This window comes from Streptomyces sp. NPDC127106 (assembly GCF_042677605.1).
Classification (GTDB): domain Bacteria; phylum Actinomycetota; class Actinomycetes; order Streptomycetales; family Streptomycetaceae; genus Streptomyces.
The window spans coordinates 191206-238349 of sequence record NZ_JBHXTC010000006.1 but is presented as its reverse complement, the minus strand read 5'-3'; the positions used below and the strand labels follow the sequence as shown (position 1 = coordinate 238349).

Here is a 47144-nt window from a genome sequence, read left to right as displayed (position 1 = left end):
GAGTTGATCAGGAGGCTGGTCCGTCCGGAACGGCTTATGGGTACCTGACTGGTTTCTGGCGCGGCGTGTATGGAAGGGCCGGCCGCTGCGGGGCGAGGACCGGGGCGGGCTCCGGCTCGGGCGCGTTGACCACGGCGGTCAGCATGGCCCGGGCGCGCTCCTCGTCGAGGCGGAGGGCGGGGTCCTTGACCAGCAGGCCGTAGATGATCTCGGTCAGCGGGCCGGCGTTGCGGGGCGGGTCCACCGGCTCGGTCATCACGGCCGTGAGGGTGGCCAGGGCCGACCCCTTGTCGTACGGGGGCACCCCCTCGACGGCGGCGTACAGCAGGCCGCCGAGCGACCACATGTCGGCGGGCGGACCGGGCTTCTGGCCGCGGGCGCGCTCGGGCGAGATGTACGAGGGGGCGCCGACGAGCATGCCGGTGGAAGTGATCGATGGGTCGCCCTCGACCTGCGCGATGCCGAAGTCGGTGAGGACGACGCGGCCGTTGGAGGCGATGAGCACGTTGGACGGCTTCACGTCGCGGTGCAGGATGCCCTGGCCGTGGGCGGCGCGCAGCACGTCGAGCACGGCGAGGCCGACCTCGGCGGCGCGACGGGGCGTCAGCGGGCCCTGCTCGCGTATGAACTCGGCGAGGGAGGGGCCCTCGATGAGCTCCATGACGATCCACGGGCGGCCGTCCTCGTCCACGACGTCGAAGACGGTGACTGCGCCGCCGCTGCGGATCCGGGCGATGGCCTTGGCCTCGCGGAGGGTACGGGTGATCAGGCGGCGCTTCTCGTCCTCGTCGACGCCGTTGCCGAACCGGAGTTCCTTGACGGCGACGGTGCGGCCGAGGGTCTCGTCCTCGGCCCGCCAGACGGTGCCCATGCCGCCCTTGCCGAGGACCTGGCCGAGGCGGTAGCGGCCCGCGAGGAGGCGGCCCTCCGCGCCGGCGGCCTCGGCGGCCTTGGCCGCAGCGGCCTTGACGGCGGCGGCGACGGCATCGGCCTTGTCGATGACGGGGTTCCCGGACGTCGTCCGGACGGCCTCCGCACCGCTCGTGGCGCCCTCCGGCTTGGCCGCGGGTTCGGCCCCGGTCGCGGCCGGCTTGGGCTTCGGCTTCGGCTTCGCCAGGTCGGGCTTGGCCGCCGCCGCAGGCTTGGCGTCCTCGGGCTCTGCGTCGGCGTCGGCGGCGGCGGCGTCGGCCACGGCAGCCGGGCGCGCGGCTCCGGCGGCAGGCTTCGCGTCCTCGGACCGGGCCGCAGCAGCCGGCTCGCCCTCAGCGGCCACAGCCGGCTTCGGCTTCGGCTTCGCCAGGTCGGGCTTGGCGGCGGCCGAACCGGCCGCCCCGGCCCGCGGCTTCGGCACGCCCGGCTTCGCCACGGGCACCTCGGCGGGCGCCCCGGCAGGGTCCTCGGCCGGAGCTCCGGCGGGAGGGACGACGGCCTCGACAGACGACTCCGGCTCGGCCGACACAGGCTCCGCCCGGTCCTGCTCCGCCGCAGGCGAATCGGTGTGCTCCGGCTTCGACATGCGTCCCCTCTGCGTTCGTGCCGCCTGCTCCGGCTGCCCCGGCATCCGCCCGGATGCCCGGTGGCCCGCCCCGGGAGAACCCGCGCGATAACCCGCCCCGGCAGAACCCTTATTGTTCCTCACTCCGCAACGGACGGGAGCCCCGGGTCCGCGGTTCCCCACGGATGTATCCCGGAGTTACAACGGAACGATGTCGGGCGCACCCAGCCGCGCCGCGTCGGCCGTCTGGTCGTCCGGCTGCCGCTGCGACTCCCGCTCCGCCTGCACCCTCTTGTCGTAGTGCTCCACTTCCTTCTCGATCTGCTGCTCGTCCCACCCCAGCACCGGAGCCACCAGTTCCGCGCACTCCCGCGCCGACCGGGTCCCCCGGTCGAACGTCTCGATCGAGATCCGGGTCCGTCGCGTCAGCACGTCGTCCAGGTGTCGCGCCCCTTCGTGTGACGCCGCGTAGACCACCTCCGCCCGCAGGTAGTCCTCCGCCCCGCCCAGCGGCTCCCCCAGCGAGGGGTCCTCGGCGATCAGGTCCAGCAGTTCGTCCGTCATCGAGCCGTACCGGTTCAACAGGTGTTCCACCCGGGCCACGTGAAGGCCCGTCCGGGCGGCGATCCGGGCACGGCCGTTCCACAACGCCCGGTACCCCTCCGCCCCCACCAGCGGCACGTCCTCCGTCACGCACTCCGCGACCCGCTGGTCCAACCCGTGCACGGCCTCGTCGACCGCGTCCTTCGCCATGACCCGGTACGTCGTGTACTTGCCGCCCGCGACGACCACCAGGCCCGGCACTGGATGGGCCACCGTGTGCTCGCGCGACAGCTTGCTCGTCGCGTCCGACTCCCCGGCCAGCAACGGCCGCAGGCCCGCGTACACCCCCTGGACGTCGTCGCGGGTCAGCGGCACGGCCAGCACCGAGTTCACCCGCTCCAGCAGGTAGTCGATGTCGGCGCTGGACGCCGCCGGGTGCGCCTTGTCCAGGTCCCAGTCGGTGTCCGTGGTGCCCACGATCCAGTGCCGCCCCCACGGGATGACGAACAGCACCGACTTCTCGGTCCGCAGGATCAGCCCGGTGCTCGAATGGATGCGGTCCTTCGGGACGACGAGGTGGATGCCCTTCGACGCCCTCACGTGGAACTGCCCGCGCTCCCCGATCAGCGCCTGTGTGTCGTCCGTCCACACCCCGGTCGCGTTCACCACCTGCCGGGCCCGGACCTCGTACTCCCCTCCGCCCTCCACGTCCCGCACCCGCGCCCCGACCACCCGTTCGCCCTCGCGCAGGAAGCCGATCACCCGCGCCCGGTTGGCGCAGTGCGCCCCGTACACGGCGGCCGTCCGGACGAGCGCGGTGACGTAGCGCGCGTCGTCCATCTGGGCGTCGTAGTACTGCAGGGCGCCCACCAGCGCGTCCTTGCGCAGGGCCGGGGCCACGCGCAGGGCGCGCCGGCGCGACAGGTGGCGGTGCACCGGCAGTCCCCGGCCGTGCCCGCTGGACACCGACATCGCGTCGTACAGGGCGACGCCCGACCCGGCGTAGAACCGCTCCCACCCCTTGTGCTGCAGCGGGTACAGGAACGGCACCGGCCTGACCAGGTGTGGTGCCAGCCGCTCCAGCAGCAGGCCGCGCTCCTTCAACGCCTCCCGTACGAGGGCGAAGTCGAGCATCTCCAGGTAGCGCAGGCCGCCGTGGATGAGCTTGCTGGACCGGCTGGAGGTGCCCGACGCCCAGTCCCGGGCCTCGACGAGCCCGGTGGACAGGCCCCTGGTCACGGCGTCGAGGGCGGTGCCCGCGCCGACCACGCCCGCGCCCACCACCAGTACGTCCAGTTCCCGTTCGGCCATCCGGGCGAGTGCTTCCGCGCGCTGCGCCGGCCCCAGTGTCGCTGTCCTCACGGCTGCCTCCCGTCGGTGCGGGCGTACCCACTCGGTGCGGGCGGTCCCGCTCGCGTCCCCCGCCCTCGATTCTGACCCGCCGTACCCGCATCAGCCACCGCCTGTGGACAACACAACGGTGACCATCACCCCGTAATACGACAGATCGGTCATATATACGCCTAGTCTGACATCGTGCCAGCTCATGCGGCCCTCCGCGGTCCACAGGAGTTGCGCACCCAGCCCCCTCATGCATGCCAGGGAAGGGACGGCAGCACCCCATGCCCGCAGACCTCGCCGTCATCGGACTCGGCCACCTCGGCCTCCCACTGGCCCAAGCGGCCGTCGCCGCCGGAATCGAGACGGTCGGCTACGCCATCGGACCGGCCACGGACTCCACCCTCACCGCCGCCGAGGTCCGGCGCATGTCGGCCGCCGGCTTCCGGGTCACCGCCAACCCCGCCGAGCTCGGCCGCGTCCGCACCGCCGTCATCTGCGCCCCCACCCAGCTCGGCGCCGACCGCGCGCTCGACCTCGGAGCGGTCGGCGAGGCCGGCCGCACCCTCGCCGCCCGGCTGCGCCCGCGCACCACCGTCATCCTGGAGTCCGCCGCCCATCCGGGTGTCACCGAGGACTACCTGCGCCCGATCCTGGAGGACGGATCCGGGCTGCGCGCCGGCCGGGACTTCCACCTGGCCTACTCCCCCAGCCGGCACGACCCGGGCAACCGGACCCACACCATCGCCAACACCCCCAAGGTGATCGGCGGCCTCACCCCCGCCTGCACCGAGTCCGCGCACGCCTTCTACGCCCGCATCGCCGAGAAGGTGGTCCGGGCCCGCGGCCTGCGCGAGGCCGAGACCGTACAGCTGCTGGAGACCAACTACCGGCACGTCAACATCGCCCTCATGAACGAGATGGCGGTGCTCTGCCACGACCTCGGCGTCGACCTGTGGGACGTCATCCGCTGCGCCGAGACCAAGCCGTACGGGTTCCAGGCGTTCCGCCCCGGCCCGGGTGTCGGCGGCCACAGCGTCGCCCTCGACCCCAACTACCTCCCGCACACCACCCGCACCCCGGGTCACCCCCTGCGCATGGTCGGCCTGGCCCAGGAGATCAACAGCCGGATGCCGCAGTACGTCATCCAGCGCTGCGCCACCCTGCTGAACGAGCACGGCAAGTCCGCCCGCGGCGCCCGCGTCCTGCTGCTCGGGGTCACCTACAAGCCCGACCTCGCCGACCAGGAGGGCTCCCCGGCCCGCGAGATCGCCAGCCGCCTCCTCGACCTCGGGGCCCTGATCAGCTACCACGACCCGTACGTGGCCGGCTGGCGGGTGCGGGACCAGCCGGTCCCCCGCGCCGAGTCCCTCTACGAGGCGGCCGCCACCGCCGACCTGACGATCCTGCTCCAGCACCACCGCACGTACGACCTCCAGGGCCTGGCGGTGAAGGCGCAGCTGCTCCTGGACACCCGGGGGGCCAGCCCGGCGGGCGCGGCGCACCGGCTCTGACCGGTGCCGCGGTGCAAGATGCCTGGTGATCCGCGGCGCCGTGCACCGCGTCGACCTCGGGGACGCCATGCGCGGCCGTGTGCAGCGCGGCAAGCGCCACGGTCTGGTGCTGAGCCCCGGGGGGATGCCCCGGAACGTGGCCACGATCATCAGATCCGCACGGTCGACACCCGGTACGTCCACGGCGATGCCGCACACGCCGGAGGGCCGGCACCCGATCTGCCCGGGTGCCGGCCCTCCCGGCGCGTGCGCGAAGCGAGGAAGCGGTCAGCGGCGGTGCTGGGAGTCCGCGACCGTGACCTCGACGCGCTGGAACTCCTTGAGCTCGGTGTAACCGGTGGTGGCCATCGAGCGACGCAGGGCGCCGAAGAGGTTCATCGAACCGTCCGGGGTGTGCGACGGGCCGGTGAGGATCTCCTCGGTGGTGCCGACGGTGCCCAGGTGGACCTTCTTGCCGCGCGGCACGTCCTCGTGGACGGCCTCCATGCCCCAGTGGTGGCCCTTGCCGGGCGCATCGGTGGCACGGGCCAGCGGGGAGCCCATCATCACGGCGTCAGCGCCGCAGGCGATGGCCTTGGGCAGGTCGCCGGACCAGCCAACGCCACCGTCGGCGATGACGTGCACGTAGCGGCCGCCGGACTCGTCCATGTAGTCGCGGCGGGCGGCGGCCACGTCCGCGACGGCGGTCGCCATCGGGACCTGGATGCCCAGCACGTTGCGGGTGGTGTGCGCGGCGCCGCCGCCGAAGCCGACCAGGACGCCGGCCGCGCCGGTGCGCATCAGGTGCAGGGCCGCGGTGTACGTGGCGCAGCCGCCGACGATGACCGGGACGTCGAGCTCGTAGATGAACTGCTTCAGGTTCAGCGGCTCGGCGGCGCCCGAGACGTGCTCGGCGGAGACGGTGGTGCCGCGGATGACGAAGATGTCCACGCCGGCGTCCACGACGGCCTTGGAGAACTGCGCGGTGCGCTGCGGGGAGAGCGCGGCGGCGGTGACCACGCCGGAGTCGCGGACCTCCTTGATGCGCTGCCCGATCAGGTCGGCCTGGATCGGGGCGGAGTAGATCTCCTGCAGGCGGCGGGTGGCGGCCTCTTCCGGCAGCTCCGCGATCTCGTCGAGCAGCGGCTGCGGGTCCTCGTACCGGGTCCACAGGCCTTCGAGGTTCAGCACGCCGAGGCCGCCGAGCTCGCCGATGCGGATGGCCGTCTGCGGGGAGACGACGGAGTCCATGGGCGCGGCCAGGAAGGGCAGCTCGAAGCGGTAGGCGTCGATCTGCCAGGCGATCGAGACCTCCTTCGGGTCCCGCGTGCGGCGGCTCGGGACGATGGCGATGTCGTCGAACGCGTACGCCCGGCGGCCGCGCTTGCCGCGCCCGATCTCGATCTCAGTCACGTGTGGTGGCCTTTCCCTACTCGGCTACTGCCCGTCCAGTATCCCCGAAGGCCGGGGGCCCGCGTTCCGGCTTCCGCTGTACGGACGGCCCCGACGCCCGGAGCGGGCACGGATGAGGGGCGGGTCCGCGGTCCGGACCCGCCCCTCAACCGATCATGCCGTTCAGCCGTTGCGGGAGTAGTTCGGCGCCTCGACCGTCATCTGGATGTCGTGCGGGTGGCTCTCCTTCAGGCCCGCCGAGGTGATGCGGACGAACCGGCCGCGGTCCTGGAGCTCCGGCACCGTGCGGCCGCCGACGTAGAACATCGACTGGCGCAGGCCGCCGACGAGCTGGTGGACGACCGCGGCGAGCGGGCCGCGGTAGGGAACCTGGCCCTCGATGCCCTCGGGGATGAGCTTGTCGTCGCCGCCCACGCCCTCCTGGAAGTAGCGGTCCTTGGAGAACGACTTGCGGTCGCCGCGGGACTGCATCGCACCGAGCGAGCCCATGCCGCGGTACGACTTGAACTGCTTGCCGTTGATGAAGAGCAGCTCGCCCGGGGACTCCTCGCAGCCCGCGAGCAGCGAACCGAGCATCACCGTGTCGGCGCCCGCGACGAGGGCCTTGGCGATGTCGCCGGAGTACTGCAGGCCGCCGTCGCCGATGACCGGGACGCCCGCGGCCTTGGCGGCCAGCGCGGCCTCGTAGATGGCGGTGACCTGCGGGACGCCGATGCCGGCGACGACGCGGGTGGTGCAGATGGAGCCGGGGCCGACGCCCACCTTGATGCCGTCGCAGCCGGCGTCGATCAGCGCCTGGGCGCCGTCGCGGGTGGCGACGTTGCCGCCGATGACGTCGACCGAGGAGTTCGACTTGATCTTGGCGACCATGTCGCCGACCAGCCGGGAGTGGCCGTGCGCGGTGTCGACGACGATGAAGTCGACGCCGGCCTCGATCAGCGCCTGGGCGCGCTCGAACGCGTCGCCGGCGACGCCGACGGCGGCGCCGACCAGGAGGCGGCCGTCCTTGTCCTTGGCGGCGTTCGGGTACTTCTCGGCCTTGACGAAGTCCTTGACCGTGATGAGGCCCTTGAGGACGCCCGCGTCGTCGACCAGCGGAAGCTTCTCGATCTTGTGGCGGCGCAGCAGCTCCATGGCGTCCACGCCGGAGATGCCGACCTTGCCCGTGACCAGCGGCATCGGGGTCATGACCTCGCGCACCTGGCGGCTGCGGTCCGACTCGAAGGCCATGTCGCGGTTGGTGACGATGCCGAGCAGCTTGCCGGCGGCGTCGGTGACCGGGACGCCGGAGATGCGGAACTTGGCGCACAGCTCGTCGGCCTCGCGCAGCGTCGCGTCGGGGTGCACCGTGATCGGGTCGGTGACCATGCCGGACTCGGAGCGCTTGACCAGGTCGACCTGGTTGGCCTGGTCGGCGATCGACAGGTTGCGGTGCAGGACGCCGACGCCGCCCTGGCGGGCCATCGCGATCGCCATGCGCGACTCGGTGACCTTGTCCATGGCGGCGGACAGCAGCGGAATGTTGACGCGGACGTTGCGCGAGATGAGGGAAGAGGTGTCGATCTCGTCCGGCGCCATGTCGGACGCGCCCGGCAGCAGCAGGACGTCGTCGTAGGTCAGCCCGAGCGTGGCGAATTTGTCGGGCGCTCCGGATCGGTCACTGCCGTTGACAGTCATGACACCTTCCCAAATGGTCTTGCTCAGCGCGGATGTCCATGCTAACGGGATCGCGACGCGTCTCATTCCACGAGCCAGGTCACGTCCAAGTTTCGTCGTTTCCTCCTATTGATCGCAGAGCCTTGGCGGGCAATAGCGGAACCGCGGACTCCGCGTTTATTGCTCGGCGAGCGCGCGCAGCCGGCTGAGCGCACGGTGCTGGGCGACCCGTACGGCGCCCGGGGACATCCCGAGCATCTGGCCGGTCTCTTCCGCGGTCAGGCCGACCGCGACCCGCAGGACGAGGAGCTCGCGCTGCGTCTCGGGCAGGTTGGCCAGGAGCTTGCGCGCCCAGGCGGCGTCGCTGCTGAGCAGCGCCCGCTCCTCCGGGCCGAGGGAGTCGTCCGGCCGCTCGGGCATCTCGTCGGAGGGGACGGCGGTGCTGCCCGGGTGGCGCATGGCGGCCCGTTGCAGGTCGGCGACCTTGTGCGCGGCGATGGCGAAGACGAAGGCCTCGAAGGGGCGGCCGGTGTCCCGGTAGCGCGGCAGCGCCATCAGGACCGCGACGCAGACCTCCTGGGCCAGGTCCTCCACGAAGTGGCGGGCGTCCCCGGGAAGCCGGGAGAGCCGGGTGCGGCAGTAGCGGATGGCCAGCGGGTGCACGAAGGCGAGCAGGTCATGGGTGGCCTGCTCGTCGCCTTCCACGGCACGCCGCACGAGCGCGCTGACGGCCTCGGCGCTGTTGCCTTTGGCGGCTCCGGTGGGGCCGGTGGCCGCGGGGGAGCCGTGGGCCTCGTCGTCGCGCATCAATCCATGGTGCCTTGGCGCCGGAGCGTTCGCGGCACCACGGCCCGTGTTGTGCATCGAAGCGTTATGAGCGGGTGCGCCTGAGCTCTTCACTTGCACGCTCCCCTCCCGCTCGCCCGAATGTTCCGAGGCCCCATCCCAGAAATGCGCCACACCCTCAAGCATGCGGCATCGCGCACGAAGCGACACGTCCCCCGGATTGTGCCCCGCCAATCCCCGGCTACGCACGGGTACGGCCGGGAGCGGGAGCCGCCGGAAACCCCGGGAGCACCCCGGAGCACCGGGCGGACGCACCGGACGGGACGAGCGCGCCGCCCCGCCCGCCTGCTGCGGCGGACGGGACTGCTCTCAAGGGCCCGCGGTCAGCGGACCAGGCCCCAGCGGAACCCGAGCGCCACGGCGTGCGCCCGGTCCGAGGCGCCCAGCTTCTTGAACAGCCGGCGGGCGTGCGTCTTGACCGTGTCCTCGGAGAGGAAGAGCTCGCGCCCGATCTCCGCGTTGGACCGGCCGTGGCTCATCCCCTCCAGCACCTGGATCTCGCGCGCGGTGAGGGTGGGCGCGGCGCCCATCTCGGCGGAGCGGAGCCGGCGCGGGGCCAGCCGCCAGGTCGGGTCGGCGAGCGCCTGCGTGACGGTGGCCCGCAGCTCGGCGCGCGAGGCGTCCTTGTGCAGGTAGCCGCGGGCGCCGGCGGCAACCGCGAGGGCCACGCCGTCGAGGTCCTCGGCGACCGTCAGCATGATGATGCGGGCGCCCGGATCGGCGGAGAGCAGCCGGCGCACCGTCTCCACGCCACCGAGCCCGGGCATCCGTACGTCCATGAGAATCAGGTCGGAGCGGTCGGCGCCCCAGCGGCGGAGGACTTCCTCGCCGTTGGCAGCCGTCGTCACGCGCTCGACGCCGGGCACGGTGGCAACCGCGCGACGGAGCGCCTCTCGGGCAAGCGGGGAGTCGTCGCAGACGAGGACGGAAGTCATGACCGCCCTCCGGAGCTGCTGATGCGCGTCACCTTGAGCCTCCAGGCTGGTACGTATCGTCACCTGTGCGGTCGATGCTCTCGGACACCTGTCCGGGAACGCCTTGGTTCAACCGCCTTCGCTCTCTCAACGATGGTCACTCGAAAGAGTTACGGGTCGGACGGACACCTTCGGCACTCTACGTGAGGGCGCGATCACAGCCCCGACGCCACTCGCCAATCGTCCTCCATCTGGAGCTATGCCCTATTTGGCGGCTTTCCTTCCGTTCAGGGCGTGTCTGAGGCTAGATTCCCAATGAGTCATATTTACATCTACTACGACAGTAGGTGTGGTAGGTGTGGAGACTTGGACCGTATTCGCCTCAGTACCGGCACCAAGAGGACTACCCATGGCAGATTTCTCCCGCCTCCCCGGACCGAACGCCGACCTCTGGGACTGGCAGCTGCTGGCCGCCTGCCGCGGAGTCGACAGCTCCCTCTTCTTCCACCCGGAGGGTGAGCGGGGCGCGGCCAGGAGCGCGCGCGAGGCCTCCGCTAAAGAGGTCTGCATGCGATGCCCGGTGCGTTCGGAATGCGCCGCGCACGCACTTGCCGTCCGCGAGCCCTACGGGGTGTGGGGCGGCCTCACCGAGGACGAGCGCGAGGAACTGATGGGCCGGGCCCGCCATCGACTGATCCCCGCGTCGAGCACCATCGGACGGACCCCTCCGGACTGACAGCCGCACGGCCGCCCGCCTCCGGGCACGGTCGCCGAAGGAAACTGCACGCTTGCGGGAACCGTACGCAGAAACGTTTCCTCAGCCCGCGGTCCACCACGGGCGGGGCCGCCGTGCGCCGGTCAGCGCGCGGCGGCCCGCTCCAGCTCGGCCAGTGTCGCCGCCACGGCCGGTACGCGGGCCAGGTCGGGAAGCGTCAGCGCCACGATCTCCCGCTCCACGGCGGGCTCCACGGCCAGGGTGCTCACGCCCTTGGCCCGTACGGACTCCAGCGCGAGCTCCGGCAGCACGGCGACGCCCAGCCCGGCCCCGACCAGGCCCGCCACGGCCGGGTAGTCGTCGGTGGCGAAGTCGATGCGCGGGGTGAAGCCGACGCCCTCGCACACCTCGACCAGGTGGCGGCGGCAGCGCGGGCAGCCCGCGATCCAGGGCTCGTCCGCCAGCTCCGCCATGCCCAGGCGCTCCGCCCCGGCCAGCCGGTGCCCCTCGGGCACCAGCCCGACGAGGCGGTCCGTCAGGAGCGGCCGGACCACGAGGTCGTCCCACTCGGCGGCCGGCGCGGAGCCGCCGGCCCCGGCCGCGCCCCCGGACGGCCCCTCGGCCCCGGCGTAGCGGAAGGCCAGCGCCACGTCGCAGTCGCCGTCGCGCAGCATCTCCACCGAGCGCGGCGGCTCCGCCTCGACCAGCGAGATCCGGGTGCCCGGGTGCGCGGCCCGCATCGCGGCCAGCGCGGTCGGGACCAGGGTGGAGCTGCCACTGGGGAACGACACGAGTCGGACCCGCCCGGCACGCAGCCCGGCGATGGCCGCGACCTCCTCCTCGGCGGCGGTCAGCCCGGCCAGGATCCCAGCGGCGTGCCGGACCAGGGCGGCGCCGGCCTGCGTCAGCCGCATCTCGCGGCCGGCGCGGATCAGCAGCGGGGTGCCGGCGGACTGCTCCAGCGCCTTCATCTGCTGGGAGACGGCGGGCTGGGTGCAGCCGAGTTCGCGGGCGGCGGCGGAGAAGGAGCCGGTGTCGGCCACGGCGCGCAGGACCCGGAGATGGCGTGCCTCGATCATTCTTCGAGCATAAGCCCGGCTTTGACGGCGGCGTCCCGCGTCCGCGGCCCCTTTGAGGACGCTGGGTTAGCGTGTCCCCATGGCGCCCCAGCATGTGATCTCCGTGAACCTCGGCCGGGCGACGGCCGTCGACTACACCACCGCCGCGGGCGGGGTGACCGGTATCGGCAAGCGGCCGGTCCCGGGCCCGGTCCGCGTCTTCGCCCCCGGCCCCAAGGGGGTCGGCGCGAGCGGCGTGGAGGGCGACGCCGTCTGCGACCTGCGCCACCACGGCGGCGACCACCAGGCGGTGTACGCCTACGCCCGCGAGGACCTGGACTGGTGGGAGGGCGAGCTGGAACGCGAGCTGCCCGCCGGGATCTTCGGCGAGAACCTCACCACCTCCGGCATCGACGTCACCGGCGCGCTCCTCGGCGAACGCTGGCGGATCGGCTCCGGCCTCCTCCTGGAGGTGGCCTCGGCGCGCATCCCGTGCGGCACCTTCCAGGGGGCCCTCGGCGAGCAGGGCTGGGTCAAGCGGTACACGCAGGCCGTGCGGCCGGGCGCGTACCTGCGCGTGGTGCAGGAGGGGGAGGTCTCGGCCGGCGACCCGGTCGAGATGGTCAGCCGTCCGGACCACGACGTGACGGTGGGGCTCTGGTTCCGGGCGTTCACCACCGAACGCGCGCTGCTGCCGCGGACCCTGGCGGCCGGTGAGGCGATGGAGCCGAAGGCGCACGACAAGGTCCGCGCGTACGTCGAGAAGTACGGGAAGTAGCCGGCCGACGACGCACCGGCGAGGAGCCGCGCCCACCGCCGGGGGGAAAGCGGACGAAGTGGTACCGCCAGGGCGGGCCCGCTCCGGACTGTCGTCCGGGGCGGCTAGGTTGCGCATATGACGACTGCGCTGATCACTGGATCCACGGCGGGCATCGGCGCCGCCTTCGCCCGCCGGCTCGCCGCCCAGGGCCACAACCTCGTACTGGTCGCCCGCGACACCGCGCGGCTCGCCGAGCAGGCCACCGAGCTGCACGACCGGCACGGCATCGAGGCCGAGGTGCTGACGGCGGACCTGTCGACCGAGGCGGGCATCGCCGCGGTCGAGCGGCGCCTCGGCGACCGTACGCACCCGGTGGACCTGCTGGTCAACAACGCCGGGTTCGGCAACAAGGGCCGGTACCTCGAAGTGTCGATGGCGGACGAGCTGACCATGCTGAAGGTGCACATCGAGGCGGTGCTGCGGCTGACCTCGGCGGCCACCGCGTCGATGCGCTCGCGCGGCCGCGGCGGCGTCATCAACGTGGCCTCGGTGGCGGCCTTCGTACCGCGGGGCACCTACGGGGCGAGCAAGGCGTGGGTCGTGCAGTTCACGCAGGGCGCGGCGCGGGACCTGGCCGGGTCGGGCGTACGGCTGATGGCGCTGTGCCCCGGCTTCGTGCGGACCGAGTTCCACCAGCGGGCCGGGATGGGCACGGACAACATCCCCGGCTGGATGTGGCTGGACGCCGACAAGTTGGTGACGGCGGCCCTCGCCGACCTGGCGCGCGGCAAGACGGTCTCGGTCCCGGACCCGCGGTACAAGGCGCTGATGGGCGTGGTGAAGCTGACGCCGCGCGGGCTGCTGGGCGGGCTGTCCTCGCGCACGGGCCGCAAGTACGGCCCCCGGTAGGAGGCCCCAGAAGTCGGCCAGATGGCTCAAATCTCCCTAAAATGGACATATCACATCCATCCCGGGAGGCGCCATGACATTCGTACAAATAGTCGATTACGAGACGAGCAAGCCCGAGGCGGTCAGCGAGCTCTTCGACCGGTACCTGGCGCAGAGCAGCGGCAAGCGCACCGTGACGCACAGTGTGGTCGGCAGGGACCGCGAAGCCGAGACGCACTATGTCGACGTGGTCGAATTCCCGTCGTACGAAGACGCCATGAAGAACTCTCACCTCCCGGAGACGGACCGGATGTTCCAGGAGATGGTGGCCCTCTGCGACGGGATGCCGCGCTTCACCAACCTCGACGTGGTCCGCGACGAGCACCTCAACACGCTGCTCGCGAACCGGATGTTCGACGACATCGCGATGAAGGGCGACATGGCCGTCATCGAGGAGGTCTTCGCGGCGGACTACATGGACCACGACGTGTCCAACCCCGTCGACAAGACCGGGCGCGAGGCCATCCGCGAGGACGTGGAGATGTGGCGCGGCAGCTTCGACTTCTCCTTCACCCGCGACGCGCAGATGGCGCAGGACGACTACGTCAGCACCCTGTGGACCTGGACCGGCAAGCACAAGGGCGAGTTCATGGGGATCGCCCCGACCGGCAAGACCTGCACGATGACCGGCACGACGGTCTTCCGCTGCGAGAACGGGATGATCAAGGAAGGCTGGTGGCACTACGACACCAACGGCCTGATGCGGCAGCTCGGGGCGATGTCCTGAGCGCCGCCCGGGCGGTGCCCCGGGCGCAGTCCCGGGCAGTGACCCGGGCAGTGACCCGGCCGCAGTCCCGGCCCCACCCGGCCCACGGGAAGACCCCGGCCACCACCGCGGAGCGGCGGCGACCGGGGTCGCAGTCCGAACGGAGCCGGTCAGCGGTCAGCGGACCGGCTCATCGGGGTCAGTGGCTGTGGCCGTGACCGTGGCCGTGCCCGTGACCGTTGGCCTCTTCCTCTTCCTTCTTCTCGACGACCAGGGTCTCGGTCGTGAGCAGCAGGGAGGCGATGGAGGCGGCGTTCTCCAGGGCGGAGCGGGTGACCTTGACCGGGTCGATGACACCGGCCTTGACCAGGTCGCCGTACTCGCCGGTGGCGGCGTTGAAGCCGTTGCCCTTCTCCAGCTCGCCCACCTTGGAGGTGATGACGTAGCCCTCGAGGCCGGCGTTCTCGGCGATCCAGCGCAGCGGCTCGACGGCGGCGCGGCGGACGACCGCGACACCCGTGCCCTCGTCGCCGGTCAGGCCGAGGTTGTCCTCCAGGACCTTGACGGCGTGGACGAGCGCGGAGCCACCACCGGAGACGATGCCCTCCTCGACCGCGGCGCGGGTCGCGGAGATGGCGTCCTCCAGACGGTGCTTCTTCTCCTTCAGCTCCACCTCGGTGGCGGCGCCGACCTTGATGACGCAGACGCCGCCGGCGAGCTTCGCCAGGCGCTCCTGCAGCTTCTCGCGGTCCCAGTCGGAGTCGGTCGCGTCGATCTCGGCCTTGATCTGGTTGACGCGGCCGAGCACGTCCTCGGCGGAGCCGGCACCGTCGACGATGGTGGTGTCGTCCTTGGTGATGGTCACGCGGCGCGCCGTGCCCAGGATGTCCAGGCCGGCCTGGTCGAGCTTGAGGCCGACCTCCTCGGCGATGACGGTGCCGCCGGTGAGGGTGGCCATGTCCTGGAGCATCGCCTTGCGGCGGTCACCGAAGCCGGGCGCCTTGACGGCGACCGCGTTGAAGGTGCCGCGGATCTTGTTGACGACGAGGGTGGAGAGGGCCTCGCCCTCGACGTCCTCGGCGATGATCAGCAGCGGCCGGGAGCCACCCGCCTGGATGACCTTCTCCAGCAGCGGCAGCAGGTCCTGGATGGAGGAGATCTTGCCCTGGTTGATCAGGATGTAGGGGTCCTCCAGGACCGCCTCCATGCGCTCCTGGTCCGTGACGAAGTACGGCGACAGGTAGCCCTTGTCGAAGGCCATGCCCTCGGTGAACTCGAGCTCCAGGCCGAAGGCGTTGGACTCCTCGACGGTGATGACACCGTCCTTGCCGACCTTGTCCATCGCCTCGGCGATGAGCTCGCCGACCTGCTGGTCCTGCGCGGAGAGCGCGGCCACGGCGGCGATGTCGGACTTGTCCTCGATCGGACGGGCGGTCGCGAGGAGCTCGGCGGACACGGCCTTGACCGCGGCGTCGATGCCCTTCTTCAGGGCGGCCGGGGAGGCGCCGGCGGCGACGTTGCGCAGACCCTCGCGGACCAGCGCCTGGGCCAGCACGGTGGCGGTGGTGGTGCCGTCACCCGCGATGTCGTTGGTCTTGGTCGCCACCTCCTTCACCAGCTGCGCGCCGAGGTTCTCGTACGGGTCGTCCAGCTCGACCTCGCGGGCGATGGTGACACCGTCGTTGGTGATGGTGGGGGCGCCGAACTTCTTGTCGATGACGACGTTGCGGCCCTTGGGGCCGATCGTCACCTTGACCGTGTCGGCAAGCTTGTTGACGCCGCGCTCGAGGGCGCGACGGGCGTCCTCGTCGAACTTCAGGATCTTCGCCATGGGAGCGGTTCAGCCCTCTCGGAAAACTAGGGTTCAACGACCCGCGCCCCTCGCCGCCCGGCAATCAGCGGGGTGACCAGGGGCGCAGATCAAAGCAGTTCTGGGAGAAGTGAATTACTTCTCGATGATCGCGAGCACGTCGCGAGCCGAGAGGACGAGGTACTCCTCGCCGCTGTACTTCACCTCGGTGCCGCCGTACTTGCTGTACAGCACGATGTCGCCGACGTTGACGTCCAGCGGGAGACGCTGGCCGTCCTCGAAGCGGCCCGGGCCCACGGCGAGGACGACGCCCTCCTGGGGCTTCTCCTTCGCGGTGTCCGGGATGACCAGGCCAGAGGCCGTGGTCTGCTCGGCGTCGAGCGGCTGGACCACGATGCGGTCCTCAAGCGGCTTGATGGCAACCTTGGAGCTGGTGGTCGTCACGATCCGACCTCCCCCTTCGGAGATCTCACGGGGTTAACTGTCTGAGGTGGCGACCAGGTGGATCCGTCGTCGCGGGTGCCGGACCTGCCCGTCGCTGTGTTGGCACTCACCGGGGGTGAGTGCCAGGTGCGAGACTATTCCGGCGATTAGCACTCGGTCAAGCGGAGTGCCAATACGCTCCCCCGGTTCGCACATCCGGCCACCCCGATCGCCGGTTCGGCCGGATCCGGCCGGTCCTCCGCCGCCGCCCCTCCTCCACCCCGCACCCCGCCCGTACGGACCGGAAGGAACCCCGGAGAGGACCTCGTCGTCTTAGACGATATGAAGATAAAGCGGCTCATTGATGACCAGATCGGACCAATGCCTTCCGCGCCCTGCGCCGGCACCGACGGTCGCGGTGACCCGTGCGGGGGCTGATGCCGCCGACGGCGGCCGGGGCCCGCCGTCGCACCGAGGCGCTGCTGCTCGTCCTCGTCGTCGGCATCACCGTCCTCGGGCACGCGAGCGCCGGCTGGGGGCTGAACGGCGAGCTGCCGGTCGACCTCTCCGGCTTCGCGATCAGCATGAGCCTGCTGGCCCTGGTGGCGCACCTGGGCGTGCGCCGGTTCGCGGCGTACGCGGATCCGCTGGTCCTGCCGCTGGCCGTGCTGCTGACCGGGCTCGGGCTGGTGCTGCTGCACCGGCTCGACCAGTCGTACATCGAGCGGTACGGCGCCGAGGCCAATGCCCCCGGCCAGCTGGTGTGGACGGTGATCGGGGTGGCCGCCTGCCTGCTGGTGGTGGCGCTGCTGCGGGACCACCGGCTGCTCCAGCGGTTCATCTACCTCACGATGGCCGGGGCGCTGGTCCTGCTGATCGCGCCGGCGTTCTCGCCCGCGGACACGTACGGGGCGAAGCGTTGGGTCGTCGTCGGCGGCTTCTCCGCGCAGCCGGGCGAGTTCGTGAAGATCATGATCGCGGTCTTCTTCGCGGGCTACCTGGTGGTCCACCGGGACTCCCTGGCCCTGACCGGCCGGCGGTTCCTGGGCCTGCGGCTGCCCCCGATGCGGCAGCTGGGCCCGATCGTGACGGTGTGGATCCTGTCGATGCTGGTGCTGGTCTTCGAGCGCGACCTGGGCACCTCGCTGATCTTCTTCGGCGTCTTCGTGGTGATGCTGTACGTCGCCACCGAGCGCACGGGCTGGATCGTGTGCGGGATGGTGATGGCCGCGGGCGGGGCCTTCGTCGTCGGCTCGACCGAGCCGCACGTCAAGGCGCGCGTGGCCGCCTGGCTGAACCCCCTGTCGTACTACTGGCAGGACCGGCCGCCGGGGGTCACCTCGGACCAGTCGGCGCAGGCCCTGTTCAGCTTCGGCACCGGCGGCATCTCGGGGACCGGGCTCGGCCAGGGACACCCGGAGCTGATCGCGTTCGCGGGCCGCAGCGACTTCATCCTGACGACGGTGGGCGAGGAGCTCGGCCTGGCCGGGGTCATGGCGGTGCTGCTCCTCTACGCCCTGCTCGTGCAGCGGGGGCTGCGCATGGCGCTGGGCGCCCGCGACCCGTTCGGGAAGCTGCTGGCGGTGGGCCTGGCGGCGGCGCTGGCGCTCCAGGTGTTCGTGGTGGCCGGCGGCGTGACGGGGCTGATCCCGCTGACCGGCAAGGCGCTGCCGTTCCTGGCGAAGGGCGGCTCGTCCCTGCTGGCCAACTGGATCATGATCGCGCTGCTGCTGCGGATCAGCGACAGCGCGGAACGGCAGCGCCTGGCGGACCGCCGCGGCCCGGTGGAGACCGTGATCACGCCGGTGGTGGCGGCCGGCCGGGGCTGAGGGGGCCGGGGGCCGCGGACTTCCGGGGCGGGGACTCAGCCGCCGTCGGCGGACTCGATCACCCGTTTGGCCGCCTCGGCCTCGGCCGCGGCGGGTGACAGCTCGGAGAGGGTGTCGAGGTCGTGGTCCCTCTCCAGCTCCCGCTCCCAGGCGTCGGCGAGCTCCTGCTGCCGGGCGGGGGGCAGCTCTTGGACCTTCTCCCGATGGGCAGGGCTCAGGGCGTTCAGGAAACGCTCGACGGTGTCGATCGGCATCGCTTCGCCTCCCGGTTCGGCGGGGGTGGGGTGTGCGTGCGTCCATTCCTCCCGCGGCGGACCCGCCCCGTACCCGACGGCCCCCGCCCTTCACCTGAACGGGCCGTGGCCTAGAGGTAGTCCTCCAGACGGCCTATGCGGAAGCCCTGCTCCTGGATGCTCCGCAGCATGCGGGTGGTCATCTGGACCTCGGTCGCGCCCTTGAGCTCGGAGGGGCCGCGGAAGTGGGCCAGGATGATGTCGCCGGGTTTGAGGCCGGAGCCCTCGGCGTACTGGAAGTCGTTGATCTGCATCGACGCCCGCCACAGGACCACCTGCGTGATGCCGCACTCGGCGGCCGCCTTGAGCGTGTCGTCGTTGTAGTTGCCGAACGGCGGACGGAAGCGGGCGGGCCTGGTCCCGAAGCGCTTCTCCAGGCGTTCCTGCTGACCGCATATCTCCTTCTTCTGCGCCGCGAAGGGCAGGGTCCGGAGGTTCGGGTGGGTCAGGGTGTGGTTGTTGATGGTGCTGCCGGAGCCGTTGTCCCGGAGCTTCTCGAAGTGGCCGTAGTCCGACGACGCGACGTTGTCGGTCAGGTACATGCTGATCGGCAGCTTCAGGTCGGCCGCCATCTTCAGGAACTCGGGGTCCTTCTCGGCGCCGTCGTCGAAGGTCAGGAAGACGACCTTGTCCGTGGCCGGCACGGGTATTCGGTCCACGACCTGGGCCTTGCCGGGGGCGGCCGGCGGCAGGGCCGGTTTCTGCGCCGGCTTCGGCGCGTACTGCACCGGGGCGGTCAGCCCCCACTTCTTGTACGCCTGGTCCCCGGCGCCGGCCGAGGGCGACGCGCCCGGGCCGCCCTGGGCGGCGGCCCCGGACGAGGCCGACGGGCTCGGCTGCTCGTGGGTGGCCTTGCGGCCGAGCCGCTCGATGGGGTCCACGCTGTCCCCACACCCCGCCAGGGACAGCGCGAGCGCGCCGGCCGTCAGCGTTCCGGCCACCAGCCGGCGCGCGTACCTCACAAGTAGTCCTCCAAGCGGGCCACGGCGTACCCCTTGTCCGTGACGGTCTTCATGACGTGCCGGACCATGTCGGGCATGGTGCCCTCCCAGTCCTCGCGCCCCCGGAAATGCGTGAGGATGATATCTCCGGGATGCAGGTCGCGGTCCCATTCACGGTAGTCCATCCGGTTCGGGAAGGCCTCGGCGTTCCACAGCGGAACCGCTGTGATTCCACAGGACTTGGCTGCGCGCAGGGTGTCGTGGTTGTAGTTCCCGTACGGCGGGCGGAAGAGCGTCGGCCGCTTGCCGAACGCCCTTTTGATCGCGTCCTGCTGTCCGCAGATCTCCTGCCGCTGCTTGTCGTACGACAGCCCCGGCATGTAGCGGTGGTTGAGCGAGTGGTTGTTCAGGCTGACCCCGGCGGCCTGCATCTCCTTGAAGTAGGGGTAGTTGTCGCGGACGAGGTAGTCGCTGAGGAACGCCGTGTACGGGATCTTCAGCTCCTGCATCATCTTCAGGAACTCGGGGTCCTTCTCCGCGCCGTCATCGACCGTCAGGAAGACGACCTTGTCCTCCGTCGGGATCGTGGTGAAGACGGGCGGGAGGGTCTCGTGGCCCTCGACCGCGAAGCCGTCGCGGGTTTTGATCTCCGGCTTCTCCTTCGGCGCCGGCGGCGCGTGGAGCGGCGGCTTGGCCAGCTTCCACTTCTTCACCGCGGCGAGCTGGGCCTTTCGGGCGGCCGCCTGCTGCTCGGCGCGGGCACCCGGGGCCGCGGTCGCCGCCCCGGCGGTCGTGCCGCCCTTGGTGGGGGCGGCTGCGTCGCCGGAGTCCGCGGAGGTGCCGCATGCCGTTCCGAGGGCGGCGACGAGGAGCGCGGACAGGACGACCCCGGTCCGGCCGCGCGAGCCGGCGGTGCGCCGGCGACCGTGAAGCGTCTTTTGTTCTTTTTGTCTTACTAGCTGCATAGCAGCGGATCCTGACACCACGACAGCACTCCGCCCCCGCCGACACCGCGGACGGAAGGCGACCTTCCATCGAGTGGCGCACACTGGCCGACAATGGGACGGTGACCCCCGAAGACTTCGCCGCCCTCCTGACCCCCGAGGGCCGCGCCCTCCTGGACTCGCTCCGCGACTACGACCCGGGCCAGGAGCTCGCCGTCGCCACCCGGCTGCGCCGCGAGCACCCCGCGCAGCTGGTCTCCGCCGCGCTCGGGCAGGCCCGGCTGCGGCAGCGCGCGGTGGCGAAGTTCGGGGCGGAGGACGCCTTCCGGATGTACTTCACGCCCGGCGGGGCCGAGATGGCCACCCGCGCCCCGGTGGCGGCGTACCGCGCCGAGCGGTTCGCGGCGCTCGGCGTGCGCAGCGTCGCCGACCTGTGCTGCGGCATCGGCGGGGACGCGCTGGCCCTGGCCCGGCTCGGCATCCGGGTGCTGGCGGTGGACCGCGACCCGCTGACCGTGGCCGTGGCCCGGGCGAACGCCGAGGCGCTGGGGCTGGCGGACCTGATCGAGGTCCGGGAGGCGGACGTGACCGGCGTCGACACCGCCGGGTACGACGCCGTCTTCCTCGACCCGGCCCGGCGCGGCGGCCGGGGCCGGACGTTCGATCCGGAGGCCTACTCGCCGCCGCTGTCCTGGGCCGTGGAGGCGGCCCGTACGGCGCGGTACGCGGCGATCAAGATCGCCCCCGGGATCCCGCACGAGGCGGTGCCGGAGCGGGCCGAGGCCGAGTGGATCTCCGACCACGGGGACGTGAAGGAGGCCGTGCTGTGGTTCGGGACCGCCCCGGGCACCGTCCGCGCGACCCTGCTCCCCGGCCCGCGCACCCTCGACACCGCCGGCCCGCTCCCCGCCCCGGAGACGGGGCCGGTCGGCCGCTACCTGTACGAGCCCGACGGCGCCGTCATCCGCGCCCACCTCGTCGCCGAGGTCGCGCGGCAGCTCGGGGGCCGGCTCATCGACCCGACCATTGCCTACGTCACCTCCGACGAGCTGCGCGCGACGGCGTACGCGACCGCCTACGAGATCACCGACGTGCTGCCGTTCGGCCTGAAGAAGCTGAAGGCGCTGCTGCGGGAGCGTGAGGTCGGCATCCTGACCGTGAAGAAGCGCGGCTCGGCCATCGAGCCGGAGGAACTGCGCAAGAAGGTCAAGCCCCAGGGGCGGAACGCGGCGACCGTGTTCCTGACCCGGGTCGCGGGGGCCCCGTCGATGCTGATCGGGTCCCCGGTCAGCGCCCCGTGACGGCGGGCGGCGGGGGCGGGAAGGCGCGCACGGCCCAGCGGTGGTGCGCACCGGCCTTGCCGAGGCCGAGCAGGCCGGTGACCCACAGGATGGTGCCGAAGCCGATGAGGTACGCCACCTCGCCGTACGTGGTGTCGCCCGGCCGGGCCGATGCGGCGGCGGCGAAGGACACGTAGAACCCGAACGCGGCCACCGCGCCGGAGGCGAGCGCCCAGAACAGGCTCATGCCGGGTGAGCGCAGCCACGCGTCGGCGGCCGGGTCCGGGTCCACCTCGGCCCAGGCGCGCAGCAGCCGGCGCATCGCGCGGTCCCGCCGGACGCACCAGGCGAACCAGAACCCGGTCGGGATCATCACGCCCGCCCCGAGGAGGGCGAAGACCGCACCGTAGACCACCGAGAAGGGGTCACGGGTCTCGAAGGACAGCAGGGCCGCGCCGACGAGGGACCAGCCGATGGCGAAGACGGCGGCCACGGCCCAGAGCAGGAGCAGCCGCCCCGGGCCCAGGCTGCGGCGCTCCAGCTCCCGCAGGATGCGTACGCGGTCGGCGCGCAGGGCCCGGACGGAGGCCCCGTCCAGCTGAGCCCGTACGGGGGCGGGCGGCGGCGGGGGCGGCAGGTCGGGGTGCGTCATGCACATGACCCTAGCCAGAGCGGATCGCCCCGCGGCTCAGGACCCGCCGGCGCCGGCGCCGGAGCTCTCCGCCTCCACCGACTCGAACCGCCAGCGGTGCACGGCGCGCGTGACCAGGTCGGCCGCGGGCTCGGGGAGTTCGGGGAGGTCGGCCGCCAGGCCCTCGGCCGCCTCCCACCAGGTGATCACCAGCACCCGGTCCTGCGGGGCCCGCAGCACCTCGCGGCGCAGCGGCTCCCGGGCGAGGACCTGCGCCCGGGCCCACTCCAGCAGCTCGGCGCCGCGGCCGTCGGCGGCGCGGGCCTCCCACATCAGGGCGACGGTGCTCATGAGTACAGGTTGTCCTTGCTCAGCTCGTGCACGTGGTCGTGGTCGTGGCCGTGCCCGTGCGCGTGCCCCTCCCCCTGACCCTGTTCGTCCCCGCCCTCCGGGTCGGTGGTGCCCGGCACGTGCGGGTCCGTCACCGGCAGCGAGGAGTCCGCCGACAGGTCCCAGTCCGAGGCGGGACGGTTCCGCTTGACCATCTCCGCGCCCAGCGCCGCGACCATCGCGCCGTTGTCCGTGCACAGCTTCGGCCGCGGCACCCGCAGGATGATCCCCGCGTCGTCGCAGCGCTCCTGCGCGAGCGCCCGCAGCCGGGAGTTGGCCGCGACCCCGCCGCCGATCATCAGGTGGTCGACGCCCTCGTCCTTGCAGGCGCGGATCGCCTTGCGGGTCAGCACGTCCACCACGGCCTCCTGGAAGGACGCCGCGACATCGCGCACCGGCACCTCCTCGCCCGCGTTCCGCTTCGCCTCGATCCAGCGGGCGACCGCCGTCTTGAGCCCGGAGAAGGAGAAGTCGTACGCCGGGTCGCGCGACCCGGTCAGCCCGCGCGGGAAGTTGATCGCCTTCGGGTCGCCCTCCTTGGCCAGCCGGTCGATGACCGGGCCGCCGGGGAAGCCGAGGTGCAACACGCGCGCGATCTTGTCGAAGGCCTCGCCCGCCGCGTCGTCGATGGTCGCGCCCAGCGGCCGCACGTCGGAGGTGATGTCCGGGGCGAGCAGCAGGGAGGAGTGCCCGCCGGACACCAGCAGCGCCATCGTCGGCTCCGGCAGCGGCCCGTGCTCCAGCTGGTCCACGCAGATGTGCGAGGCCAGGTGGTTCACCCCGTACAGCGGCTTGCCGAGCGCGTACGCGTACGCCTTGGCCGCCGAGACGCCGACGAGCAGCGCCCCCGCGAGGCCGGGGCCGGCGGTGACCGCGATGCCGTCGAGATCGCGGGCGCTGACCCCGGCCTCCTTCAGGGCGCGTTCGATGGTCGGGACCATCGCCTCCAGGTGGGCGCGGGAGGCCACCTCGGGCACGACGCCGCCGAAGCGCGCGTGCTCGTCGACGCTCGACGCGACCGCGTCCGCCAGCAGGGTGGTGCCGCGGACGATGCCGACGCCGGTCTCGTCGCAGGAGGTCTCGATGCCGAGGACGAGGGGTTCGTCAGCCATGGGTCTCACCTTGTACGGGTCCGTCCGCGGGGACGGAGAGTGCGGGATCGGAAAGGCGCATCACGAGCGCGTCGACGTTGCCGGGCTGGTAGTAGCCCCTGCGGAAGCCGATGGGCTCGAATCCGAAGCGCTCGTAGAGCTTCTGGGCCCGGGTGTTGTCCACCCGCACCTCCAGCAGCACCTCGGCGACCTCGAACGCGGTGGCCGCGCGCAGCAGGTCGGTCAGGAGGCGGGCGCCGAGCCCGGTCCCCCACTGGTCGCGCGCGGCCGCGATGGTCTGTACGTCGGCCAGGTCACCGGCGGCGGCCAGCCCGGCGTAGCCGACGAGGCGGCCTTCCGCGTCCTCGGCCACGACGTAGTGGCGGGTGGCGTGCGGGCCGCGGGCGTGGGCGAGCTCGGACCAGAACATTCCGGCGGACCAGGCGTCCTCCGGGAACAGCTCCTGCTCCAGTTCCAGCACGGGCTCGATGTCCCACCAGCGCATCTCGCGCAGCACGGCGGTACCGGTACCTGCGGTCACTGCGGCGTGACCACCTTGTAGTTCTTCGGCACCTGCGCGTCGGGCCGGCGCAGGTACAGCGGCGTCGGGGGCAGGAACTCCTGCCCGGCCGCGAGCCGGTGCACCGCCAGCGCCGCGAGGGCGGCGGCGCTCAGGTGCTCGGGGCCGCGCGCGTCGGGGAACACCTCCGGGTACAGCAGGGCGCCCTGGCCGACCGCGGGCAGCCCGGCGACCCGTTCGGCGATCTCGGCCGGGCGGTCCACGGCGGGCTCGCCGACCCGGGTGAGCGGGTCCTCGTAGCGGGCCCAGTAGACCTCCTTGCGCCGCGCGTCGGTGGCGACGGTGAAGGGGCCCTCGATCCCGGCGGCGCCCGCGGCGTACGCGAGGCCGTCGAGGGTGCACAGGCCGTGCACGGGGATACCGAGGACGGACGCGAAGGTGGCGGCCGTGGCGAGGCCGACGCGCAGCCCGGTGTAAGGGCCGGGGCCGACACCGACGACGATGCCCGTGAGGGCGTCGAGCTTCAGCCCGGCCTCGGCGAGGACCCGGTCGACCGACGGCAGCAGGAGCTCCCCGTGGCGGCGGGCGTCGACCTGGTGGGCCTCGGCGAGGACGTTCTCGCCGTCGTGCAGGGCGACGGTGACGGCGGGCGTGGCGGTATCTACAGCGAGCAAGAGCACGCGAACAGCCTACGACTCCCCGGGCCCGGGCCCTCGCGGCCGGTCGCGGGGCACCCCTGCTGCTACCTTCGACCCCAGGATTCGACCACGGCATTCGAAACCCGGGACTCGGCCCGGGGGTCTGCCGGACCCGGCGCACCCGGGAGCACGAGAGGTGGGGCAAGTGGGACGCAGCAGCTCGGGAATCGTGGCCGGGCTCACCGCCGCGGCGCTGGCCGGGGTCGGGTTCCTCGGCTACCAGGCCTCGGCGACCGCGCCCGCGCCGTCCGCGCACGGGGCTGCCGCGCCGTCGGCGGCGCCCTCCGCCCAGGCGCCCGCGCCGGCGCCCGGCCCGGCGAAGCCGAACGCCGTGCCCGCCGACTCCGGGACGGGTACGCGCGTCGTGTACTCGGCGGCCCTGAAGCGGGTGTGGCTGGTCACCGAGGACGGCAAGGAGCCGAGGACGTTCACGGTGGTGCCGAGCACGGTGCACCCGAAGCCGGGCACGTACCTGGTGAATTCCCGTTCGAACGCGGTCACCGGCTCGGACGGGGTGCCGGTCGAGCACGTCGTCCGCTTCGCGACCGCCGAGGGCAGCGGGGTCGTGATCGGCTTCAGCGCCCGCGCGGACGGGAAGCTGCCCGAGCCCGACCCGACGCGGAAGACCGGCGGCATCCGGATGAGCCGGGCCGACGGCGACGCGATGTGGGCGTTCGCGACGATCAACTCCAAGGTCGTCGTCGTCCCCTGATTTCACCCGGACGGAGGACTGGGTCGCCTCTTTCGGATCTTGCCGGTTCAGTCCACGTCATCCGGTGCCGGGCGGCGCGGGTCAGGCAAGATCCGGAAGAGACGGCCCACTAGGCCGCCTCGGGCTCCGGGGCGGCCTGCTCGTTGCAGCCGGTCCCGCGGTCCGCGGCCGCCCTGCCCGCGTCGGCCGGTCCGGCCGGCCCGGCACGACCGGCCGGCTCCTGCGCACCGCCCGCCTCCTGCCGTGCGCGCTCGCGCGCCGGCGGTGTCGAGACGGCGGTGGCGGCCGCACCCGCGGCGAGCAGCACGCCCATGGGCACGGCGGACGCGACTCGGCCGGGGACGGCGGACGGGACTCGCTCGGGCACGGCGGACATGCGGGGGTCGCGCGGTGCCGCTGCTCCTGTCGACATGGCTGCCTCCTGGCCCGGGCCGGCCGTACTTAGGTAGGCCTAACCAGCCCTCCGTACCATGTGAACACGCCCGGCTCCTCCGGCGCAATATCTTGCCGACGCCTTGTCGGTACCCTTTCCGGGCAGGGCCCCCGGATCGGACCTCAGCCCGCCGCGACGGCCCCGAGGCCCGCCAGCAGGCCCGGTGCGGCCCAGCGCTGCCCGACACCTCGCACGGTGACCTCCCGTACGTCGTCCAGGACCTCCTCGTGGCCGACCGCCCGCGCGATCACCACGTGCAGCCGGTCCTCCGACAGTTCCTCGACCTTGCCGTCGCCCCACTCCACGACGACCACGGAGTCGGGCAGCGAAACGTCGAGGTCCAGGTCCTCCATCTCGTCCAGCCCGCCGCCCAGCCGGTACGCGTCCACGTGGACCAGCGCCGGCCCGCCGCGCAGCGAGGGGTGCACCCGGGCGATCACGAACGTCGGCGAGGTGACCGCGCCCCGGACGCCGAGGCCCTCGCCCAGGCCGCGGGTCAGCGTGGTCTTGCCCGCGCCGAGCTCCCCCGTCAGCAGGACGAGGTCGCCGGGGCGGAGCAGGCCGGCGATGCCGCGGCCCAGCGCCTGCATGGCCTCGGGCGAGTCGACGGTGATGCGCGCTCCGGCGGCGGCGCCTTCAGGATCCCGAGACCCCTGCGCCGGGCTGAGAGGGGCTTCCAGCGGTACTTCTTCCATGTCCGCCAACGTTAGCCGCTGCGGGCACCGCACCGGTGCGCACGAGCAGCTCGGCCAGCAGCCCGGTCACCGTCTGCGGGTACTCCAGCATCATCAGGTGCCCGGCCCGCTCCAGGACGACGAGCTCGGCCGCCGGCAGCGCGTCCTTGATGGCCTGGCTGTGCGCGGCCGGAATGATCATGTCGTGGTCCCCCGCGATGACGGTGACGGGGATGTCCGCGAACCGCTGGAGGGCGGCCGTCTTGTCGTGGGCCTGGAAGGCCGGGTAGAACTCGGCGACCACGTCGATGGGCGTGGCCTCGATCAGCCGCTCGGCGAACCGCGCGACGCCCGGGTCCACCTCGCGCGGGGCGCCGAACGAGTACATCTTGATCATGCCGGCGAAGAGGTCCGCGGTGGCCCGGCGGCCCCGCTCCACCAGCTCCACCTGCGAGCCGAGCGCCTTGAGCACGGGCGGCAGGATCCGCCGCACCGCCCCCACGCCCATCGCGGGCAGACCGTACGTCACCTCGTTCAGGCGGCCGCTGGACGTGCCGACCAGGGCGACCCCGACCACGCGGTCCCGTACCAGCTCCGGGTACTGCTCGGCGAACGCCATGATGGTCATGCCGCCCATCGAGTGACCCACCAGGATCAGCGGGCCCTCGGGAGCGGCGGCGTCGATGACGGTCTTCAGGTCGCGGCCGAGCTGGTCGATCGTCGCCGGTTCGCCGTCGGCCTGGGCGAAGCCGCGGGCGCTGCGGCCATGGCTGCGCTGGTCCCAGTACACGGCGCGGACGAGGCCCCGCAGGGCGGCGCGCTGGAAGTGCCAGGAGTCCTGGCCCAGGCAGTAGCCGTGGCAGAACACCACGGTCGGCGCGGGCGGGGCCGTGCGGCGCAGACGCGGGCGCGACCGCTTGGCGGTGTCCTCGTCCGGCTCGTCGAGCTCGTAGTGGAGCTCCGTGCCGTCCTCGGCGTAGGCGGCGCCCGGGGTCCCGCGCAGGGAGCCGTAGTCGCCGGCGGCGTCGAGGGCGAGGCGCGCCTTGCGGCGCACGCTGCGCCCGACCGTGATCCGCTCGACGGCGACACCGGCCGCCGCGCCTGCGGCTATCACGCCGATCGCGGCCCCGGCCCAGCCGGCCCTGCGCCAGTTCTCGCTCACGCCGTCGTCCTCACTCAGCCGTTGCGGTAGACGCGGGGTACGCGCCCTCCGATACGGGTGACGATCTCATACGCGATCGTCTGGGCCGCCTGGGCCCAGTCCTCCGCGGTGGGTTCGCCGTGCTCGCCGCTGCCGAACAGAACGGCCTCGTCCCCCGCCCGCACCGCGGCGCCGGGCCCGAGGTCGACGACGAACTGGTCCATCGCGACACGCCCGGCGACACGCCGGACCCGGCCGCCGACCAGGACCGGGCCGCGGTCGGAGGCGTGCCGGGGGATGCCGTCGGCGTACCCGGCGGGGATCAGCGCCAGGGTGGTCTCGTCGTCCGTGACGTAGTGGTGGCCGTAACTGACGCCGTGCCCGGCGGGCACCGTCTTGGTCAGGGCCACCGACGCCTTGAGGGTCATCGCCGGGCGCAGCCCGAGCTCGGCGGAGGTGCCGAGTTCGGGGGCGGGCGAGACGCCGTAGACGGCGAGGCCGCAGCGCACCAGGTCGAAATGGCTGTCCGGGAGGGTCAGCGTCGCCGGCGAGTTGGCGATGTGCCGGACTTCGGGCTCCAGCCCCTCCTTCTCGGCATAGGCGAGCATGTCGCGGAACGTGTGGAGCTGGAGCGCGATGGAGGGATGCCCCGGCTCGTCGGCACAGGCGAAGTGCGACCAGAGGCCGGTGACGCGGACGGTGCCCTCGGCCTCGGCGGCGGCCGCCGCGCCGACGAGCTCCGCCCAGTCGGCCGGCTGGCAGCCGTTGCGGCCGAGGCCGGTGTCGGCCTTGAGCTGGATCCGGGCCGGCCGCCCGGCCGCCCGGGCGGCGGTGGTCACCTCGTCGAGGGCCCACATCCCGCTGACGGAGACGTCGACGTCGGCCTCGATCGCCTCGCGCCAGGGCCCGCCGGGCGTCCACAGCCAGCACATGATCCGGCCGCCGATCCCGGCCGCGCGCAGGGCGAGCGCCTCCTCGGGGGTGGCGGTGCCGAGCCAGGTCGCGCCGGCGTCCAGGGCGGCGCGGGCACAGGGGACGGCGCCGTGCCCGTAGGCGTCCGCCTTGACCACGGCCATGAGCTCGGCCCGGGGGGCCCGCGCGCGCAGTGCGCGCACGTTCGCCCGCACGGCGGCCAGATCGATCTCGGCGTACACGCGCCCCGGTGTCTCGTTCATCGCCCCAGTCTCTCAGAGCCCTCCCCACCCCCGCGCGACCGCCATTCCCCTCCGGGCCGCCCCCGGCCCCGGCCACCGCCGCCGCCGACCGGGCACCGGCCCGGCGCGCGGGCCGAACGCCCGCCCGTCGCCCGCCCGTCGCCGCTGGCACGCCGCCCGACCGTGGCCGTCCGCACGCCGCCCGACCGGGCCAACTCCACCGGCGCAGCGACCCGCCGACCGGGCCAACGCCACCCGCACACCCGACCCGCCGACCGGGCGCCAACGCCGCCCGACCCTCCCGGGTCGGCCGCCGGCCGACGCCGCGCCGCTGCGCGGAGCCGGTGCCCGGAAGCCGCGGGGGCCGGTCAGGGGTGGGCGGCGTTGCGCCAGGCGGCGGGAAGGGCCTCGGCCACCTCGTGGGCGACGACCGGAGCCCCCGCGGCGGCCAGCCGTGCCGCGAGCCCGTGCAGGTACGCCGCCACCGCCCCTGCGTCCGCCGCCCCCAGACCCGCCGCCAGCAGCGACCCGCCGAGCCCCGACAGCACGTCGCCGCTGCCCGCCGTCGCCAGCCACGGCGTACCGGTGGGGTTCACCCGCACCGGTAGGCGCCCGTCGCACACCAGCGTCGTCGACCCCTTCAGCAGGGCCGCGGCCCCGTACCGCCCGGCCAACTCCCTTACGGCCGCCAGCCTCCCGGATTCCACCGCCTCCCGCGGTACCCCCAGCAGCGCGGCCGCCTCCCCGGCGTGCGGGGTGAGCAGCGTGGCCGCCGGCCGGGCGCGCAGCGCCTCCGGGTCGAGCCCGCGCAGCCCGTCCGCGTCGACCAGCACCGGCACCGGGTCGGCCAGGACCCGCGCGACGTCTTCGCCGCGCCCCTCCCCCAGCCCGGGCCCGACGACCCAGGCCTGGACCCGGCCCCACCCGATCAGCGTCTCGGGGTAGCGGGCGAGGACCGCGTCGGCGGCCGGACCGACGTACCGCACCGCGCCCGCACCGCCCCGCAGGGCTCCGGCCACGGCGAGCACGGCCGCGCCGGGGTACTGCGCCGATCCGGCTGCGATGCCGACGACGCCGCGGCGGTACTTGTCGCTGGACGCGGCGGGCCGCGGCAGCAGTCGCGCCACGTCGGCGTGCTGCAGGGCCGCGGCCTCGGGTCCGGCCGCGGCATCGAACTCCAACCCGATGTCGACCAACCGCACCACGCCGGCCCGTGCTGCCCCGGGGTCGATCAGCAGCCCCGGCTTGTGCGTCCCGAAGGTCACCGTGACGTCGGCCCGCACCGCGGCCCCGGCCACTTCCCCGGTGTCCGCGTCCACCCCGCTCGGCAGGTCCACGGCGACCACGGGGACCCCGGCCGGGATCCGTTCCACCAGCGCTGCGGCCGCGGGCCGCAGTCCGCCCCGGCCGCCGATGCCGAGCAGCCCGTCCACGACGAGGTCGGCCCGCTCGGGCACGGCCCCGTCGACGCGCCCGCCGGCGGCCCGCAGCGCGGCCAGCCCGCCCGGGTGCATCCGCTGCGGATCCATCGGTACGGCGGTCACCCCGGCGCCGCGCCGGGCCAGCCGGGCGCCCGCGTACAGGGCGTCGCCGCCGTTGTCGCCCGGCCCGACGAGCAGCACGACCCGCGATCCGTACACCTTCGGCAGCAGGTCGGCGCAGGCGGCGGCCAGTCCGGCCGCGGCCCGCTGCATCAGGGCGCCTTCCGGGAGCCGGGCCATCAGCTCCCGTTCGGCCGCCCGTACGTTCTCCACGCTGTAAGCAGTCCGCATGCGCCCAGCCTGCCCGATCGGGCGGCCCGATCGGCTGCTCTACGCCTCGGCGATGACCACCGCCGAGGCGACACCGGCGTCGTGGCTGAGCGAGAGGTGAAAGGACTTCACCCCGAGCGCCACGGCCCGCGCTTCCACGGTGCCCTGCACCCGCACCCGTGGCTGCCCGGACTCCTCCACGTAGACCTCGGCGTCGGTCCACAGCATTCCGGCGGGTGCGCCCAGTGCCTTGGCCAGTGCTTCCTTGGCGGCGAACCGGGCGGCGAGCGAGGCGGTTCCGCGCCGCTCGCCGCTCGGCAGCATCAACTCGGACTCGACGAAGAGCCGCTGGGCCATGCCCGGCGTCCGCTCCAGCGCCGCGCCGAAGCGGTCGATCTCGGCAACGTCGATTCCCACGCCGATAATCACAACGAACTACCCATTCACTCCACGGTCACGGACTTCGCGAGATTACGCGGCTGGTCCACCTCGTTCCCGCGCGCCGTCGCCAGTTCGCACGCGAACACCTGCAGCGGCACCGTCGCCACCAGCGGCTGGAGCAGCGTCGGGGTGGCCGGGATGCGGATGAGGTGGTCGGCGTACGGGACCACCGCCTGGTCGCCCTCCTCCGCGATCACGATGGTCCGCGCCCCGCGCGCACGGATCTCCTGGATGTTCGACACGATCTTGTCGTGGAGGACGGAGCGGCCGCGCGGCGACGGCACGACGACCACCACCGGCAGGTCCTCCTCGATCAGCGCGATCGGCCCGTGCTTGAGCTCGCCCGCCGCGAAGCCCTCGGCGTGCATGTACGCGAGCTCCTTGAGCTTGAGCGCGCCCTCCAGCGCCACCGGGTAGCCGACGTGCCGCCCGAGGAACAGGACGGTGTTCTTGTCGGCCAGGGACCGCGCCAGTGCCCGCACCGGCTCCATCGTCTCCAGGACGGCGTCCACGGCGGCGGCGATGTCGGACAGCTCGCGGATCACCGCCTGGATCTCGTCGCCCCACTTGGTGCCCCGGACCTGCCCGAGGTAGAGCGCGACCAGGTAGCAGGCCACCAGCTGGGTCAGGAAGGCCTTGGTCGAGGCGACGGCGACCTCGGGACCGGCGTGCGTGTACAGCACGGCGTCCGACTCCCGCGGGATCGTCGAGCCGTTCGTGTTGCAGATGGCCAGCACCTTGGCCCCCTGCTCGCGCGCGTGCCGCAGCGCCATCAGGGTGTCCATGGTCTCGCCGGACTGCGAGATCGCCACCACCAGCGTCCGCTGGTCCAGGATCGGGTCGCGGTAGCGGAACTCGCTCGCCAGTTCCGTCTCGCACGGGATGCGGGTCCAGTGCTCGATGGCCAGCTTCGCGATCATGCCCGCGTGGTACGCCGTACCGCACGCCACGATCACGACCTTGTCGACCTCCCGGAGCACCGAGGCGGGGATGCGCACCTCGTCCAGGGTCAGCGAGCCGCTCGCGTCGATCCTGCCCAAGAGGGTGTCGGCGACAGCCTTCGGCTGCTCGGCGATCTCCTTGAGCATGAAGTAGTCGTATCCCCCCTTCTCGGCCGCCGAGGCGTCCCAGTCCACGTGGTACGCCCGCACCTCGGCGGGCGAACCGTCGAACCCGGTCACCGAGACCCCGTCGCGGCGGAGCTCGACGACCTGGTCCTGCCCCAGCTCGATCGCGGACCGCGTGTGGGCGATGAACGCGGCCACGTCCGAGGCGAGGAAGTTCTCACCTTCCCCAACGCCCACGACCAGGGGGGAGTTCCGGCGGGCGCCGACCACCACGTCCGGTGCGTCGGCGTGCACCGCGACCAGCGTGAACGCCCCCTCCAGCCGCCGGCACACCTGCCGCATGGCCTCCGCCAGGTCGTTCCCGGCCGCAGCGAACCGCTCCGCCAGCAGGTGCGCGACGACCTCGGTGTCCGTCTCGGACTCCAGCCGATGCCCGCGCTCGGCCAGTTCGGCGCGCAGCGCGGCGAAGTTCTCGATGATGCCGTTGTGGACGACGGCCACCCGGCCCGCGTTGTCCAGGTGCGGGTGGGCGTTGGCGTCGGTGGGCCCGCCGTGGGTGGCCCAACGCGTGTGCCCCAGGCCCGTGGAACCCGTCGGCAGCGGGTGCGCGACGAGCTCCTTCTCCAGGTTGACCAGCTTGCCGGCCTTCTTGGCGGAGGCGAGCTGCCCGTCGGCGAGGACGGCGACGCCCGCCGAGTCGTAGCCGCGGTACTCCAGCCGCTTGAGTCCGGCGATGACCACATCGAGCGCCGACTGCGCTCCCACGTAACCCACAATTCCACACATACGGCGCAGCGTACGCGGTGATCGGCTTTCTGCCCCGCACTTGCGCGAAAACCCCGCTCCGGCGACTGGGCCGGAGCGGGATTGACGGTCGTTCAGGCACCGTGCTCCGGTGCCCGGGCTCAGCCGAGCTTCTTGACCTGCGCGTCGATGACGTCCTTCGGGAGCACCGGCTTGCCACCGAGGTTCTGCACCGAGAAAGTGGCGAGGGTGTTGCCCTTGCGCACCACGATCAGCTGCGCGGCCGCCGGGGTCTCGGCATCACCGAAGTCCGCGACGAAGGAAGCGGCCTCGTCACCGGCCGTGACGGCGTCGCCCGCCGCCACCTTGTTGACCTTGATGGTCTCGCCGCTTTGCGTCATCGGGTACCCACCAGCGCAGGCGGTGCCCGCCTTCTTGAAGGCGGTGAACGCCTCCTCAGCACCCTTGCCGTCGTACGAGGTCAGGGTCACGGAGGTGCCGGTGACGCCGGAGAGCATCTCCAGACCGGCCTTCACCTTGTCCGCCTCCGACGCGTTGGGGTCGGCCGCCTTGCCGGAGGTGCCGGAGACCTGAGTGCGGGCCACACCGGCGGAGGTGCCCTGGGGCGCCATCGACGCGGCCTGGACCATCGGCTTGCACTCGGCCTTGTCGGTGGTGCCGGCGAGGGCTGCTACCTGGGCGGTGGACGGCGCCTTGACCAGGCTGTCCTTGGGGGCCTCGGCCTGGGTCAGCAGGAGGGGCGCCAGCTCGGCGTCCGTCTTGCCCTTCGCGGCCGGCGCTGCGGACGCGGCCGGGGCGGCGGCGGACGAGGAGGCGTCGGCCTTGGCCCCGCCCTTGGAGTCGGACGAGCCGCACGCGGTGGCGAGCAGCGCCAGCGAGACGGCGGACGCGGCGACGACGGAACGGCGGACAAGGGTGCTGCGCACGAAGGATCTCCCCCACAGGTGGTGCGATGACGGTCGGGACGGCCCGGACGGCACCCACTCCCCATGGGAGCGCGCCGGAGCCACCATGATCAGCAATCTACGTGCCGCCAGGGACACCCGCCCGGCCGAACGCCCGTTCGTGGCCGATCGTGATCTCAGTGAGACCGAAAGGAGCCCCTCGCCACCGCCACGTGACCGACCCCACCACCCACGGACGGCCCCGAGCCACGACAATGGCGGTGTGATCACTTCGCCGCCACGAAGCAGCACGCCCGACCCGGACTGCGCAATGACGCGCCCCGAGCGGTCCGAGCGTTCCCCGCGCCGGGCCGAGGTCTCGCCGTACGTCGACCTCACCCGTGCCGAGTGGAGCGCCCTGCGCGAGCGCACCCCGCTGCCGCTGACCGCCGAGGAGGTCGAGCAGCTGCGCGGCCTGGGCGACGTCATCGACCTCGACGAGGTCCGCGACATCTACCTGCCGCTCTCCCGCCTGCTCAACCTGTACGTCGGCGCCACCAGCACCCTGCGCGGCACCCTCAACACCTTCCTCGGCGACGCGGGCGGCACCGGCCACGGCAGCCAGCAGGGCACCCCCTTCGTCATCGGCGTCGCCGGCTCCGTCGCCGTCGGCAAGTCCACCGTGGCCCGTCTGCTCCAGGCCCTGCTGGCCCGCTGGCCCGAGCACCCGCGCGTGGAGCTCGTCACCACGGACGGCTTCCTCTACCCGATGAAGGAGCTGGAGCGGCGCGGGCTCACCTCCCGCAAGGGCTTCCCCGAGTCCTACGACCGCCGTGCCCTGACCCGCTTCGTCGCCGACATCAAGGCCGGCAAGGACGAGGTCACCGCCCCGGTCTACTCACACCTGATCTACGACATCGTCCCCGGCGAGCAGCTCGTCGTCCGCCGCCCGGACATCCTGATCGTCGAGGGCCTAAACGTGCTCCAGCCGGCCCTCCCCGGCAAGGACGGGCGCACCCGGGTCGGCCTCGCCGACTACTTCGACTTCAGCGTGTACGTGGACGCGCGCCCCGAGGACATCGAGCGCTGGTACCTCAACCGGTTCCGGAAGCTACGCGCGACCGCCTTCCAGAACCCGTTCTCCTACTTCCGCCGGTACACGCAGGTCTCCGAGGAAGAGGCCATGGAGTACGCGCAGACCATGTGGCGGACGATCAACAAGCCCAACCTGCTGGAGAACGTGGCCCCCACCCGCGGCCGCGCCACCCTCGTCGTCCGCAAGGGCCCCGACCACAAGGTGCAGAAACTCAGCCTGCGCAAGCTCTGACAGCGCTGCCACGAGCCCTGCGAGGACTACTGTGCCGGCATGCTGCATCTGCGGATCATCGCGCCGCACGACCGGACCGACGCCGTGCTCGCGCTGATCGACCGGACGGTCGGCACCACGCACGTGGCCCTGCTCTCCGGGGCCGCCCGCGACCCGGCCGGCGACATCGTGCTGTGCGACGTGGCCCGGGAGGCCGGGGACGAGCTGCTGCACGGGCTGCGGAAGCTGGCCATCGACCGGGACGGCTCCATCGCCGTCGGCCACATCGACCTGTCGCTGTCCGCCCGCGCCGAGGAGGCGGAGCAGGAGGCCCCGGGCGAGGCCGCGGACGCGGTGCTCTGGGAGCAGCTGGCCGAGGCGACCCACGACGAGTCCACCCTCACCATCACCTACCTGATGTTCCTCGGCATCGCGACGATGATCGCGGCCTGCGGGGTGGTCCTCGACAACGCCGTCCTGATCGTGGGCGCGATGGCCCTGGGCCCCGAGTTCGGGCCGCTCGCCGGGATCTGCACCGGGGTGGTGCAGCGGGAGCCGAGGCTCGCCGGCCGGTCCGCCTTCGCCCTGGTGGTGGGCTTCACCGTGGCGATGGCGGCGACGACCCTGTTCAGCCTGGCGATGACCGGGCTGGGGCAGTTCGACGAGGCGATGCTGGAGAACCCGCGCCCGAACACCAGCTTCATCTGGCAGCCGGACCCGTTCTCCTTCATCGTCGCCCTGCTGGCCGGCATGGCCGGCACCCTGTCCCTGACCTCGGCGAAGGCCGGCGCCCTGGTCGGCGTGGCGATCTCCGTCACCACCGTCCCGGCCGCCGCGAACGCCGCCGTCGCCTTCAGCTTCGGGGACTACGGGCAGATGTGGGGCTCGGCGCTCCAGCTGGCGCTGAACCTGTTCGGCATCGTCCTGGCCGGGGTCGCCACCCTCGTGGGCTGGAAACTGCTGTGGCGCACCCAGCAGCACCGGATGGTCCGGCGGCCGGGTGCGCCACGGCGCCCGTAGCCCGGTCGGGCACGGGCGGGAGCGACCGAGGGCTCAGCCGAGGGCCGTCTTCACGGCGTCCGCGAGGCGCTCCGCCACCGCGCGGGCCTGCTCGGTGTCGGCGGCCTCCACCATCACCCGGACGAGGGGCTCGGTACCGGACGGGCGGAGCAGCACCCGGCCGGTGGTGCCGAGCTCACGCTCGGCGTCGGCGACGGCCGCGGCCACCTCGCCGGACGTGGCGACCCGGGACTTGTCCACGTCGGGCACGTTGATCAGGACCTGCGGCAGCCGCTGCATGACACCGGCCAGCTCCGCCAGGGACCGGCCGGTGGCCGCGATCCGCGCGGCCAGCATCAGGCCGGTCAGCGTGCCGTCGCCGGTCGTCGCGTGGTCCAGGATGATCACGTGGCCGGACTGCTCGCCGCCCAGCGCGTAGCCGTGCTCCTTCATCGCCTCCAGCACGTACCGGTCGCCGACGCCGGTCTGCACGACCTGGATGCCCTCGGACTCCATGGCCAGCTTGAAGCCCAGGTTGGACATGACCGTGCCGACGACGGTGTTCCCGCGCAGGGCGTCGGCCTCGCGCATGGCCAGGGCCAGCACCGCGAGGATCTGGTCGCCGTCGACCTCCGCGCCCGAGGCGTCGACCGCGAGGCAGCGGTCGGCGTCGCCGTCGTGGGCGATGCCGAGGTCGGCCCCGTGCTCGACGACGGCCCGCTTGAGCAGGTCGAGGTGGGTGGAGCCGCAACCGTCGTTGATGTTCAGGCCGTCGGGCTCGGCACCGATGGTGACGATCTCGGCGCCGGCCCGGGCGAAGGCCTCGGGCGAGACGCGGGAGGCCGCGCCGTGCGCCTCGTCCAGGACGATCTTCAGCCCGTCCAGGCGGTTGGGGAGGACGCCGATGAGGTGGGCGACGTACTTGTCGAAGCCCTCGTCGTACTCGGAGACCCGGCCGACGCCGGCGCCGGTGGGGCGGTCCCAGGGCGCACCCGTGCGGTGCTCCTCGTAGACGGCCTCGATCCGGTCCTCCAGCTCGTCGGCGAGCTTGTGGCCGCCCCGGGCGAAGAACTTGATGCCGTTGTCGGGCATGGCGTTGTGGGAGGCGGAGAGCATCACGCCGAGGTCGGCACCCAGCGCACCGGTGAGATACGCCACCGCCGGGGTGGGCAGCACACCGACGCGCAGGACGTCCACGCCCGCGCTCGCGAGGCCCGCGACGACCGCGGCCTCCAGGAATTCGCCCGAGGCCCGGGGGTCGCGGCCGACCACGGCCGTCGGCCGGTGGCCCGCGAAGGTGCCGGCCTCGCCCAGTACGTGGGCCGCTGCCACGGAGAGGCCGAGCGCGAGCTCAGCCGTCAGATCCGCATTGGCGACGCCGCGTACACCGTCCGTTCCGAAGAGTTGTCCCACTGTTGTCCTCCCAAGATCGCGCTTCGCTTGAGACCGCTGGTGACAGGTATGTGCCGCTTGTGGCGGTAAACGAACCGCCCCGGCAGCACAGAGAGTGCTGCCGGGGCGGTCGTTGCTGAACAGCAGGCGCAGATTAACGCTTGCTGTACTGCGGAGCCTTACGGGCCTTCTTGAGACCGGCCTTCTTGCGCTCGACCGCACGGTCGTCGCGGGAGAGGAAGCCGGCCTTCTTCAGCGCCGGGCGGTTGTTGTCGACGTCCGCCTCGTTCAGCGCACGGGCCACGCCGAGGCGCAGGGCGCCGGCCTGGCCGGAGACGCCGCCACCCGCGATGCGGGCGATGACGTCGTAGCGACCGTCGAGCTCCAGGAGCTTGAACGGCTCGTTGACTTCCTGCTGGTGCACCTTGTTCGGGAAGTAGTCCTCAAGGGTGCGACCGTTGATCTTCCACTTGCCGGAGCCCGGAACGATCCGGACACGGGCGATGGCGTTCTTGCGACGGCCCAGGCCGGCGGCCGGCTGGGGGTCGCCGAAGCGACCGGCAAGGGACTCGGAGGTGTAGTCGCCCTCGACGACGACGTCCGACTCGGTGGTGTATTCCTCGACGCCCTCGAACTCGTCGACGGGGGTCTCGGCGGTGGTCTCGGCCACGATGCTCCTCAGAATTCTCTACGTCTTAGGGGGTGGCCGGAACTACTGCGCGACCTGGGTGATCTCGAACGGCACCGGCTGCTGGGCAGCGTGCGGGTGCTGGTCGCCCGAGTAGACCTTCAGCTTCGAGAGCATCTGACGGCCCAGGGAGTTCTTGGGGAGCATGCCCTTGACGGCCTTCTCGACGGCCTTCTCCGGGTTGTTCGCCAGCAGGTCGTCGTAGCGCACGGAGCGCAGACCGCCCGGGAAGCCGGAGTGGCGGTAGGCCATCTTCTGGGTCGCCTTGTTGCCGGACAGGTGGACCTTGTCGGCGTTGATGACGATGACGAAGTCGCCCATGTCCATGTGGGGGGCGTAGGTCGGCTTGTGCTTGCCCTTGAGGAGGGCAGCGGCCTGGGTCGCCAGACGGCCGAGGACGACGTCCTGGGCGTCGATGACGAGCCACTGGCGCGAGATGTCGCCGGGCTTGGGGCTGTACGTACGCACGGTCGTATGCCTTCGCTTCTTCAGTGATGGGTTCTCCCCCGAGCCTCGCGGCCCAAGGGGAAGGGTCCTGACAAGGCCACCACGGACGATCACGACAGCCCTGGTGCACGACGGGGACGCAACCCGTGTGTACCGCTGGTCATCGGCCCGGTGGACCGGCGTAAGGCCCTTTCACGTGAGAATGAGCAAGCCAATACGCATAACGAACCAGCAGGATACCCATCCTGCCCTGGAAGGGTCAAAACGCAGGCCTGGAGCCCGCCTCGGCGGGCTCCGCGGTGCGCTCTGTTCCGGGCCCGGGAAGGGTCCCTGCAGTTCGTACGTCTTCCAGGTTAACCCGCGCCGGGTGCAGGCACCGCCGCATCAGGGTCCCCGCGAACACGCACAGCGTGAAGCAGTCCTTGAACGCCCGCCGCTTGCGCTCCAGTTCCGAGGGCCACGGCACCCCTGCGACCTGCGGGAACATCCCCAGCCAGAACCAGCCCGAGCGCACCGCCGAACCCGCCCGCACCCCCGAGGCCAGCATCAGCGGGAGCACCACCAGCAGGTAGTGGTCGAAGGAGGGCCGCGACACCAGGAACGCGGCCAGCATCACCATGCAGGCCGTCTCCGCCAGCCGCAGCTCGCCGCGGTCCCGGTCGTCCTCCCGCCGCCACCGCCGCCAGGCCGCCCACAGTCCGCCGAGCGCCCCCGCCCCCGCCACCAGCACCGCGACCGGCTGCGGCACCCCCAGCCGGGGCAGCACCGCGATCGGCGAGGCGTCCCAGGGCAGGGCGTACGCGTCCTGCCCCTGGAGCAGGAACGGCAGCGTCTTGGTGAAGAACAGCGACGGGCTCGGCATCAGCAGCGCGCCGAGCAGCGACATCCCCAGCGGCACCAGCACGGCCACCGCCAGCCCCCGCCACCGGCGGGCCAGCACGAACAACAGCCCGAGGGGCACCAGCATCGGCTTGCAGGCGATCGCCAGCCCCACCACCAGTCCGGCGGCCGTCCACGAGCGCCGGTGCGCGAGCAGCAGGGCGAGGGGCAGGGCGGCCGCCGAAATCGCGGTCCAGTTGCCTATCAGGACGAGGTTCACGTACGGCCGGAAGGCCAGCGCCAGCACGGCGAACCCGCCGACCGCGAACCGCGAGCGGGCCGGCACCGAGAACAGCCGCAGCGCCGCCCACCAGCCCGCGGCCAGCAGCCCGGACATCGCCAGCGGCAGCACCCAGCGCAGCACCGGCGTCGGCAGCAGCGCCTCCGGGACCGCCATGACCACGGCGCTCGGCAGGTACAGGAAGCGCTTGTCCTCGTACGGCGAGCCGCCCGCCAGCAACGTCTCGGCGGCCTTCACCACGAAGGCGTTGTCCGAGCCCCAGTTCGCCCGCAGGCTGGTGGAGACGGAAATCCCGAGGACGACGAGCAGACAGCCGGCGAGCCACGGCCGGGAGGCGGGAGCCAGCAGCCGGAGGGCCAGGTCCCGCCGCACCGCCGGGTCGTACCGTTTCCTGACCCAGGTGCCAGACCGCAGCCGCACAATGCCTCCCCGATCGACCCGCCCGGGGGCCGGCTCCCCCTAGCGTTCCCGCTCGACCCTACGTTCGTCCCAGACGGGTTCCCGAGTCTCCCGCACAACACCGTCTGAACCGAAGACCAGGAAACGGTCAAATGTGCGCGCGAACCAGCGGTCGTGCGTGACGCACAGCACAGTGCCCTCGTACGCCTCCAGGCCGTCCTGAAGGGCCTCCGCGGACTCCAGGTCCAGGTTGTCCGTCGGCTCGTCCAGGAGCAGCGCCGTGGTGCCCGCCAGCTCCAGCAGGAGGATCTGGAAGCGGGCCTGCTGGCCGCCCGAGAGCTTCTCGAACGGCTGGTCGCCCTGCCGCTCCAGCTCGTAGCGGCGCAGCACCGACATGGCCCCGCCACGGTCCTTCGCGTGCTCCGTCCACAGGATGTCGACGAGCGACCGGCCGAACAGCTCGGGATGCGCGTGCGTCTGCGCGAAGTGGCCGGGCACCACCCGGGCGCCGAGCTTCCACTCCCCCGTGTGGGCGACCGGGTTCTCGAAGTCCCCGGCCAGCAGCCGCAGGAAGTGCGACTTGCCCGAGCCGTTCGAGCCGAGCACCGCGACCCGCTCGCCGTAGAAGACCTCCAGGTCGAAGGGCTTCATCAGGCCGGTCAGCTCAAGGTTCGTGCAGGTCAGGGCACGGACACCGGTCCGCCCGCCCTTCAGCCGCATCCGGATCTCCTGCTCCCGCGGCGGCTCCGGCGGCGGGCCCGCCTCCTCGAACTTCCGCAGCCTCGTCTGGGCCGCCGCGTACCGCGAGGCCATCTCGTGGCTGACCGCGGCCGCCTGCCGCAGCGTGACCACCAGCTTCTTCAGCTGGGCGTGCTTCTCCTCCCAGCGCCGCTTGAGCTCCTCGAAGCGGGCGAAGCGCTCCTTGCGGGCCGCGTGGAAGGTGTCGAAGCCGCCGCCGTGCACCCACACGTCCGAGCCGTCGACCCCGGGCTCGACCGCGATGATCTTCTGGGCGGCACGGGAGAGCAGCTCCCGGTCGTGCGAGATGAACAGCACCGTCTTGCGGGTGGCGCGCAGCTGGTCCTCCAGCCACCGCTTGCCGGGGACGTCGAGGTAGTTGTCCGGCTCGTCGAGGAGCAGCACCTCGTCCGGCCCGCGCAGCAGCGCCTCCAGGACCAGCCGCTTCTGCTCACCGCCCGAGAGCGTGCGCACCTCGCGGAACTGCGCCTTGTCGTACGGGACGCCCAGCGCGGCCGTGGTGCACACGTCCCACAGCGTCTCCGCCTCGTAGCCCTGGACGTCCGCCCAGTCGCTGAGCGCCTGCGCGTACGCCATCTGCGCGGCCTCGTCGTCGACGGTCATGATCAGGTGCTCGGCGCGGTCCACGGCCTGCGCGGCCTCCCGGATCCGCGGGTGCGCCACGGAGACCAGCAGGTCCCGTACGGTCGTCTCGTCCCGCACGGACCCCACGAACTGCGACATCACACCGAGGCCGCCGCTGCTGCTCACGGCGCCGCCGTGCGGCTGGAGCTCGCCGGACAGCAGCCTCAGCAGGGTGGTCTTGCCGGCCCCGTTCGCCCCCACCAGGGCGACGACGGACCCCTCCCCGACCCGGAAGGAGACGTCGGGGAGGAGCACCCGCCCGTCGGGAAGGTAGTACTCCAGGTGGCCGGCTTCGAGATGTCCCATGCGGGGCATGGTCCCAGCCCGGGCGCGATCCGCCCAAACGGATTACGGGCGGACGCTGCGGCCGGCGGGCGGCCGGTCAGCAGGTCAGCAGCAGCCGGAGGCCGGCAGCGTGCGCACGTTCCGGGCCTCCTTGCTGCGCGCCGCCAGCAGCTCGTCGGCCGGGTAGCCGACCTCCTCCAGGGTGAGCCCGTGCGGCTTGACGACGTGCACCGAGGAGTCCCGTACGGCGGCCCGCAGCACCTTGCCCGGCCAGTCCGTCGTCCGGTGCCCGTCCCCGACGTGCAGCAGGGCCCCGACCAGCGAGCGGACCATGTTGTGGCAGAACGCGTCGGCGCGGACGGTCGCGGTGACGATCCCGTCCTCGCCCCGCTCCCAGCTCAGCTGCTGGAGGGTGCGGATGGTGGTGGCGCCCTCGCGCTTGCGGCAGTACGCGGCGAAGTCGTGCTCGCCGAGCAGCTCGACGGCGGCCTCGTTCATGGCGGCCACGTCCAGCGGCCACGGGTGCCACAGCACGTGGTTGCGCAGCAGCGGGTCGACCCCGCCCTGGTGGTCGCCGACGCGGTAGGCGTAGCGGCGCCAGACGGCGGAGAACCGGGCGTTGAAACCCGCCGGGGCCTCGGCCACCTTCCAGACCCGTACGTCGCGCGGCAGCTTGCCCGCGAGGCGGCGCTGCAGCTTGTCGCCGTGCTCCGCCCACACCTCCCCGTCCAGGTCGAACTGGGCCACCTGTCCGCGGGCGTGCACGCCCGCGTCGGTCCGCCCGGCCACGGTCAGCTCGACCGGGTAGGGCAGCCGCATCACGGTCCGCAGGGCCGACTCCAGCTCGCCCTGGACGGTCCGCAACGTGCGCTGCTTCGCCCAGCCGGAGAAGTCCGTGCCGTCGTAACTCAGGTCCAGCCTTACCCGGACGTGCCCGGGCTCCACCTCGTCACTCACGTGACCGATCCTCTCAAGCGCACGCTCTTCACCTCATGCAGAACGGGCCCGCCCCGGAAAGGGCGGGCCCGTTCAGAGCCGATCAGGCAGGCACGATCCCGAAGGATCAGGCCTCCTTGGTCTCCTCGACCTCGGCGGGGGCCTCGGCCTCAGCCTTGGCCTCGGCCTCCTTGACCGCACGCTTGGTGGCGGCCTCGGCCTCACCGGTGGCCTGCTGGGCCACGGTCAGGGCCTCGACGAGCTCGATGACCGCCATCGGGGCGTTGTCGCCGCGACGGTTGCCGATCTTGGTGATGCGCGTGTAACCACCGGGGCGGTTCTCGAAGCGCGGGGCGATCTCGGTGAACAGCGTGTGGACGATGCTCTTGTCCGTGATCGTCTGGAGAACCAGGCGACGGTTGTGGATGTCGCCCTTCTTCGCCTTGGTGATCAGACGCTCGGCGACCGGACGCAGGCGGCGGGCCTTGGCCTCGGTCGTCGTGATGCGGCCGTGCTCGAACAGCGCCTTCGCGAGGTTCGCGAGGAGAAGCTTCTCGTGCGCGGCGCTGCCGCCCAGACGGGCTCCCTTGGCGGGACGCGGCATGGTGTTACTCCTTCGTATCTGCACCGGCCGTGTCAGGTACCGGTGTCAGTTCCCCCGGGGCGGACGCCCCGGGGAAGTCATTGCATGGGTACTGCGGGGTACTGCTCAGTACTGCTCGGTCTCCACGAAACCGGCGTCCGCGTCGTCGTCGGCGCCGAAGGCGTCGGCGGCGGCGGTCGGGTCGAACCCGGGCGGGCTGTCCTTCAGGGCCAGGCCCATGCCGGCCAGCTTCGCCTTGACCTCGTCGATCGACTTCGCACCGAAGTTGCGGATGTCGAGCAGGTCGGCCTCGGAGCGGGCGACGAGCTCACCCACGGAGTGGATGCCCTCGCGCTTGAGGCAGTTGTAGGAGCGGACCGTGAGCTCCAGCTCCTCGATCGGCAGCGCCAGGTCGGCGGCCAGGGCGGCGTCCGTCGGGGACGGGCCCATGTCGATGCCCTCGGCGTCGATGTTGAGCTCGCGGGCCAGACCGAACAGCTCGACCAGGGTCTTACCGGCGGACGCCATGGCGTCGCGCGGGCGCATGGCCTGCTTGGTCTCGACGTCGACGATCAGCTTGTCGAAGTCGGTGCGCTGCTCGACACGGGTCGCCTCGACCTTGTAGGTGACCTTGAGCACGGGGCTGTAGATGGAGTCGACCGGGATACGGCCGATCTCCTGGCCCACCTGCTTGTTCTGGACGGCGGAGACGTAGCCGCGACCGCGCTCGACGGTCAGCTCCATCTCCAGCTTGCCCTTGCCGTTCAGCGTGGCGAGGACCAGGTCCGGGTTGTGCACCTCGACACCGGCCGGGGGCGCGATGTCGGCGGCGGTGACCAGGCCGGGACCCTGCTTGCGCAGGTACATCACGACCGGCTCGTCGTGCTCCGAGGAGACGACCAGCTGCTTGATGTTGAGGATGAGGTCGGTCACGTCCTCCTTGACGCCCGGCACGGTGGTGAACTCGTGCAGGACGCCGTCGATGCGGATGCTGGTGACAGCGGCACCCGGGATCGAGGACAGGAGGGTACGGCGCAGGGAGTTGCCGAGGGTGTAGCCGAAGCCCGGCTCCAGCGGCTCGATCACGAACCGGGAGCGGTACTCGTCGACGACCTCTTCGGTCAGCGAAGGACGCTGAGCGATAAGCATGTCTTTTCCTTCAGTCGTGGACGCCCACTATTTGACGCCCGACAAGCCGCCGCACCGCTGGCGCGGCGGTACTGCAAGGGTACGGGCGGCACGGCCCCCGAAGGGGTCGTACCGCCCGGACTCTCAAGGACGCACAGGCGTCGCTGCGTCAGACGCGGCGGCGCTTCGGCGGACGGCAGCCGTTGTGCGGGGTGGGGGTGACGTCCTGGATCGAGCCGACCTCGAGGCCGGTGGCCTGGAGGGAGCGGATCGCGGTCTCGCGGCCGGAGCCCGGACCCTTGACGAAGACGTCAACCTTGCGCATGCCGTGCTCCTGCGCGCGGCGGGCGGCCGACTCGGCGGCCATCTGCGCGGCGAAGGGGGTGGACTTGCGCGAGCCCTTGAAGCCGACGTGGCCGGCGGAGGCCCAGGAGATCACGTTGCCGGACGGGTCCGTGATCGAGACGATCGTGTTGTTGAACGTGCTCTTGATGTGCGCGTGGCCGTGAGCGACGTTCTTCTTTTCCTTGCGGCGCACCTTCTTGGCAGCGCCCTGACGACCCTTGGGGGGCATCTCTTACTCCTACGGGAGGTGGTCGGTCCTACAGCGCAAGACCGCTGAACAGGACTACTTCTTGCCCGGCTTCTTCTTGCCGGCGATCGCGCGACGCGGGCCCTTGCGGGTGCGCGCGTTCGTGCTGGTGCGCTGACCGCGGACCGGCAGGCCACGGCGGTGACGCAGACCCTGGTAGCAGCCGATCTCAACCTTGCGGCGGATGTCGGCCTGGATCTCGCGGCGGAGGTCACCCTCGGTGCGGAGGTTGGCGTCCACGTACTCGCGGATCTTGACCAGGTCCTCCTCGGACAGGTCACGAACGCGGGTGTTCGGGTTCACGCCGGTCGAGGCGAGGATCTCCTTGGACCGGGTGCGCCCGATACCGAAGACGTAGGTGAGTGCGATCTCCACGCGCTTTTCGCGCGGGATGTCAACACCGGAAACGCGTGCCATTCAATGGCTCCTGTGTGTTCGGGGGTCTTCTGCAGGACCGCTCCCGACCGCCGACCACCCGTGTTGGGCAGTGGTACGTCCGGGTCCCCGGCCCCCGCCGGAGGTGCCGCCGGCCCCCTGCGGGGCTGGGCGGGTCCTGCCTATGTACGTTTTCTTACGTCGCGCGAAGAACTGCGAAGTGCAGGTCGGTCGGCGTGCGTCAGCCCTGGCGCTGCTTGTGGCGCAGGTTGTCGCAGATGACCATGACCCTGCCGTGACGGCGGATCACCTTGCACTTGTCGCAGATCTTCTTGACGCTCGGCTTGACCTTCATGTTCTTAAGGTTCTCCGGGTCAGTGCCACCACCCGCACCGGGACGTGAGCCCAGGCAGGAGTGAGAGCAAGATCTACTTGTATCGGTAGACGATCCGGCCACGCGTCAGGTCGTACGGAGAGAGCTCCACGACGACCCGGTCATCGGGCAGGATGCGGATGTAGTGCATGCGCATCTTGCCGCTGATGTGCGCGAGGACCTTGTGACCGTTCTGGAGCTCCACCTTGAACATGGCGTTCGGGAGGGACTCGATCACGGTGCCCTCGATCTCGATGGCACCTTGCTTCTTGGCCACGCTTCGCCTTTCGAATCGGCTACCTTGATCGGCGCACGGACATGGGAATGCACGTAAGCCGACGAGTCAGTCTACGTCAGGGCACCCAGAAAGACGAATCCGGAAAGTTTGCCCATGAGTCTAGATCATTAACCGAGGGGGTCCGGGGCCGTGGTGACCCCGTACTCCGCCAGCTTCGCCTTCCCACAGTCCGGGCTGGTCAGGACGATGGGGCCGTCCTCCGTCAGGGCGACGGAGTGCTCCCAGTGCGAGGACCAGGTGCTGTCCGTGGTGACCACCGTCCAGTCGTCCGCCAGTACCTCCGTCCGGGCGGTTCCGAGGGAGACCATCGGCTCGATCGCCAGGCAGACGCCCGGGACCAGCTTGATGCCCTTGCCCCGCTTGCGCGAGACATAGTTCAGCAGGTGCGGGTCCATGTGCATCTCGGAGCCGATGCCGTGGCCGCCGTAGTCCTCGATGATCCCGTACTTGCCGGTCGCGGGCCGCGGCTGGCGGCGGATGTAACCCTCGATCGCCTTCGAGATGTCCACGAGGCGGTTGCCGTTCTTCATCGCGGCGATGCCGGCCCACATCGACTCCTCGGTCACCCGGGAGAGCTCGATGAGCTCCGGAGCGTGACCGGAACCGACGAAGGCCGTGAAGGCCGCGTCACCGTGCCAGCCGTCGACGATCGCGCCGGCGTCGATCGAGATGACGTCGCCGTCCTTCAGGACCGTCTTGTCGTCCGGGATGCCGTGGACGACGACCTCGTTCACCGACGTGCAGATGGTCGCGGGGAACCCGCCGTAGCCCAGGAAGTTCGACTTCGCGCCGGCGTCGGCGATCACCTTGCGCGCGACCATGTCCAGATCCCGCGTCGTGGCGCCCGGAACGGCCGCCTCACGGGTCGCCGCGTGGATCGCGGCGACGACCAGCCCTGCCTCGCGCATCTTCGCGATCTGCTCGGGGGTCTTGATCTGGACCATGAACGTGCCTTCCACCTTTTGAACCGGGTCTTCTCAACAGTACGGGCCCGGGGGGGGGGGGGGGGGGGGGCGGAGAGACCAGCACTCGGAAGAGAGGGATTGTTGGCAGAAAAAAACACAAAAAAAAAACACAAAATAT

47 protein-coding genes and 1 pseudogene are annotated in these 47144 nt (G+C 72.0%); 10 read left to right on the top strand and 38 right to left on the bottom strand.

Going from position 1 to position 47144, the window contains the following annotated elements:
• Positions 1–61: 61 nt before the first annotated feature.
• Together ACFVGY_RS09385 and ACFVGY_RS09380 are read right to left on the bottom strand one after the other, a co-directional pair.
• Positions 62–1516 (bottom strand): annotated as a pseudogene (locus tag ACFVGY_RS09385) (serine/threonine-protein kinase); the annotation flags it as partial.
• Positions 1517–1693: 177 nt separating this feature from the next.
• Complete coding sequence (locus ACFVGY_RS09380) at positions 1694–3400, bottom strand: glycerol-3-phosphate dehydrogenase/oxidase (RefSeq protein ID WP_385673404.1); 1707 nt, start codon at positions 3398–3400, stop codon at positions 1694–1696.
• A 260-nt stretch (positions 3401–3660) separates the two neighbouring features.
• On the opposite strand from ACFVGY_RS09380, the gene ACFVGY_RS09375 reads away from it, so the two are divergent.
• Positions 3661–4890 (top strand): nucleotide sugar dehydrogenase, encoded by a 1230-nt coding sequence (locus ACFVGY_RS09375; RefSeq protein WP_385673401.1) that lies wholly within the window; start codon positions 3661–3663, stop codon positions 4888–4890.
• A gap of 267 nt (positions 4891–5157) precedes the next feature.
• On the opposite strand, the gene ACFVGY_RS09370 is transcribed toward ACFVGY_RS09375, so the two are convergent.
• From ACFVGY_RS09370 to ACFVGY_RS09355, 4 genes are all read right to left on the bottom strand, one after another.
• Positions 5158–6282 (bottom strand): GuaB3 family IMP dehydrogenase-related protein, encoded by a 1125-nt coding sequence (locus tag ACFVGY_RS09370; RefSeq protein WP_385428023.1) that lies wholly within the window; start codon positions 6280–6282, stop codon positions 5158–5160.
• A 162-nt stretch (positions 6283–6444) separates the two neighbouring features.
• Positions 6445–7959, bottom strand: coding sequence for an IMP dehydrogenase (gene guaB, locus ACFVGY_RS09365; RefSeq protein WP_385673397.1), 1515 nt, complete (start codon positions 7957–7959; stop codon positions 6445–6447).
• Between the two features lie 156 nt (positions 7960–8115).
• On the bottom strand, positions 8116–8745 hold the full coding sequence (locus ACFVGY_RS09360) for a sigma-70 family RNA polymerase sigma factor (protein WP_385673394.1): 630 nt from the start codon (positions 8743–8745) through the stop codon (positions 8116–8118).
• Between the two features lie 362 nt (positions 8746–9107).
• Positions 9108–9719: a response regulator transcription factor gene (locus tag ACFVGY_RS09355; protein ID WP_003948568.1), complete on the bottom strand. Its 612-nt coding sequence runs from the start codon at positions 9717–9719 to the stop codon at positions 9108–9110.
• 388 nt (positions 9720–10107) lie between these two features.
• Between ACFVGY_RS09355 and ACFVGY_RS09350 the strand changes: the two genes are divergently transcribed.
• Entirely contained in the window at positions 10108–10434 is a 327-nt protein-coding gene (locus tag ACFVGY_RS09350; RefSeq protein WP_385428017.1) for a WhiB family transcriptional regulator, read from the top strand.
• A 122-nt stretch (positions 10435–10556) separates the two neighbouring features.
• On the opposite strand, the gene ACFVGY_RS09345 is transcribed toward ACFVGY_RS09350, so the two are convergent.
• Complete coding sequence (locus ACFVGY_RS09345; RefSeq protein WP_385673391.1) at positions 10557–11492, bottom strand: LysR family transcriptional regulator; 936 nt, start codon at positions 11490–11492, stop codon at positions 10557–10559.
• 79 nt (positions 11493–11571) lie between these two features.
• Here ACFVGY_RS09345 and ACFVGY_RS09340 point away from each other — a divergent pair, with 79 nt between their 5' ends.
• The 3 genes from ACFVGY_RS09340 to ACFVGY_RS09330 all read left to right on the top strand — a co-directional run bounded on the left by ACFVGY_RS09340 (position 11572) and on the right by ACFVGY_RS09330 (position 13906).
• On the top strand, positions 11572–12249 hold the full coding sequence (locus ACFVGY_RS09340; protein ID WP_385673389.1) for an MOSC domain-containing protein: 678 nt from the start codon (positions 11572–11574) through the stop codon (positions 12247–12249).
• A gap of 117 nt (positions 12250–12366) precedes the next feature.
• Positions 12367–13140, top strand: coding sequence for an SDR family NAD(P)-dependent oxidoreductase (locus tag ACFVGY_RS09335; protein WP_385673387.1), 774 nt, complete (start codon positions 12367–12369; stop codon positions 13138–13140).
• Between the two features lie 73 nt (positions 13141–13213).
• Entirely contained in the window at positions 13214–13906 is a 693-nt protein-coding gene (locus ACFVGY_RS09330) for an ester cyclase (RefSeq protein ID WP_385673384.1), read from the top strand.
• A gap of 178 nt (positions 13907–14084) precedes the next feature.
• On the opposite strand, the gene groL is transcribed toward ACFVGY_RS09330, so the two are convergent.
• Together groL and groES are read right to left on the bottom strand one after the other, a co-directional pair.
• Entirely contained in the window at positions 14085–15716 is a 1632-nt protein-coding gene (groL, locus tag ACFVGY_RS09325) for a chaperonin GroEL (protein WP_385673381.1), read from the bottom strand.
• A gap of 114 nt (positions 15717–15830) precedes the next feature.
• Positions 15831–16139: a co-chaperone GroES gene (groES, locus tag ACFVGY_RS09320; protein WP_361090583.1), complete on the bottom strand. Its 309-nt coding sequence runs from the start codon at positions 16137–16139 to the stop codon at positions 15831–15833.
• Between the two features lie 416 nt (positions 16140–16555).
• Between groES and ACFVGY_RS09315 the strand changes: the two genes are divergently transcribed.
• Positions 16556–17947 carry an FtsW/RodA/SpoVE family cell cycle protein gene (locus ACFVGY_RS09315; protein WP_385673378.1) on the top strand — a complete coding sequence of 464 codons (1392 nt, stop codon included), beginning with the start codon at positions 16556–16558 and terminating at the stop codon, positions 17945–17947.
• Between the two features lie 35 nt (positions 17948–17982).
• Here the strand turns inward: ACFVGY_RS09315 and ACFVGY_RS09310 are convergent, their stop codons facing one another.
• The 3 genes from ACFVGY_RS09310 to ACFVGY_RS09300 all read right to left on the bottom strand — a co-directional run bounded on the left by ACFVGY_RS09310 (position 17983) and on the right by ACFVGY_RS09300 (position 20146).
• A complete protein-coding gene (locus tag ACFVGY_RS09310) occupies positions 17983–18201 on the bottom strand; it encodes a hypothetical protein (protein ID WP_385673375.1) in 219 nt (72 codons plus the stop codon).
• A gap of 110 nt (positions 18202–18311) precedes the next feature.
• Positions 18312–19202: a polysaccharide deacetylase family protein gene (locus ACFVGY_RS09305; RefSeq protein ID WP_385673372.1), complete on the bottom strand. Its 891-nt coding sequence runs from the start codon at positions 19200–19202 to the stop codon at positions 18312–18314.
• Positions 19199–20146, bottom strand: a complete 948-nt coding sequence (locus ACFVGY_RS09300) for a polysaccharide deacetylase family protein (RefSeq protein WP_385673369.1) — start codon at positions 20144–20146, stop codon at positions 19199–19201. The genes ACFVGY_RS09305 and ACFVGY_RS09300 overlap by 4 nt, the downstream gene beginning before the upstream one ends.
• Before the next feature lie 101 nt (positions 20147–20247).
• Here ACFVGY_RS09300 and ACFVGY_RS09295 point away from each other — a divergent pair, with 101 nt between their 5' ends.
• A complete protein-coding gene (locus ACFVGY_RS09295) occupies positions 20248–21426 on the top strand; it encodes a methyltransferase domain-containing protein (protein ID WP_385673366.1) in 1179 nt (392 codons plus the stop codon).
• On the opposite strand, the gene ACFVGY_RS09290 is transcribed toward ACFVGY_RS09295, so the two are convergent.
• Genes ACFVGY_RS09290 through tsaB form a run of 5 tightly spaced genes read right to left on the bottom strand, consistent with a single transcriptional unit; the run spans position 21413 to position 24717 of the window.
• Positions 21413–22057 (bottom strand): hypothetical protein, encoded by a 645-nt coding sequence (locus tag ACFVGY_RS09290; RefSeq protein ID WP_385673364.1) that lies wholly within the window; start codon positions 22055–22057, stop codon positions 21413–21415. The two genes, ACFVGY_RS09295 and ACFVGY_RS09290, sit on opposite strands and share 14 nt — an antisense overlap.
• Before the next feature lie 36 nt (positions 22058–22093).
• Positions 22094–22387 carry a hypothetical protein gene (locus tag ACFVGY_RS09285; RefSeq protein WP_385673361.1) on the bottom strand — a complete coding sequence of 98 codons (294 nt, stop codon included), beginning with the start codon at positions 22385–22387 and terminating at the stop codon, positions 22094–22096.
• Complete coding sequence (gene tsaD, locus ACFVGY_RS09280; protein WP_385673358.1) at positions 22384–23538, bottom strand: tRNA (adenosine(37)-N6)-threonylcarbamoyltransferase complex transferase subunit TsaD; 1155 nt, start codon at positions 23536–23538, stop codon at positions 22384–22386. Before tsaD ends, ACFVGY_RS09285 begins: the two co-directional genes overlap by 4 nt.
• Positions 23531–24022, bottom strand: coding sequence for a ribosomal protein S18-alanine N-acetyltransferase (rimI, locus tag ACFVGY_RS09275; protein ID WP_385673442.1), 492 nt, complete (start codon positions 24020–24022; stop codon positions 23531–23533). The genes tsaD and rimI overlap by 8 nt, the downstream gene beginning before the upstream one ends.
• A 32-nt stretch (positions 24023–24054) precedes the next feature.
• Complete coding sequence (tsaB, locus tag ACFVGY_RS09270; protein ID WP_385673355.1) at positions 24055–24717, bottom strand: tRNA (adenosine(37)-N6)-threonylcarbamoyltransferase complex dimerization subunit type 1 TsaB; 663 nt, start codon at positions 24715–24717, stop codon at positions 24055–24057.
• A 163-nt stretch (positions 24718–24880) separates the two neighbouring features.
• Between tsaB and ACFVGY_RS09265 the strand changes: the two genes are divergently transcribed.
• The gene (locus tag ACFVGY_RS09265; RefSeq protein ID WP_385673352.1) at positions 24881–25447 is read left to right on the top strand and encodes a hypothetical protein; all 567 of its coding nucleotides are present in this window, start codon (positions 24881–24883) and stop codon (positions 25445–25447) included.
• Between the two features lie 109 nt (positions 25448–25556).
• On the opposite strand, the gene ACFVGY_RS09260 is transcribed toward ACFVGY_RS09265, so the two are convergent.
• From ACFVGY_RS09260 to ACFVGY_RS09225, 8 genes are all read right to left on the bottom strand, one after another.
• Positions 25557–25859 (bottom strand): hypothetical protein, encoded by a 303-nt coding sequence (locus ACFVGY_RS09260; protein ID WP_385673349.1) that lies wholly within the window; start codon positions 25857–25859, stop codon positions 25557–25559.
• Between the two features lie 143 nt (positions 25860–26002).
• On the bottom strand, positions 26003–26575 hold the full coding sequence (gene tsaE, locus ACFVGY_RS09255) for a tRNA (adenosine(37)-N6)-threonylcarbamoyltransferase complex ATPase subunit type 1 TsaE (protein WP_385673346.1): 573 nt from the start codon (positions 26573–26575) through the stop codon (positions 26003–26005).
• A complete protein-coding gene (locus ACFVGY_RS09250) occupies positions 26517–27716 on the bottom strand; it encodes an alpha/beta fold hydrolase (protein WP_385673344.1) in 1200 nt (399 codons plus the stop codon). The genes tsaE and ACFVGY_RS09250 overlap by 59 nt, the downstream gene beginning before the upstream one ends.
• 14 nt (positions 27717–27730) lie before the next feature.
• Positions 27731–28870 carry an alanine racemase gene (gene alr, locus ACFVGY_RS09245; RefSeq protein WP_385673342.1) on the bottom strand — a complete coding sequence of 380 codons (1140 nt, stop codon included), beginning with the start codon at positions 28868–28870 and terminating at the stop codon, positions 27731–27733.
• A 347-nt stretch (positions 28871–29217) separates the two neighbouring features.
• On the bottom strand, positions 29218–30621 hold the full coding sequence (locus tag ACFVGY_RS09240; protein WP_385673339.1) for an NAD(P)H-hydrate epimerase: 1404 nt from the start codon (positions 30619–30621) through the stop codon (positions 29218–29220).
• Positions 30622–30660: 39 nt separating this feature from the next.
• Entirely contained in the window at positions 30661–31029 is a 369-nt protein-coding gene (locus tag ACFVGY_RS09235) for a holo-ACP synthase (protein WP_385673337.1), read from the bottom strand.
• A 14-nt stretch (positions 31030–31043) separates the two neighbouring features.
• The gene (gene glmS / locus ACFVGY_RS09230; protein ID WP_385673334.1) at positions 31044–32894 is read right to left on the bottom strand and encodes a glutamine--fructose-6-phosphate transaminase (isomerizing); all 1851 of its coding nucleotides are present in this window, start codon (positions 32892–32894) and stop codon (positions 31044–31046) included.
• Positions 32895–33013: 119 nt separating this feature from the next.
• A complete protein-coding gene (locus ACFVGY_RS09225) occupies positions 33014–33799 on the bottom strand; it encodes a hypothetical protein (protein ID WP_385673331.1) in 786 nt (261 codons plus the stop codon).
• A gap of 289 nt (positions 33800–34088) precedes the next feature.
• Here ACFVGY_RS09225 and coaA point away from each other — a divergent pair, with 289 nt between their 5' ends.
• Positions 34089–35084, top strand: a complete 996-nt coding sequence (coaA, locus tag ACFVGY_RS09220) for a type I pantothenate kinase (protein WP_385673328.1) — start codon at positions 34089–34091, stop codon at positions 35082–35084.
• Positions 35085–35123: 39 nt separating this feature from the next.
• A complete protein-coding gene (locus ACFVGY_RS09215; RefSeq protein WP_385673325.1) occupies positions 35124–36083 on the top strand; it encodes a DUF389 domain-containing protein in 960 nt (319 codons plus the stop codon).
• A gap of 33 nt (positions 36084–36116) precedes the next feature.
• On the opposite strand, the gene glmM is transcribed toward ACFVGY_RS09215, so the two are convergent.
• From glmM to map, 13 genes are all read right to left on the bottom strand, one after another.
• Positions 36117–37475, bottom strand: a complete 1359-nt coding sequence (gene glmM, locus ACFVGY_RS09210; RefSeq protein ID WP_385673322.1) for a phosphoglucosamine mutase — start codon at positions 37473–37475, stop codon at positions 36117–36119.
• A gap of 133 nt (positions 37476–37608) precedes the next feature.
• Positions 37609–38124 (bottom strand): 30S ribosomal protein S9, encoded by a 516-nt coding sequence (rpsI, locus tag ACFVGY_RS09205; RefSeq protein ID WP_179173326.1) that lies wholly within the window; start codon positions 38122–38124, stop codon positions 37609–37611.
• 42 nt (positions 38125–38166) lie between these two features.
• Entirely contained in the window at positions 38167–38610 is a 444-nt protein-coding gene (rplM, locus tag ACFVGY_RS09200) for a 50S ribosomal protein L13 (protein ID WP_125540835.1), read from the bottom strand.
• 238 nt (positions 38611–38848) lie between these two features.
• On the bottom strand, positions 38849–40129 hold the full coding sequence (locus tag ACFVGY_RS09195; RefSeq protein WP_385673318.1) for a glycosyltransferase family 87 protein: 1281 nt from the start codon (positions 40127–40129) through the stop codon (positions 38849–38851).
• A gap of 39 nt (positions 40130–40168) precedes the next feature.
• Positions 40169–41797, bottom strand: a complete 1629-nt coding sequence (locus tag ACFVGY_RS09190; RefSeq protein WP_385673315.1) for an ABC-F family ATP-binding cassette domain-containing protein — start codon at positions 41795–41797, stop codon at positions 40169–40171.
• A gap of 84 nt (positions 41798–41881) precedes the next feature.
• Entirely contained in the window at positions 41882–42733 is an 852-nt protein-coding gene (truA, locus tag ACFVGY_RS09185) for a tRNA pseudouridine(38-40) synthase TruA (RefSeq protein WP_385673312.1), read from the bottom strand.
• Between the two features lie 106 nt (positions 42734–42839).
• A complete protein-coding gene (rplQ, locus tag ACFVGY_RS09180; RefSeq protein WP_385673310.1) occupies positions 42840–43316 on the bottom strand; it encodes a 50S ribosomal protein L17 in 477 nt (158 codons plus the stop codon).
• A 105-nt stretch (positions 43317–43421) separates the two neighbouring features.
• Positions 43422–44444, bottom strand: coding sequence for a DNA-directed RNA polymerase subunit alpha (locus tag ACFVGY_RS09175; protein WP_003956430.1), 1023 nt, complete (start codon positions 44442–44444; stop codon positions 43422–43424).
• Between the two features lie 148 nt (positions 44445–44592).
• Positions 44593–44997: a 30S ribosomal protein S11 gene (rpsK, locus tag ACFVGY_RS09170; protein ID WP_003956432.1), complete on the bottom strand. Its 405-nt coding sequence runs from the start codon at positions 44995–44997 to the stop codon at positions 44593–44595.
• A gap of 54 nt (positions 44998–45051) precedes the next feature.
• A complete protein-coding gene (rpsM, locus tag ACFVGY_RS09165) occupies positions 45052–45432 on the bottom strand; it encodes a 30S ribosomal protein S13 (RefSeq protein ID WP_179173322.1) in 381 nt (126 codons plus the stop codon).
• 199 nt (positions 45433–45631) lie between these two features.
• Positions 45632–45745, bottom strand: a complete 114-nt coding sequence (gene rpmJ / locus ACFVGY_RS09160; protein WP_003956441.1) for a 50S ribosomal protein L36 — start codon at positions 45743–45745, stop codon at positions 45632–45634.
• A gap of 73 nt (positions 45746–45818) precedes the next feature.
• Positions 45819–46040 (bottom strand): translation initiation factor IF-1, encoded by a 222-nt coding sequence (gene infA, locus ACFVGY_RS09155; protein ID WP_003956442.1) that lies wholly within the window; start codon positions 46038–46040, stop codon positions 45819–45821.
• 128 nt (positions 46041–46168) lie between these two features.
• Positions 46169–47005: a type I methionyl aminopeptidase gene (gene map, locus ACFVGY_RS09150; protein ID WP_385673306.1), complete on the bottom strand. Its 837-nt coding sequence runs from the start codon at positions 47003–47005 to the stop codon at positions 46169–46171.
• Between the last annotated feature and the right edge of the window lie 139 nt (positions 47006–47144).

Coding starts and splice junctions, on each gene's coding strand:
- ACFVGY_RS09350 (WP_385428017.1), top strand. CDS start 10,108: ATGGCAGATTTCTCCCGCCTCCCCGGACCGAACGCCGACCTCTGGGAC.
- ACFVGY_RS09375 (WP_385673401.1), top strand. CDS start 3,661: ATGCCCGCAGACCTCGCCGTCATCGGACTCGGCCACCTCGGCCTCCCA.
- ACFVGY_RS09315 (WP_385673378.1), top strand. CDS start 16,556: ATGCCGCCGACGGCGGCCGGGGCCCGCCGTCGCACCGAGGCGCTGCTG.
- groL (WP_385673381.1), bottom strand. CDS start 15,716: ATGGCGAAGATCCTGAAGTTCGACGAGGACGCCCGTCGCGCCCTCGAG.
- rpsM (WP_179173322.1), bottom strand. CDS start 45,432: ATGGCACGCGTTTCCGGTGTTGACATCCCGCGCGAAAAGCGCGTGGAG.
- ACFVGY_RS09300 (WP_385673369.1), bottom strand. CDS start 20,146: ATGCAGCTAGTAAGACAAAAAGAACAAAAGACGCTTCACGGTCGCCGG.
- ACFVGY_RS09360 (WP_385673394.1), bottom strand. CDS start 8,745: ATGCGCGACGACGAGGCCCACGGCTCCCCCGCGGCCACCGGCCCCACC.
- ACFVGY_RS09260 (WP_385673349.1), bottom strand. CDS start 25,859: ATGTCGACAGGAGCAGCGGCACCGCGCGACCCCCGCATGTCCGCCGTG.
- alr (WP_385673342.1), bottom strand. CDS start 28,870: ATGAACGAGACACCGGGGCGCGTGTACGCCGAGATCGATCTGGCCGCC.
- glmS (WP_385673334.1), bottom strand. CDS start 32,894: ATGTGTGGAATTGTGGGTTACGTGGGAGCGCAGTCGGCGCTCGATGTG.
- ACFVGY_RS09190 (WP_385673315.1), bottom strand. CDS start 41,797: ATGGGACATCTCGAAGCCGGCCACCTGGAGTACTACCTTCCCGACGGG.
- rimI (WP_385673442.1), bottom strand. CDS start 24,022: ATGCGCTGGTGGGACATCGAGCCCGTGCTGGAACTGGAGCAGGAGCTG.
- ACFVGY_RS09330 (WP_385673384.1), top strand. CDS start 13,214: ATGACATTCGTACAAATAGTCGATTACGAGACGAGCAAGCCCGAGGCG.
- tsaE (WP_385673346.1), bottom strand. CDS start 26,575: ATGGAAGAAGTACCGCTGGAAGCCCCTCTCAGCCCGGCGCAGGGGTCT.
- ACFVGY_RS09340 (WP_385673389.1), top strand. CDS start 11,572: ATGGCGCCCCAGCATGTGATCTCCGTGAACCTCGGCCGGGCGACGGCC.
- ACFVGY_RS09345 (WP_385673391.1), bottom strand. CDS start 11,492: ATGATCGAGGCACGCCATCTCCGGGTCCTGCGCGCCGTGGCCGACACC.
- ACFVGY_RS09215 (WP_385673325.1), top strand. CDS start 35,124: ATGCTGCATCTGCGGATCATCGCGCCGCACGACCGGACCGACGCCGTG.
- ACFVGY_RS09285 (WP_385673361.1), bottom strand. CDS start 22,387: ATGAGCACCGTCGCCCTGATGTGGGAGGCCCGCGCCGCCGACGGCCGC.
- ACFVGY_RS09240 (WP_385673339.1), bottom strand. CDS start 30,621: ATGCGGACTGCTTACAGCGTGGAGAACGTACGGGCGGCCGAACGGGAG.
- guaB (WP_385673397.1), bottom strand. CDS start 7,959: ATGACTGTCAACGGCAGTGACCGATCCGGAGCGCCCGACAAATTCGCC.
- map (WP_385673306.1), bottom strand. CDS start 47,005: ATGGTCCAGATCAAGACCCCCGAGCAGATCGCGAAGATGCGCGAGGCA.
- ACFVGY_RS09310 (WP_385673375.1), bottom strand. CDS start 18,201: ATGCCGATCGACACCGTCGAGCGTTTCCTGAACGCCCTGAGCCCTGCC.
- ACFVGY_RS09355 (WP_003948568.1), bottom strand. CDS start 9,719: ATGACTTCCGTCCTCGTCTGCGACGACTCCCCGCTTGCCCGAGAGGCG.
- rplQ (WP_385673310.1), bottom strand. CDS start 43,316: ATGCCGCGTCCCGCCAAGGGAGCCCGTCTGGGCGGCAGCGCCGCGCAC.
- ACFVGY_RS09335 (WP_385673387.1), top strand. CDS start 12,367: ATGACGACTGCGCTGATCACTGGATCCACGGCGGGCATCGGCGCCGCC.
- ACFVGY_RS09175 (WP_003956430.1), bottom strand. CDS start 44,444: ATGCTTATCGCTCAGCGTCCTTCGCTGACCGAAGAGGTCGTCGACGAG.
- coaA (WP_385673328.1), top strand. CDS start 34,089: ATGACGCGCCCCGAGCGGTCCGAGCGTTCCCCGCGCCGGGCCGAGGTC.
- tsaD (WP_385673358.1), bottom strand. CDS start 23,538: ATGGCTGACGAACCCCTCGTCCTCGGCATCGAGACCTCCTGCGACGAG.
- rpsK (WP_003956432.1), bottom strand. CDS start 44,997: ATGCCCCCCAAGGGTCGTCAGGGCGCTGCCAAGAAGGTGCGCCGCAAG.
- rpmJ (WP_003956441.1), bottom strand. CDS start 45,745: ATGAAGGTCAAGCCGAGCGTCAAGAAGATCTGCGACAAGTGCAAGGTG.
- ACFVGY_RS09290 (WP_385673364.1), bottom strand. CDS start 22,057: ATGACGCACCCCGACCTGCCGCCCCCGCCGCCGCCCGCCCCCGTACGG.